Genomic DNA, 57,671 nt, shown 5'->3' with positions numbered 1-57,671 from the left:
GCCGTTGGCGTCAAGGTAGTACTGGCCCGTTGCCGGGGTGGCGGTGAGCAGCTCGACCGTCTCGGAAGTCTCCTTGATGATCATCTGGCTCCACACGTCGGCACCCGAGAGTGCTTCCCAGCGCGCGTTGATCTCGTCGATGTCCAGGTCGAATTCCACGTCCATGTATTCGAGCAGGTGGAAAAGGAACAGTGGGACGTCCGCGTAGGCGCCGGCGGTCACGTTGGTGATGGCCGATGCCCCGGAAATACGCGGGTTCAATTCGCCCAGGTAGACCTTGTCGGTGTCGGTGTCCACGAGCACGTCGACCTCGAAGAAGCCGCGGTAGCCCTCCTTGGAAAGCCTGTCGCCCATGCGCTTGACCAGGTCGGTGGCCTGCGCCCGCTGGTTGTCGGAGAGCACGTCCGGGTGCATTTCGTTGCCGCACCAGCCGCCCTTGTACGGGGTCAGGTCGTTGTGGCCGGCCAGTTCGGTGAGGAACGGCCCGACCAGGGTGCCCGAGCGCGTGAGCACTGCCTCGACAGCTACCGGCAGGTTGTTGATCCGGCGCATGACCTTGATTTCCTCGCCGACGATCTCGGCGCTGTGCTTGTCCCAGTCAGCCTCGTCGTTGATGAAGAAGGTGGTCTTGCCCGAGTCGCCGTATGGAGTCTGGACGACCAATTCGTCCCCGAGTTCGGCGTCGTCGGCAGCCTTGCGCAGGGACTTCCAGTCCGAACCCGTGGTCAGGACGTTCGGGACCGAAGCGACCCCTGCCTCGTTGCCCAGCTCGGTGGTCACGATCTTGGAATCCAGGCGGGAGCGCAGCTCGGCCGACGGCAGGATCAGGTCGTAGCCCAACTCGTCGCAGATCTGCTCGGTTTCCTCGTCGAAGAAGACCATGGCGACCTTGGGCCGCGTGCCGGGACGCAGGTCCTTGGTCATGCGGGCGCGGACCTCGGCGTTGAGCAACAGCCAGTTGTTGATCTCCTCGCCGGAGCCGAATTCGCGGTACGGCTTGTGGACGGGGGTGAAGATCCGCGGGTGGGCGCCGTCCCAGGCATCGTAGTAGCTGATGTAGGTGAAGTTCCGGACCCAGCGGTCAAGGCCCAGCAGGTTGAACGGGGTGGCGCCGATGAAGAAGATCGGCACGTCGTTGGTGCGGAAGAAGTGGCGGACCTCGGAGATGTTGCGCACCGTGTGCAGGACCGTTTCGGCCGGAACGGTGGAGGCGAAGGCGGCGTCGGTGCCGACGGTTGCCTCGGGTGCCTCGGGGCCGGACGGGGTGGCGCGCGGCATCGGGTCGGCTGCCGGAGTCGCAACGGTCGAGGCTGTGGCCTTGGAATCCGCCTTGTTCGCGGCGGGGGTGTTGGCGGCTGCAATCGCGGTTGCGACGGCGGGCTCAGTCTTGGTTGCCGGCTTGGCCTCGGTGGTGCCCGTTGCCTTGGCGGATGGCTTCGTGTCGGCCGGCTGGGTGGACGGAGCGGACACGGCTGCTGGCTTGTCAGCGGCCTGGACTGGCTTTGGATCGGCGGTGGTCTTGGGTGCGGCGGCGGCGGACTTCGGGGCGGCAACCGGGGCAGAAGGGCTTGCCGTGGCAATGGCAGCCGCTGGTTTCGTGGCCGTGGACTTCGCCTCGACGCCGGCCTTGACTGCTGCAGGGGCGGTCTTGGAGGTGGCGGCGGTGGACTTGGCGATCGGGGACGGTGTCGTCGCCGTTCCGAGGGACTTGGGCGCGGTGTCATTCGTCTTCGCGGCAGTGGTCTGGGTGGTGGTGGACGGCTTTGCCGCGATCGAGGTGGCAGCGGCGGAAGATGTGGCTGCCGCGGGCGCAACGCTCCGGGTAGCAGCTGTCTCGGGCTTCTTCGCGGCCGACTTGGTGGCGGTGGCCGCGGCCGGAGCGACAGATGTGGATTTTGCTGCGGTGGCGGGCTTTGCCGCCGAGGCCTTCGCCGCTGCTGCGGACTTGGCTGCGGGGGTCTTCACCGCGGTTGCAGGCTTTGCCGCCGGCGCCGCGTCAGTCGTCGGAGCGGTTTTGGAAGCTGCGGCTGAGGGCTTTTCACTCGTACTCTTGGGCGGGATCACTGCGGTCTCTCGAGCAGACGGAGCAGCGGTGGCCTTTGCCGGTACGGACTTCGACGCGGCAGGCTGTCGCGAGGCGTTTTTCGCAGCGGGTGCGGCCGACGGATTTGAGCTCGCTGTGGTTTTTGCGGGTGCAGCGTTCTTTGCAGGTGCAGCGGTTTCATCAACCGAGTTTTTGTCTGTCGTCGGTTTGGCCACCACCTTGTTGAGCTGACTCGGCTGGCCGATCTTCTTACCGGTCTTGTTCGCGTGTGCGGTCATTGTCCAACTCCTTTCATCGGGGAGATAGCCGAATCCTGGGGAGGTAGTTGACTCTGGCCGTCGGGGCCGCGCATTTCGTGTGAACACGGTGTGCACTGGGTCCCTGCAACATGAGTGTTCGCCGCCTCCCCATGGTCGGACAACAGCAGGCGCGTTAGGCCGACCCGTGGGGATTCTTCATTTCCATCTGCTAGTCCAGCAAACGTAGTTGGGAGAAGTGAACACCGCCTAAACGGCAGGTGTTGAAAGACACGCCAGGCCGGGGACATCGCCATGAATCCGCTGTTGAGGTGCGGTTTCCGGGCCGTTCCCGGGGGCAGAAGGAAATAGAAAATAATGAAACCGCGCGAAAGGGATTGGGATTTCCGGATCGTGAATCGACATGCTGTGATGTAGGTTACCGATGGGTTTATTTTTGGCGCATTTTCGGCTTCACCGGGATATTTGAATGGAATCCAGGGCATGCGAGAGGGGCCCTTCATTGAGGTTTTAGTGGCGGCTGAAAGATTTCCGAATGTTACCTGTGACATATGATTTAAAACCCTTGACATTTCGGTGTTGGCCCGAAAATGCCGGGAACCAGGGACTGATCGATCGATATTTCAGACGGGTGGTTCAACCCCCCTCCATCGCGAAAACAGTCGATCAGGCATCGACAGGAGTTGGCCCGGTTATCGGGTACCGCGGCTCGATGGGAGTCCATCAAGCCACCGATTGGAACGACGGTGCCATGCTCCATTGGCTGAACTGGTCTTGCATCATCCTGTCTCGAACGATCGAACGTTGTAGGCATCCTGAAAACACGCGCAAAGAGCCAAGATCGGGCGGCAGCCGTGAAATGAAAATTGATTCGGCTATGGATCCCGAAGTTGCGCGAGAAGACGACGTGGGTGGGCGTCGGGTTTGGTCTGCTGGGACCGGGACGCCCGCTCTTGGACAGGCATTGGCGGTGGCCTGGTTCAGAGGACTTGAACAACGGATCACCAGCGGAGTTCCGCGCCCTGCGCCGGACCGCCGGTCGCCCTTCGGCTGCAGCCGGGCGTCCATTTTGATGCGGGCGGGGCACTAATCCGGAAGGACCTGCCGAGCCGGACCAACCACGGGCTCCGTGGTTTTCCGCTTCCGACGCCAGCGAATGAAAGTCGAAATTGTCCACGTTAGGACGGTCGCCAGCACTCCGAGCGCGCCGCCGACCCAGGAACCGATTATCAAGGCGACCCCACGCAGGTCCAGCCCACGGCCCTCCGACAGTCCCGGGACATACGGAGGCTCGAAGATCGCACCGAAAACGATCCCGGCGAAGATCCCGTAAACGATCGAGGCAGCGACTCCCAGTATCAGGTACAGCCCAAGAGCCCTGCTGCCGTCGCGCATGTGCACGAAGATGCCAACAGTCGTCACCACCAGCGCTGCAGCGAACGTCAGCACCCCGGAGCCGATTAGTTCATAGTCGTTGTAGTCCATGGCGCACATGCCCGTCCGTTATCGGCAATGAAGAAGCCAGTCTATCGGCCGGGCCGCCTGTAGACCTGCCACTAGATTGCCAAGGAGTAGCCAAGTCCTGACGCCATGGGATGGCACTGAAGCCTGGGTCCTGGACCGAGGGCTCCGACTCGTGGGTCAACTCGCCTTAGGCTTGCTCGACGGTGATGTAATGAAGGAAAGATGAGCAACCTCAACCCGGGCGGACCCGTCCCGGTCGGAAGGAAATCATGACTCCCTCGTACGCCGAAAACCTGGCATTGGTGGGCCTGGACATCGGCGGCACCAAGACCCATGGCGTGCGTTGGCTCAATGGACACATCGTCGCCGAGGCCATGGCGGGCAGCGCCAATGTCCAGAACGTCAGCATGGAAGCGGCCACGAGGAACATTGCGCGGATATTTGAAGAGCTTGGCACGGGACGCATCGACCGAGTCGTGGCCGGGGCCGGAGGCGTGGACACCGCCGAGGATGCACGGCGGCTGAGGGCGATGATCGAGGTGCATGCGCCAGGGGCCGCCATCGAGGTGGTGCACGATTCACGGCTCATTCTTGCAGCCGGTGAGACGTCCGCTGGCATGGCAGTCATCCTGGGCACGGGCTCGGCATTCTGGGGGATCAACGCCGAAGGCCAGGAAGCGCGCGCCGGCGGGTGGGGCTATCTGCTGGGGGATGAGGCAAGTGGTTATTGGATGGGCCGCGAAGCGGTGCGGCACACCCTGCGAGAGTCCAACCGGAACCAGCCCCCAGGCATGCTGGCCCGACTCGTGCTCCAGGCCAACGGCGTGGCATCGCCCGACGAGCTCATCGGGCTGTTCCACGGAGATACCGACAGACGCTATTGGGCACAGCAGTCCCAAGTGGTCTTCAGGGCGCACGAGTCGGGGGACCCTGCAGCGGCCCGGATCATCGACGATGCTATCGCCTACGTGGCCGAAAAGCTCGGGGATGTCTCGACCGTCCTCGGGATCCGGGGCCCGGTGATCATCGGCGGTGGACTGGGGATGCACCAGCCGGTTTACCGGCGACGCATTCGCACCGCACTCTCGGCCATGGGCCTGGAGGGCATTCGCTTCCTGGACGTGGATCCGGTCCTTGGGGCGCTCTTCATTGCCCAAGAGGCAGGTTCCTGAAGCTCGGGACTCTGCGGGAATGTGGCGAGAAAATTGCTGCCGCATGCGGTGGCGAGTGACCAAATTGGGCATGCCTGGTGGAGACTGGGGGAATCCATTCACGAAAGAAGGCAACAAATGATCAATCTCAAGCAGGATTCAGACGGAAACGTCCGGATGAGCCGGCACTATCCGGAGAGCCTCACCATCTGCATCACCTTCGCAGACGGGACGCAGGAAGAGGTCAGCGGACGCCGGATGAACGAGATCTATGACGCGGCACTGGCCGAATTCCGGTTGCAGAACAAGATGGACGCGAAGGGCTTCAAGCGCTCGCCGGCCAAGGCCATCCACCGGAAGAACGCGGTCGGGTTCGTTCCGGTCAAGCCGGGTCTGAACACCTAGTCGAGGGCTTCAACGGCCCCCGGCCCGGGTCGTTACGGCAGGTCGAGGGACACCACGGCCATGAAGCCGCGGCCGCTGATGCGTGGAGAGTCTTCCTCCCCGCCGATCACGGAGTCGCGCAGCTCGAGGGGTTCTTCCGATTCCCCGCGAAGCACGGTTGCCTTGCCCTGCAGCATCACGCCGAACTGGGCACCGAAGAGATGCTGTTCGCGCTTCTTCGACAATTCCACGATGCGCACGTTGCCGCGCACCGCACCGGTGCGCGTGATCAGGTTCAGCGCCAGCACGTCGCCCGTGGGCAGTGCCGCGGCCACGGTGCTGCCGCCGGCGAACTTCAAGGGGCGAAGAGCCTCCACCGCATGCGCTGAACCGTCGATGGTCAGTTCGAGCAGTTCGCCGGCAATCACGGTCAGCGTTCGGTCGAATCCGCCATAGGGGGTGAAATCCCCGGCGGCCTCGATGGAAGCCACGCTCAGGCGCCAATCCCATTCCTTGCCCTCGGCCGGCAACAGGTTCGAGTCGGGTCCCAGTTTTCCGGCGGCGATTTCCCGGACTTCCCCCTGGGCCCATTTCCGCTTGGTGGAGTCGGTCAGATGCAGAATTGTTCCGGTTGCCAATGACCGGTTCGTCGTCGTCATGACATGAAGTCTAGTGGGAACTAGCGGAATGCCCCGATGAGCACCACCGCGCCCATGATGGCCAACGCCGCAGATGAAACGCGTTCCAGCCAGATGCCCACGGTCGGGCTCTTGAACCAGGCCATGGCCCGGGCCGCGATGGCGGTCAGCAACGCCAGGTAGGCAAATCCCATGAGTGCGAATATCCCGCCGAGGAGCATCGCGGAACCCAGCATGTTGGATCCGACGGGAATGAACTGCGGCATCAGCGCCAGGAAAAGCAATCCCAGCTTCGGGTTCAAGGCCGCGGAAATCATTCCCGCCCGCACCGACTGGAAGAAGGTGTATTCGGTACCGGCGACGGTGGCCGACCGGGTGGTGGTGCGGGCCGTGGCTGCCGCCGCGCGGGCCAGGAACTGGGCCCTGATCAGCGAACCTATCCCGAGGTAGAGCAGGTATGCGCCGCCGACGAGGGCGATTCCCTGGTGGATGGCCGGGTAGGTCTGCAGCAGCGCCGCAACACCCAGACCGGCCAGGGCCGCCCAACCCATGATGGAAGTCATCATGCCCAGCGCGGCGGCGATTCCGTTGCGCGGGCGATTCAGGGCATAGCGCAGGGCCAGGAAGGTGTCGGGGCCCGGGGCCAACACCACGACAAGCGCGACCCCTGCGAAGCCAAGGAGAGAAGAAGACAGCATGGGTACCATTATCTGGCTTGGCCTGCCCCGGCGTGAAACCGGATTAGCCGAATCCATGAGTGTTATTGGAATCAGGGTTGCCGGCGCCGTGGACCGGCAACCAAAAGCGGGATGGGCTTGTGACGTTGCGCTGCGGCCCGATCCAATTGACGGCGCCTTTTATGAAGCCGCTTCCATCGATAGCACGGCCATCAGTCCGCTGCCGCGGATCTCTGTCGTTGGTTCCCCGCCGCCTACGACGGTGTCGTAGCGTTCAAGGTCCCGCTCGCGGCCATCGGCGGTCGCCAGTCTGGCCTCGCCCTGGAGCAGGATGCCGACCTGGCCGCCGGTCAGGCGCGCAGGGTGTTCCCCGGACAGTTCCACGATGGAAACCTGACCGTTGACGGTCCCGGTGTGGGTCATCAGGTTCAGGTCGCGGATCGGCCCGGCCGGCAACTTGGCACTCGTGGCCGACCCGCCGTCGAAGCCCAGCGCCGTGTACCTCGGCAGCCACCTTTCGAGCCCGTCGATCGTTAGCGCCAGGCCTTCGCCCTCGATGACCGTCAGGATCCGGGACATCCCGCCAAATGCCGAGAAGTCCCCGTCGCTGTCCACCTCGGCGATGCTGATCCGCCAGTCCCAGTCGTCCCCCGACACGGGCTCCAGGGATCCGTTGCCGGCCAGCTTCCCCGAGAGGACCTGCCGGGTCACCCCGCCGCCGTTGCGCCAAGGCGCCGGACGCAGTCCGGAGTAGGCCACGACGCTGCCGGGGAGCAACGCCCGGTTCCGTTCCTTTTCCATCAAATGATCCTGCCGTTCGGCGGCGGGGGAGCTAGCTAGGCCAGTGGGCTTTCGGCGGCCGAGTTCGCGGCGGCCAGCAACGAGCCGTCGGTCACCAGCTGGAACACGGACTCGATTTCCGGGGAGATGAAGCGGTCCGTGCCCGGGCCCTCGACCTTGGTGCGGATCGCCTCGCGCACCGCGGTGATGACGGGAGAGGACTTGGTGGTGGCCAGGCCGCCGTCACGCATGTCCAGGGCGCGGGAGCTGGTGAGCAATTCGATGGCCAGAACGCGTGCGAGCCCGTCGATGCCCTTGCGCAACTTGAGCCCGGCGTGCCAGCCCATGGAGACGTGGTCTTCCTGCATCGCGGAGGACGGGATGGAGTCCACCGAGGCGGGAACGGCCAGGCGCTTGAGCTCGGAGACGATGCCGGCCGCGGTGTACTGGGCGATCATGTGCCCGGAGTCGACCCCCGGGTCGTCGGCCAGGAAGGCGTTCAGGCCGTGGCTGCGGGCGGTGTCCAGGAAGCGGTCGGTGCGGCGCTCGGAGATCGAGGCCAGGTCCGCGACGGCGATGGCCAGGAAGTCCAGCACGTAGCCCATCGGTGCGCCGTGGAAGTTTCCGTTGGATTCGACGCGGCCGTCAACGGTGACCACCGGGTTGTCGATGGCCGAAGCCAACTCGATGGACGCGACGGATTCGGCGTGGGCCAGGGTGGCGCGCACCGCGCCGTGGACCTGCGGTGCGCAACGCAGCGAGTAGGCGTCCTGCACGCGGGTGAACTTGTGCGCCCCGGCCTTCTGCTCGGCCAGCAGCGCGGAGCCGGCGAGCACTGCGCGCATGTTGGCGGCGGAGTCGATCTGTCCCGGGTGCGGGCGCAGCGCATGCAGGTCGGCGGCGAAGACATCGTCGGTGCCCAACAGGCCCTCGACGCTCATGGCGGCGGAGAGGTCCGCGATGGTCACCAGGTCGCGCAGGTCTGCGGCGGCCATGAGTAGCATGCCGAGCATGCCGTCGGTGCCGTTGATCAGCGCCAGGCCTTCCTTCTCGGCCAGCACGACCGGCTCGATGCCGGCCGCTGCCAGTGCCGCGGAGGCATCGACGAGTTCGCCGGCGGCATTGCGGACCTTGCCCTCGCCCATGACGGCCAGGGCGCAGTGCGAGAGCGGGGCCAGGTCCCCGGAGCAGCCCAGCGATCCGTATTCGCCAATGACCGGGGTGATCTGTGCGTTCAACAGCGCGGCGTAGGTCCGGGCGACGACGGGGCGCACGCCGGTGCGGCCGGTGGCCATGGTGGAGAGGCGGTTGAGCATGAGTCCGCGGATGACCTCGCGGGGCACCTCCGCGCCGGAGGAGGCGGCGTGCGAACGGATCAGCGAGCGCTGCAGCTGGGCGCGCAGCTCGATCGGGATCTGCTTGGTGGCCAGTGCGCCGAACCCGGTGGAAACCCCGTAGTGCGGGACCGTGTCGGTGACCAGCGCGTCGATGACGGTGCGGGATTCAGCCATGGCGGCGAGCGACTCGGAGGAAAGCTCGACCGGGGCCAAGTGGCGGGCGACCTTGACGACATCGTGCGGAAGCAATGCGCCGGTGGAGACGGTGACGGCGCCGGTGGAAATGGTGATGTTGGGATTCATGGATTTTTCCTTCTGACAGGCGGGGTTTTCGAGGTTCCGTGTGATCCGGGTCTCGCAAACACTTGCCAAGGGATGAAATTAGCGTTTCAATAAGTGAAACGCATCACGTGGTCCCGGGGCAAGCCCCTGGGGCGGGAATTTTGCCCGGGAGCGCCGAACGGCACCCCTCCTTGGAGCAATTCCACACACCGAATCACCAACATGGAGGAACACCGTGGCAGAACCGGCAACCCGAACCGTGGAACGAGCCCTGCAACTTCTGGGGGCGGTTTGCGATGCCGGGGCCGTATCGCTGGCTGAGGTCTCCCGCGGGACCGAACTCTCGGCCTCCACGGCCCTGCGCCTGCTGCGCACCCTGGAGAACAGCGGTTTCGTGCGCAAGGACGCGGACGGCGAATACCGGCCCGGCCTGCGCCTCGTGCAGCTCGGCGCCCAGGCGTTGAGCCACGAATCGCTGATCCACCTGGCAGCACCGGCACTGCAGCGACTGGTCGACGCGACCGGCGAATCCGCCTACCTTTCGGTGCGCGGACACCAGGGCACGGGAAGCGACCACGCCGTGTACCTGGCCATCGCCGAGGGCACCCACTCGGTGCGCCACGCTTCCTGGGTGGGCCGCAGTGTCCCGCTGGCCGGCTCAAGCCTGGGAGTCGTGTTCGCCGGAAACACCCCGGATGCCGGGTACGTGGTTTCCGACAAGGGAGTCGAGGCCGATGTCACGGCCATCGCCGCTCCGCTGCGGCAGCTCGGGGCAGCCGGAGCGGCCGTGGACGGCGGACCCGTTGCAGCGATATCCGTGGTGGCACCCAGCTACCGGATGAACCCGGAAGAGGTTCAACGCATCGGCCAGCTGGTTGCCGCCGAGGCCCACGCGCTGCTGGGCACCGCAGTCGGCAGCTAGCCGGAGCACCAACCCCCCCCTGCCCTTCGAAGCGCCCCCGCGACAACCCACGGGGCACCACCAGATTCAGCACCACCGACAAGGAGAAACACCACATGAGCTTCACCCAACACGATCCGTCCCGCGTCATCCGTGCCCCGCGCGGCACCAAGCTGACAGCCAAGTCCTGGGCCACCGAAGCCCCGCTGCGCATGCTGATGAACAACCTGGACCCGGAGGTCGCCGAACGCCCCGAGGACCTGGTCGTCTACGGCGGCACCGGACGTGCCGCCCGTTCCTGGGAAGCCTACGATGCCATCATCAAGACGCTGACGGACCTGGAGGAGGACGAGACGCTGCTGATCCAGTCGGGCAAGCCCGTCGGTGTCTTCCGCACCAACAAGTGGGCGCCGCGCGTGCTGATCGCCAACTCCAACCTGGTGGGGGACTGGGCCACCTGGCCCGAATTCCGCAAGCTCGAGGCCGAGGGCCTGATGATGTACGGCCAGATGACCGCCGGGTCCTGGATCTACATCGGCACCCAGGGCATCCTGCAGGGCACCTACGAGACCTTCGCCGCCATCGGCGCGAAGCGCTTCAACGGCACGCTGGCCAACACCCTGACGCTGACCGGAGGCTGCGGCGGCATGGGCGGTGCCCAGCCGCTGGCCGTCACGCTGAACGGCGGAGCAGTGCTGATCGTCGATGTCTCCGAGGAGCGGCTGCGCCGGCGCGCCGGCAAGCGCTACCTCGACGAGGTCGAACTGGACCTGGACGCCGCCCTGGCCAAGGTCACCGCAGCGAAGAACGAGGGCCGTGCGCTCTCGGTGGGCTACGTCGGCAACGCCGCAGAGGTCTTCCCCGAGCTGCTGCGTCGCCAGAAGGCCGGCGAGGTCTCCTTCGACATCGTCACCGACCAGACCAGCGCCCACGACCCGCTGTCCTACCTGCCGGTGGAATACACGCTGGAACAGTGGGACGCCGAGGCCAAGGCCGACCCGGCAGGCTTCACCAAGAAGGCCCAGGCCTCCATGGCCGCCCACGTGGAGGCCATGGTCGGCTTCCAGGACATCGGCGCCGAGGTCTTCGACTACGGCAACTCCATCCGGGACGAGGCCCGCCAGGGCGGATACGACCGCGCGTTCGAATTCCCGGGATTCGTCCCGGCCTACATCCGCCCGCTCTTCTGCGAGGGCCTTGGCCCGTTCCGCTGGGTCGCCCTGTCCGGGGACCCGGAGGACATCCGCGTCACCGACGAGGCACTGAAGGAACTCTTCCCGGAAAACGAACACCTGCACCGCTGGCTGGATGCCGCGGCCGAGCACGTGGAGTTCGAGGGCCTGCCGGCACGTATCTGCTGGCTGGGCTACGGCGACCGTGCCAAGGCCGGGGTGCTGTTCAACAAGCTGGTCGCCGAGGGCAAGGTCTCCGCGCCGATCGTGATCGGCCGCGACCACCTTGATTCCGGTTCCGTGGCATCCCCCTACCGCGAGACCGAGGCCATGAAGGACGGCTCGGACGCCATCGCCGACTGGCCGCTGCTCAACGCCCTGACCGCCACGTCCTCCGGTGCCACCTGGGTCTCCATCCACCACGGCGGCGGGGTCGGCATCGGCCGCTCCATCCACGCCGGACAGGTCTCCGTCGCCGACGGCTCAGAGCTGGCTGCGGCCAAGCTGGAGGCGCTGCTGACCAACGACCCGGGCATGGGCGTGATCCGCCACGTGGATGCCGGGTACGAGCGCGCCATCGAGGTCGCGCACGAGCGCGGCGTCCACATCCCGATGGCCCCATAAGCCCCCCAATCCCACTCGAAAAGGACAACTCCCATGTCTGGAACGAACAACACCGAGCTCGATGTCCAACGCACCGCCGCCAGGCCGCGGGGCAAGTGGCGATTCTTCGTCTACAGCCTCATCGGCGTCTTCATGTTCTTCATCCCGATCAACATCGGCGGCAAGGAAACGATCCCGCTGGACCACCTGGTCGGCTGGATCATCGCCGGGCTCGGCGAGGCGGTGCGCTTCGTGGCGCTGGCGCTCATCGTTGCCGGGACCATCTACCCCTTCGCCTCCGGACGCTGGCGTGAATCGGGCATCAAGAAGGTGTTCGCGTTCCTGAACATCATCGGCCTGGTGGTCGGCGCCATGCTGGTGTTCAACGCCGGCCCGGCGCTGCTTTTCGAGCCGGATTTGGGACCCTTCCTCTTCGACAAGCTCGTGATCCCCGTGGGCATGATCGTTCCGGTGGGGGCCATCTTCCTGGCCCTGCTCGTGGGCTACGGGCTGATGGAATTCGTCGGCGTGCTGGTCCAGCGGGTCATGCGCCCGATCTGGCGCACCCCGGGCCGCTCGGCCGTCGACGCCGTCGCCTCCTTCGTGGGCAGCTACTCGCTGGGCCTGCTGATCACCGACCGGATGTACCAGTCCGGGCGCTACACCGCCCGGGAATCGGCCATCATCGCCACCGGGTTCTCCACCGTCTCGGTCACCTTCATGGTGATCGTGGCCAAGACGCTGGACATCATGCACCTGTGGCTGCCCTACTTCTTCCTCTCCTTCGGCGTCACCTTCCTGGTCACCGCCATCGTCGTCCGGCTCCCCCCGCTCAGCCGCATCAAGGACGACTACTACCCGCAAGCGGTGGCCTCGCCGGAGGAAAAGGTCACCACCCGCCGCCTGGCCACCGCCTGGAACGAGGCCATGGGCACGCTCGCGGACGCCCCCTCGCTGGGGCGCAACATCTGGGTGAACTTCCGCGACGGGGTGCTCATGGCCATGGCGATCCTGCCCTCGATCCTCTCGGTGGGGCTGCTCGGGTTGCTGCTGGCCCGCTTCACCCCGATCTTCGACTGGCTCGGCTACATCTTCGTGCCGATCACCTGGGCCGTGGGCCTGCCCGATCCGGTGCTGGCCGCCAAGGCCTCCGCCGTGGGCATCGCCGAGATGTTCCTGCCGGCCACCGTGGTGGCGGGCCACGAATCCGAGCACCTGCGCCTGGTCATCGGGGTAGTGTGTGTCTCTGCCATCATCTTCTTCTCCGCCGTGGTGCCGTGCATCCTCGCCACCAGGATCCCGCTGAAGGTCTGGCACCTGGTCGTCATCTGGGCCCAGCGCGTCGCCCTGACCCTGCTCATCGCCAGCCCCGTTGCCTTCCTCATGGTCGGCAGATAGGAATCATGAACGTGCAAACCCACACCGTCAACTCGCTGCTGGCGGCCATCAACGACATCGGCCGCGACAACACCCGCGGGGGCTACTCGCGCCCCGTGTATTCGCCGGCGGAAACCACGCTGCGCGAATGGTTCATTGCCGAGGCCCAAGCCCGGTCCCTGGAGGTGTCCACCGACGTCAACGGCATCATCTGGGCCTGGTGGGATATGCCCGGCTCGCCCAAGGACGAGGCCTCTCGCCGCGGCGCCCTGGTCACCGGCTCCCACCTGGACTCGGTGCCCGGGGGCGGGGCGTTTGACGGCCCGCTCGGGGTGGCCAGCGCCTTGGCCGCCTTCGACGTGCTCGCGGCGCGCGAGGCCGAAGGCTCGCTGCAGCGCAACCGGGCACTGGCCCTGACCGTCTTCCCGGAAGAGGAGGGCTCGCGCTTCGGCGTGGCCTGCCTGGGCTCGAGGCTGCTCACCGGGGCCATCGACCCGGCCAAGGCGCTGAACCTGCGCGACGCCGACGGGAACACCTTCGCCGACGTTGCCTCCTCCAACGGCCTTGACCCGGCACGCATGGGCCGGGACGACGCAGCACTGGCCAGCATCGGGGACTTCATCGAGCTGCACGTGGAGCAGGGGCGCGGGCTGAACACCGAGGAACACACCGACGCCGCCGGACGCGGACCGGCGGTGGCCATCGGCAGCTCCATCCTGGGGCATGGGCGCTGGCGGTTGAGCTTCTCCGGGCAGGGAAACCACGCCGGCACCACGCTGATGGTGGACCGCGCCGACCCCATGGTCGCCGCCGCGCAGCTGGTGGTCAAGGTCCGCGAGGTCGCGCGCACCCAGGCCGATGCCCGGGCCACCGTGGGCCGGCTCGAACCTGTTCCCGGTGGCACCAACGTGATCGCCTCCCGGGTCGACCTCTGGCTGGATGTGCGCCACCCCGATGACGCGGTCACCGCGATGCTGGTGGAAAAGATCCACGGCCAGGCCCAGAAGATCGCCGCCTTCGAGGGCTGCTCGGTGGCGCTCACCGAGGAATCCCTCTCCGGGACCGTGAACTTCGACCCGACCCTGACCCGTGCGCTGGAGAAATCCGTGCACCGGCGCGAGCCCACGGCGCCGCTGCTTCCCACCGGGGCCGGACACGATGCCGGCGTGCTCGCCGCCGAGGTTCCCTCCGGAATGATCTACGTGCGCAATCCCTCGGGCATCAGCCACTCGCCGGAGGAATACGTGGAACACCACGACGCGGCTGCCGGCGTCGCGGCGCTCGCCGACGTGCTGGAGGACCTGCTGTGAGCCTGCCATCGAACACCGTGCGCGTGCCGGCACCGGTGAACGCGCACTCCCACGCCTTCCACCGGATCCTCCGCGGGCGCACCCACGAGGGCGAACACGGGGGAGCGGGGACCTTCTGGACCTGGCGCGAGCACATGTACGCCTCCGCCCACTCGCTGACCCCGGCCGCATACCAGCAGCTTGCCACCGCCGTCTTCGCGGAGATGGCATGCGCCGGGTACAGCGCCGTGGGGGAATTCCACTACCTGCACCACCGCAGCGACGGGACACCCTACGGTGCGGCCGGCCCGGACTCCGAGCCGCATGCCATGGAACTCGCACTGGGGAGGGCAGCCCTGGCCGCGGGCATTCGCCTGGTGCTGCTCGACACCTGCTACCTGCAAGGTGGCCTGGGGCCCGACGGGTCCGTGCTGGAACTCGATGAGACCCAGCGGCGCTTCAGTGACGGGACCGCAGCCGGGTGGCTCGAACGCCACGGGCGCCTGGGCACCGCGTTGAAGGACCTTGACGCGGGCACCGGGCTGCTCACCCTGGGTGCGGCCATCCACTCGGTGCGGGCCGTGGCACCGGATGACCTCGAATACATTCGCCACCATCTGGACCGCGAACAACCACTGCACATCCACCTGTCCGAACAGCCCGCGGAGAACCAAGCCTGCCAAGCCGCCTACGGGCTCAGCCCCACCGGGTTGCTTGAAAAAACAGGGCTGATCAAGCCACGGCTCTCCGCAGTGCACGCAACCCACCTGAGCGAGGCGGACATCGAGGCGCTCGGTTGGGGAATGGCAAACATCGTCATGTGCCCCACCACGGAGGCGGACCTGGGAGACGGCATCGGCCCGGCCCGCGAGCTCGCCGATTCGGGCGCCCAGATCGCCCTGGGCAGCGACCAGCACGCGGTGCTCGATCCCTACCTGGAACAGCGTGCCCTTGAACACGGGGAGCGGCTGCGCAGCGGAGAACGCGGGCGGTTCTCTCCCGCGGAGATTTCCGCCGCCGCCCGGGAAGGTGGATTGCGTTCGCTGGGCCTTCCGGCGAACGACGACCACCTGGTCGTGGCCACCGATTCGGTCCGCACCGCCGGATCCCGCACCAGCCAGCTTCCGCTCACCGCCACGGCCGCCGACATCGCCGAGGTACACATCAACGGGGAACTGGTCGCCCGCAACGGCATCCACACCCGACTCGGCGACCCCGCCGAACTCTACGCAGCCTTCTTCGAGACCTACCCGGAGTTTTCATGAGCACCACGCTGATCACCAACCTGTCCGAGATCTTCACCGCGGACGCCACCCAGACCGTCATCAAGGACGCTGCAATCCTCATTGACGGCGACAAGATCGCGTGGATCGGGGAAGCAGCCGAAGCACCCGACGCCGACGAAACCATCGACGCCGGCCACCGGGCCGCGCTGCCGGGCTGGGTCGACTCGCACACGCACCTGGTCTTCGCGGGGGACCGCAGCCAGGAGTTCGTCGCCCGCATGGCCGGGCAGGACTACGCGGCCGGCGGCATCGCCGTGACCACCGCCGCCACCCGGGCCGCCAGCGACTATGACCTCACCCGGCTGCTGCTGGGCCGGGCGGCAGAGGCGCTGGCCGGGGGCACCACCTACCTGGAAACCAAGACCGGTTACGGATTGAGCGTGGAAGAAGAAACCCGGCATGCCCGGATCGCCTCCACTGTGGTGGATACGGTGACGTTCCTCGGTGCCCATCTGGTCCCGGCCGGAATGGACGCCCAGGAATACACCGACCTGGTCTGCGGCGAAATGCTCGAGCGCGTGGCCCCTTACGCACAATTCGCGGATGTCTTCTGCGAACGCGGTGCCTTCAACGAAGCCCAATCGCGCCAGGTGCTCGAGGCCTGCGCGAAGGCCGGGCTGGGTCTGCGCGTACACGGCAACCAGCTGGGACCGGGCCCCGGCACCCGGCTGGCGGTGGAGTTCGGCGCGGCGAGCGTTGACCACGTGAACTACCTTGATGAAGCCGATGTGACGGCGCTCGCCGGCTCCTGGAAAAAATGGGATGCCGGCTCACGGAGCGGGACTGCCGGTACCGTGGCGACCTGTCTGCCGGCCTGCGACCTGTCGACCCGCCAGCCGCTGGCGCCGGGCCGCGAATTGATCGATGCCGGGGTGCAGATCGCCTTGGCCTCGAATTGCAATCCGGGGACCTCCTACACCTCGTCGATGGCGTTTTGTGTGGCCACGGCCGTTTTGCAGATGCACCTGAGCATTGAGGAAGCCATCACGGCTGCCACCTATGGGGGAGCGCTCGCCCTCGGCGTGCAGGATCTGGTGGGGTCCCTCGAAGTGGGCAAGCGGGCGGATATCCAGCTGCTCAACGCCCCGGCCGTGGCGCACCTGGCCTACCGGCCGGGCATGAACCTCGCCGGTCCGGTGTTCCGGGCAGGGGTGCTGGCGGCAGGACGCCTCTAGCGTATTCTTCGCGTTGGCCTGTGCGTTCGTGATAGACAAGAACACATGGCTATTACTGCACTCAGAGGTACCCCCGTCCAGACCGTTGGCGAACTGCCCGCCGTAGGCGAAACCGCCCCCGACTTCACCCTCACGGGCGCCGACCTCGGCGATGTCACCAGCACCGAGCTGCGCGGCAAGCGCGTCGTGCTCAACATCTTCCCGTCCATCGACACCGGCGTCTGCGCCTCCTCGGTCCGCCGCTTCAACGAGCTGGCCTCGGGACTCGAGAACACTGCAGTCGTCTGCGCCTCGGCCGACCTTCCGTTCGCCCTGGGCCGCTTCTGCGGTGCCGAAGGCATTGAAAACGTGGTTACGGCCTCGACCTTCCGTTCCGACTTCGGTTCCGAGTTCGGCCTCACCCTGGGCGATGGCCCGATGCAGGGCCTGCTGGCCCGCGCGATCGTCGTCCTGGACGAAAACGGTGCGGTCCTGCACACCGAGGTCGTTGGCGAAATCGCCAACGAGCCGAACTACGACGCAGCCGTCGCGGCACTCTCCAACTAACGCGCAGGCCGAGGGGCCGGGTCCAGGATCCAGGATTTTTCCTGGATCCGGACCCGGCCTCCTTTTTCGTGTCCGGACGCGCGACCGGGTGGCAGTAATCGGGAGGGCGGCACCGAGCTGGTTGCATCGGCCGTTGTCACACCGTGCAACACTTAAGTCATGGATCTGTTGGTGTCGCCCGCGCTCACGATTCCCGCAGCGGAATTGGGCTGGCGGTTCTCACGTTCCTCGGGACCCGGCGGCCAACACGTCAACACATCCGACAGCCGCGTCGAACTCTTCTGGAACGTCACCGACTCGTTGGTGCTCACCGAAACCCAGCGGATGTTGCTGGCCACCCGCCTGGAGCGTCGCCTCATTGACGGGGTGATCACCGTGTCGGCCTCGGAGCAGCGCTCCCAGCTTCGCAATCGTGATACCGCCCTGCGCAAACTCGCAGAACTGGTGGCCTCCGGCCTGGCCCCCGAACCGGCCCGCCGACGCGCGACCAAGCCCACCCGCGGTTCGAAGCAGCGGCGTCTGGCAGCGAAGGGCCAGCGCTCGGAAACGAAACGGCAGCGGCGACGGCCCACCGCCGAGTAGATCCCTGACTCGTTTCCCGTGGCCGCACGCTCACACGGACGGTATCCCTGATCGGACGGCATCCCCGCGAATGACCCCGACAATGTCGGTGACCTGAAGCCGAACGCCGTCTAACCGTGGGCGGCTGCAGCTGCCGCTGCCACGAGGCGCGGCCCGATCTTGTGAATCAACGCACCGATGTCCCTGTTCGGATTCAGCGACGCATCAAAGACGCTCTCCAGAGCCATGGCTCCGAGCCAAATGCGGGCCCGCCAGGCCTCTTCCTGGCTCGGGGCAATGGCATCAAGGACGTCCGCGCCGTGCCATGCGGCCAGATATGCGGTGTTCAATGCCGGGTCCCAAGCGGCGGCCAGGTCCCAGTCCAGGACGCCGAGAAGTTCGCCGTCGTGCCAGCGCATGTTGTGCCCGGCGAGGTCCCCATGCACCAGCGACGCCGGAACCGTTTCAAAGGCGGGGATGGTGTCCAGCACCCGCCGCGCGGCGTCGACGAGGTCCGGGGGCAAGGCCTTCAAGGTAGCGTCGATCTTCTGCGCGGTCCATGGCCCCCGAAAGGAAAACGGCGGTGCCAGCAGGGTGGCCAACGGCCGGACATCGACGGCAGCTAGTTCCTCGAGCACCGAGCGCAGGCGCACGACATCACCGGTGTGTGGTGGGTGCGCGGCACCCGGGACATAGCGCTGGATGACGGCGGAGAAATCCTTTCCCTGCCACACCTGGCTCAAGGCGGTGGGCAACTGGAAACTGAACGTGCCCGACAGCGCCTGAACCAGGTCCACCCGTCGTTGCATGTCCGCGGCGGCCTCGGCGGTGCGACTCATCCGCATGACCGCCTGGTCGCGGGCCACCAGCACGAGGTGGAATTGTCCGCCCTCATCGACTCGTGCTGCCTTCCAATCCGGGCCCGGGAAAAGGGCGTTGGCCAGTTCGTATTCGTGGGGCAGCGCTTCTCGGGTCACCCCAACCATCCTGGCATGTCAACGGGTGTGTGGGTACACAGGATCAACACGTAGGATCGAACGCATGGGTTTGGAAGCGTCGGGAAACACCCGGTTCGGCGAAGTGTTGGGGAGATCGATGACTGACGCCGCTACGCGCCGTGGACTGAAGATCGAGCTGCTCATTGTCCTGGGTCTGTCCCTGGGCCGATCGGGTATCTATGCCATCGTGAACCTCATCGACAAGATGACTCGGGCGCCCCTGGGCTCACAGACGACGTCGCTGAACAACCCACTGAACCAACGCCAGTACTTCGACCTGACTTACCAGCTGCTGGACATCTTTTTTGCCCTGGTGCCGGTGATGCTGGTGTTCTACCTGCTCTGGAGGATTCCCGGAGGCAACCCGTTTGGCAGGCTGGGCTTTGACCTGACGCGGCCGGTACGCGACCTGGGCTGGGGAATCGGACTGTTCCTGGCCATGGGCATCGGAACCCTGGGCGTCTATGCGTTGGGACGTGCGCTCGGCTTGACCACGATCATCGTGCCGGCAGCCCTGGACGATTATTGGTGGACGGTCCCGATTCTGGTCTTCTCCGCGATCCGCCACGGCATCCTGGAAGAAGTCATCGTCGTCGGGTACCTCTTTGAGCGCCTCGGGCGACTGGGCTGGGGCAAATGGCAAATCATTTGCGCCAGTGCCGTGCTTCGGGGCAGCTACCACCTGTACCAAGGCATTGGCCCCTTCATCGGGAACATCGCCATGGGTGTGGTTTTCGGCTACGTGTATTCCAGGAAGGGCAGGGTCATGCCGCTGGTCATCGCCCACGCGTTCCTGGACGTTGCGGGATTCGTCGGTTATGCGCTGGTGGGTACAGCAATCGGGTTGGGTTCCTAAAGCACGGTTTGATCACTTTTCGCCGATGACTTTTGGTTTCCGGCCGGATCGATAGGCTCGAGGAAATCAGGCCCACCGGCATCCCTCGCGCCCCGCTTGGTGTGGCGCCGAAACCGTCGGCGGAGCAGACCAGGAATTAAGCAGTGCGGGGGTGTCCGGATCACCTCCGGACACCCCCGCATTGCTAGTGCTTCCCATGACTGCTTTGTTACAGCGTGATGGGACCCGTGGGAGTCTCAAAGGTCACCGAAAGGATTCCCGGCGTCCCGTTCGGCGCCTGCCAATCGACAACAACGTCGCCAACGGGCAACTGCTCGGGTTGTCCGAGCCAGTCGGCGACACGTTCGCTGGAGCCGGCGATGCAGATTGAGGAAATTTTCCCCACAGGATCCAGGGCCTTCGAGGGGTGCAGATCCTCGGTGCCCTCATCCCAGCGAAGCATGTAGGGAACCTGCGGGTCCGCAATCAGGCCGTTGATGCCGATCTGGCGCCAGGTCAGTTCCCGTCCATCGGGGAATTTCCGGTTTCCCGGTACCGAGCCGCGGCCCAGGCGTGCCTCGGCTGGAGCCAAGTCGTCAACAGCGACGCACCACCCCATCCAGCCACCCCCGAGTTCGGAGCGGGCGCGAACGGCCTGGCCAAACGGCGCCTTGTCAGACGACGGGTGGTTGAGTACTTCGACAACTTCCAGGTACTGGTTGTTCTTCAGCGGGAAGATGACATTGCGCGTACCAAAACGTGGGTGCACACCGCCCTTTACTGATTCGAGTCCAAGAACCGCGCCGATCCGAGCGGCAGTTGCCGCGAGACCGTCGGGTCCACAAGCGTAAGTTACATGGTCCAACCTCATCATGTGCCCATCATGGCACTTTGTGATCTGGCTCTCGACTTAGGTTCACCTAACTTGCGTTTCAGTTGGTTGTTTTAAACGTCTGCGGCTAGTGCGATTGCCGTCAACTTGTCACAATTTGAGATGTGGTTGCGAACATGTGAAGCCCTGGGCCAGACTTATTGACAAGGTCATGAGTTTCAGCAGAAAGCCCCGGCTTGCTGAACGGCAACCCTCCGCCGCGGTGGGGTGCCCCGGGTGAAGACCAGGCCCCACGTCAAAATGACGTGGGACAAGCGCGGGAATGCCCCCAGCCAGGACACGGCCACCGCCGGAGTCGGCTTCGGGCATACCCCTAGAATCCTTGAAGGGGAAGAGATGTCTAACAACTGGTCCTTTGAAACCCGCCAGATCCACGTGGGGCAGGAGCCCGACTCCGCAACCGGTGCCCGAGCACTGCCCATCTACCAGACGTCGTCATTCGTGTTCCCGAGCGCCGAAAGTGCCGCTGCACGTTTTGCGCTGGCCGAGCTCGAACCGATCTACACGCGTATCGGCAATCCCACGCAGGACGCCGTCGAGCAGCGCATCGCCAGCCTCGAAGGAGGAGTTGGCGCACTGCTGTTGGCCTCGGGACAAGCTGCCACCACGTATTCGATCCTGAACCTTGCCGAGGCCGGCGACCACATCGTGGCCAGCCCGAGCCTCTACGGCGGAACCCAAAACCTGTTCAAGCACTCGCTGCGCAAGCTGGGCATCGAAGTCACCTTTGTTTCGGACCCGGATGACCTGGAAGGCTGGCGATCAGCCGTCCAGCCCAACACCAAGGCGTTCTTCGGCGAAGTGGTTTCCAACCCGCGCCAGGACGTGCTGGACATCGAAGCGGTTTCCGCCATTGCGCATGAGGCAGGTGTGCCGTTGATCGTTGACAACACCTTGGCCACGCCGTTCCTGATTCGCCCGATCGAGTGGGGAGCCGACATCGTGGTCCACTCCGCCACCAAGTACCTGGGTGGACACGGAACGGCAATCGCCGGTGTCATCGTTGACTCGGGCAATTTCGACTTTGCCGCCGACCCGCAGAAGTACCCCGGCTTCAACACCCCCGACGAGTCGTACAACGGCATGGTCTTCGCCCGGGACCTCGGCGTCAACGGTGCACTAGGTGCCAACCTTGCCTACGTCCTCAAGGCACGCGTGCAACTGCTGCGCGACCTCGGGTCGGCAGTTTCCCCGTTCAATGCATTCCTGATTGCCCAGGGGCTGGAAACGCTGTCGCTGCGCATGGAGCGCCACGTCTCCAACGCCGTGGAAGTTGCACAATGGCTGGAGGCACAACCACAGGTGCAGCGCGTCCACTACGCGGGGATCGAATCCAGCGCGTGGTTCGAGCGCGGGCGCAAGTATGGCCCCAAGGGCATTGGCGCCATTGTTTCGTTCGAGATTTCCGGCGGGAGCGAGGCGGGCCAGGGCTTCGTCGACGCGCTGACGCTTCACTCCCATGTCGCCAACCTCGGCGACGTGCGTTCGCTGGTTATCCACCCGGCGTCGACGACCCACGCGCAGCTCACCGAGGAGGAGCAGGTTGCCGCAGGCGTGTCCCCGGGACTTGTCCGCTTGAGCGTCGGCATTGAGAATATTGCCGACATCATCGCCGACCTGAAGGTTGGCTTCGAATCAGTGGCCGCGTCGGCCGATGTTGAATTTCAGGGTACCCGGTGAGTGTGGAGACAAACGTGGTCCTTTATGACGCAGAAACGGCAGCGGCGTTGGACTACGCCCCCGACGGCATCCTGCAGCACCTGCACACCGGTGCCTATACGTTTGAGACCGGTGCGACGCTGCCGGAAATCGTACTGGGATACGAGACCTGGGGCACGCTGAATGCCGATGCCTCCAACGCCGTCCTCATCGCCCATGCACTGACAGGGGATAGCCATGTCGCCCGTGGCGCCTCGACGGAACCCGGCTGGTGGGACGGCTTTGTGGGACCGGGCAAAACGGTGGACACCGATAAATACTTCGTGGTTGCAGCCAACATGGTCGGCGGTTGCTCCGGCAGCACCGGCCCGGCCAGCCTTGACCCGGACGGGGTCCCCTGGGGATCACGGTTCCCGTTCACGACCATCAAGGATTCGGTGCGGCTGGAGGCACGCCTGGCCGACGAGCTGGGGATCACTGCGTGGCACACGGTGCTGGGTGGATCCATGGGCGGTGCCCGTGCCCTGGAATGGGCCGTCGAATTCCCCGAACGCGTCAGGAACTGCGTGGTGGTGGCGGCTGCGGCCGAGTCCTCGGCCGAGCAGATCGCCTTCGCACAGGCGCAGACCGCCGCCATCAGGTTGGACCCGGAGTTCGCCGGCGGCGATTACTACGCCAACGAGCTCATTCCGTCGGCCGGGTTGGGGATTGCCCGGCGGATTGCCCACATCACCTACCGGACAGCGACGGAACTTGACGTTCGGTTCGGGCGGACGCCGCAGGGCGACGAACTGCCCGTCTCAAGCCCCGGTCTCGACCGCGGTCGATACCAGGTGGAAAGCTACCTGGACCATCAGGCAGGCAAGTTGGTGGGACGCTTCGACGCCAACAGCTATTTGGTGCTGACCGAGGCCCTCATGAGCCATGACATTGCCAGGGGGCACGAGTCCATCGAGGCCGCCCTTGCGCGACTGGCAGAGGTAAATGTCCTGGTGGCCGCCGTGGATTCGGACCGTCTGTATTGGCCCGAGCAGTCGGAGCGACTTGCCGCGTTGCTGCCGAATCCCTGCAAGGTCCAGTACATCACCTCGCCGATTGGCCACGATGGCTTCCTCACCGACATCGAGCAACTTGGCGATGCCCTGGGCGAGCGCGTATTCGTGCGGGAATCCGGCATTCAGGCCGACGCCGGATAGCTCAAGGGGCATGGTCCGGTTGGGAGATGCAATTCAGGCTGTGTGCGGATCCTGGTCGGTAAAGAACTTCAGGCGCGCCTGCGAATTTTCATCTAGCAGGGTACTACCGTGGCAACACGCGGATCCTGTCGCCCGGACGCTCAGATCGCGGGACCGTTGCCGAGGGACGCGTTGGGCGGCTGCTCGGTGAAGGGGGTGGCGAGCGGTCGTTTCGGCAGGACGCCGTCACCGGAGGACTGGTGGCGGAGGCGGCGAAGTACCCATGGCGCCAGGTGCGTGCGCGCCCAGATCAGGTCGTCGCGGCGGGCATCGCGCCAGTTCTTGATTTCGGCTTCGGACGGTTCGAGCTGTTTCAGCTGGTGCGGGACGTTCAGTGCATCCAAGGCCATTGCCGCGATGGTGTGGTGGCCCAGGGGCGAGAAATGCAATCGGTCATCCGCCCACATGCGCGGTTGGTGCAACTCGCGCAGCGACCACATGTCCGCCACCACCGCATCGTAGCGGGCCGCGATCGTGCGCACGTTTTCGTTGTAAATGGCGACCTTGCCCCGGATTCCGCCCAATACCGGGGTGTCTCGGATATCGGGTCCGGTGAAAAGCAGGATCGTGGCATTTGAGGTGGCCAATACCCTCATGAGCGCGTCGAGCTTGTCGGCGATGGCATCAGGGTCGCCGCCCGGGCGAATCACGTCGTTGCCGCCGGCGCACAGGCTGATGAGGTCCGGCTTCAGCTCCAGTGCCGGCCCCGCCTGCTCGTCAAAGATCTGGGTGATGAGCCGTCCCCGAATGGCCAGGTTGGCATAGGCAAAATCATCGACACCCTCGCTGAGCTGTTCGGCAACCCGGTCGGCCCAGCCGCGGTAGTTCCCGGGGCTGCGGGGGTCGTCATCTCCAACGCCTTCCGTGAAGGAATCCCCCAGGGCGACATAGCGACCCCACGGATGCCTTCCGGTGCTCGGTGGGGTCGAAGCTGCGGAAGGTGTTTCAATCACGTTGTTCACGAAGATATTCTTATCAAAGAATACGTAAGTTACCTAAGCGTAGCTTTCTTGGTGGATCGCCGAATGCTGCTATCTTCTGCTTGACTGGTCTGGTGAGTGAAACAAGTTGGAACCCCACTGTCATTTGGTCCCGTCCGGAATCCGAACGCGCCGGTACCCCGCTGCTGGTGCTTTTGCACGGCTACCTCTCCAATGAAGAGGACCTCATGGGGTTGGCCCCCATGTTGCCCGAGGAATTCACCATTGTCTCGGTTCGGGCCCCGCAGTCCTTGGGTCCGGGATACACCTGGTTCCCGCTGATGCAGGACCTGGATTATTCATTTGATGCCGTCAAGAACTCCATCGCCGACCTGTGGTCCTGGCTTGAGCCGGTCAGCAAGCAGCATTCATCGGTGAGCCTGCTGGGATTCTCCATGGGCATGGCGGTGGCCACGTCCCTCCTGCGGCACCAACCCGATGCGATCTCCACGGTCATCGGCCTTTCCGGATTTGCCGTGCCGGAAGAGGGCGAGGGCTTCTTCCAGGACGAGAAGCTCAAGGAAATGCGGAAGCCGGTGTTCTGGGGCAGAGACCAGGCCGATCCGGTCATCACCCAGGACAAGATCGAATACACGCACGCCTGGGCGACTAGTGACGTCCACGTCACCAAGGTGCTTTATACCAACATGTTCCACTCGGTGAACGCGCAGGAAATGTCCCATGTGCACGAGTTCCTGAGCCATGTCGTGCTGAAGGGCGCATCGATCTAGGGTTCACGGGCAGACTTGCGGAAAAGGGTCTCCCGCCATACGCGGATCACGTCCGTGGGCGGGAGGCCGAGTCAAGCGCGAGAGTTCCGCGCAATCGGCCGCCGGCGCGGTGCAGGTCGTCGTGCCAGGACGCGGACCGGCCGATTGGGGTACCTGGAGTCTGGCCCAAGCGGCCAGGGAAGGAACGCTAGGCGGTCTCCACGCGGATGGACTCGCCGTGGACGGTTACAGTGTCGCCATTGCGGATCTGGGCCCCGCGGCGCGTCTCGATTTCGCCGTTGACCTGCACCAGGCCATCCTCGATCAGCTGCTTGGCGTGGAATCCGTCGTCGGCCAACGATGCCAGTTTCAGCAGTTGACCCAGTCGAATCGACTCGTCGCGGATTTGGATGGGGAATGTTTCGGAATTTGCCATGTATCCATCATGGCGCATCGGTCGACCGCATATGCACGATGGGAGCGTGTGAGGCAGGTTTTGTGGTGTTGGCGACATAATGCCCATGCCTTGGCGGCTTCGCAGTAGGTTGCACTAGTAGGAAACCCGTCCCCAAGGAGATCAGTGGCACGCCCCGAACCGCAAGCACATGCAGTCCCCTTGGCGCTGGCCGCGTCTGCCGGGATGCTGATGCCACTGCAGGCCTTGATCACTTCCGAGGGCGCAGGGTTCCTCGGTGGGTACCTTTCGGCGGCGCTTCTCAGCGCGCTCACGTCCCTGGCCTGCCTCCTGGTGGCGAGCGTGGCGATTCCCGGGGCCCGTGCAGGGTGGAGGCAATTCGGTTCCGTGTGGCGCGACCGGACGATCCCGAGGTGGTTCCTGCTTGCCGGACTGGTCGGCTCGTATTACATGGTTGCCCAGGCCATGAGTGTGGGCAGCATCGGCTTGGCGCTCTTCGCCGTCGCGGTTGTCGGAGCCAGGACACTGTCGAGCATCGTCATCGACATGATCGGGTTCAGCCCGGCCGGGAAGCAGCCGGTTACCCGCATCCGACTCCTTGGCGCGGGGCTCTTGGTCATTGGCGCGGTGATTGCCGCCTGGGGTACGGGAGCGCAGGCGGCCGAATCGCCCCAGGCGCTTATTGCCCTGGCTGTCGCTGCCGGGGCAGGACTTTTGGTCAGCTTCCAGCAATCCATGAATGGCCGGGCCGGGAAGGCCTATGGCTCCACCACGACTGCGACGGCAATCAACTACTTGGCAGCCGCCGCTGGGTTGCTGGTGGCTATGGCACTCGCGGCCGTGCTGCGGATTGAATCATTCGGGTTCTCCCACGCGCCGCTGTGGTGGATGTACTTTGCCGGGCCGCTGGGCATCCTCTTCGTTGTCACAGGTGTGACCCTGGTTCCCAGGCTCGGTGCCTTGCTTTTGGGTATGGGGCTGGTGACGGGGCAATTGGTCGGTTCCCTCGTCATGGACCTGGTCATATCGCCCGAAGTGGTTGGCGGCAACGAAATCGTCGGAACGCTGGTCACGCTGCTTGCGGTCCTGGTGGCCTCGTGGCAACCCAACGGGCGACCACGCTGGAAGGCACGGAAGGCATCATGATTTCATCGCCGGCTAACGCACCGCGCAAGGAACGCTCCCTGGCGCCCCTCTATGTGGCGACCGCCGTGGTGGCCGGGTTGGCGATGCCAATCCAGAGCCGCATCAACGGCGCTCTGGGGCTCCGGCTGGGGGATCCGGTCGCCGCCTCGTTGGTTAGCTTCACCACCGGACTCATCGTGCTGGCCATCGCCTCGCTGGTGTTGCCCGGTGCGCGCGCAGGGGCCATGGCGATCCCGCGCGCCCTGCGGGAGAAACGCTTCCCCCTCTGGTACCTGGCCGCCGGCTGTGTCGGCGCGTTCGTGGTGATCTCCCAGACGCTGACAGTGCCGCTGCTGGGCGTCGCACTGTTCACCGTCTCCATTGTCACGGGCCAGACCCTGGGTTCATTGCTGGTTGACGGCATTGGCTTCGGGCCCGGCGGGCGGCGGCGCATCAGCACGCTTCGCGCGCTCGGTGCCGGATTGACCATTGCCGGAGTCATCTGGGCCGTGAGCCCCAGGATGGGGTCGGCCGCGTCCATCGCCGCCCTGCTGCTGCCGATGGCCATACCGCTGGTGGTCGGCTTCCTCATGGGGTTCCAGTCCGCGGCCAACGGCGTCCAGGCGCAGGCCTACGGGACACCGGTGGCGGCAACGCTGGTGAACTTCTTCGTCGGCGGGCTCATGCTTGCGGTCCTGCTGCTGGTGCGCCTGCCGCTGGTCGGGCTCCCGGAGTCCCTGCCCGCCCAGTGGTGGTACTACCTGGGCGGCCCGCTGGGATGCGTGTTCATCGGGCTTTCCGCATTCCTGGTCAAGCACCTCGGCGTGCTGCTGACCGGACTGGGCATGATCTGCGGCCAACTCGTTGGATCACTGCTCATCGACGTTCTCGTCCCCGCGCCCGGTGCCGTCATCAACGGCGCGACCATTGCCGGGACCCTGCTGACGCTTGCAGCCGTCGCGCTGGCCTCGATCCCCTTTGGCAAGATGCGCCGGGCGCGGAAATAGCCGCACCGGCCGTCCCCCGGAGGGTGCGGGGGACGACATTGGATGCCCGGAAATTTGGGGCATCGGCCCCATGTGCCTGCGGGCCCGACTGCTCTAGGATCGCGCCAACAGGGAAAACGGAACGGGCATGGAAGCGCGGCCGCATCCCTGTCGATGGGAACCGGGAGGCGCCACGCCATGAGTATTCTTCACACCGCTGGCGAGGGCGAGGCGCAGGGCGCCGTCGCCGCCGCGTATGCCGCCGACCGGGCGGCCCTGGGGTACGTCCCCAGCCACACCAAGGTCCTGGCCATTAATCCCGAGGCCTTCGAGGCATGGAAAGCCCTGCAAGGGTCGATCGCCGGTTCGCTGGGCATGCGCAGATACGAACTGGTGACCCTGGCCGCGGCGCTCGGGATCGGATCCCGGCATTGCCGGCTGGCCCACGGAAACAAGTCGCTCAAGTACTTCGATGAGCAGGAACTGCTGCGCATCGCAAGGGACTACCGCACCGCCGGCCTGGAGGACGCCGAGGTCGCGATGATGGATTTCGCCGTGAAGCTGAGTACTGATTCGGCCGCGATGGGGGAGGCCGACAGCCGGCGACTGCGCGATCTCGGCTTCTCCGACCGGGAAATCGTTGACATCACGCTGGCGGCGGCGGCCCGGAACTACCTCAGCCGGATCCTGCAGGCGCTGGACGTGGAGGTTGACGTGCCGCCGAAGCTCAGCGAGGAGATGCGCGGCGCCTTGCTAGACCCGATCGATTCCCGGGAAACCGTTGCCGACTGAGGGCTTATCAGGGGTCGCCGGGTGGTCCAACGATGCAATCGCCCCCGGCCCATCAGTCTGTGTGATCTCGTGTAGCTCGGTCGGATCCCCGGCGGGTAGCGAATCGCGAGAGGTCCAGCCGGTTGGCGGTGCCAGTCTTACGCAACATGTTTGAGATGTGTGAGCTGACGGTTTTCTCGCTGATGACCAAGGATCGGGCAATCTCCCCATAGGTGCGTCCCGCAATAACGTAGCCGAGGATCTCCCGTTCGCGCGCCGTGAGGCCGGGCAGCTCGCTTGACCTGCCGACCGACTCTTCGACGGACGGTAGCGTGGTGGGAATCCTTGCCCGGGTGGCGAGTTCATTCAGCGATGCCTGGATGGGTCGAGCCTGGAGTTCATCGGCTAGTGAGAGTCCACGACGCAGAAGCGATGTCGCCAGTCCCCGTTGGGAATGTCCGCGCAACAGGAGCGCTTCCACCGCCCGCCAGCAGCAGTAGGTCTCTTCCCAGCGGACGGTCGCGACTCGGCACGCATCCGCGGCCCTTATCCAATGCTGTCCATTCTCGGGGGAGCACCGGGCACGGCCGACTTCGGCCCGATACAACTGGTCGAAGGCTTTGACCTGCGCGGCGTATAACTCGGTTTCAAGCCCAAAATCCTGGAGCGTGTGGGGGAAGCGTTCAACCAGATCTGCGGTGAGCGCCAGGAGATCCGCGGTCGGATGCCCTTGGTCGCTGGCCGACTGGATGCGGTCCGCCAAGGAACGCGCGGCAAGGGGAATGAGCCATTCGCACATGGTCGGGGATAAGTGATCCGGGTTCGCCCCGTTCAGGGCAGAGGCATAGGCAGCCGCTGGATCGCCCGTAGCCAGGTAAACCTCGGCACGTACGGCATCGAATTCGAGATTAAGGAACTCGGATTTTTGCTCATATAGTTCCTCGGCCCGTGCAAGGTGCGCCTGCGCCTCATGCATCCTGCCCTGCCAGAGCGCCAACCGGGCAGCCGTCAATCGAACGCCGACGTCTCCCATGATGCCTGGGTCCGATCCCAGGGCCACACGAAGCGCCTGACTGCACTCCTTCCACCGACCGATGGCCATGTAGCTGCCCGCTTCTTCGGCCGCCATCTTGGCGATGTACGCGTGCGGGGCCCCGAGGGCGACAAAGTTGTTTCTGCCCGCACGCATGAGATCGGCGAAGGCCTGGCTGGTCCATGCCTCCGTGGCATTGGCCTGCCAAAGCGTTGCATGGACCATGGCCCAGAAGTCCCGTGCCTGGGCCGCGGATTCCACTGCACGGGCGGCCATGCGGCGGCCCTCGGCGGCGTCACGCCCACCAAGAACTGCGGCCATGACATTGGCCGTCAGCGCGTAGGACAGTGCCCGGGGATTCTCCGATTTTTCGGCAACAGCCAGGGCCTCGGCGGCGTGGCCCTCGGCTGCGGGATCGCTCTCCCAGAGTTCTACGTGGGCGAGCTCGGCAAGGGCGAAAGCGTATTGCCAACTCTCCGCATCCGCGCTGGCCAGCTGGACTGCCATGGTCATGGGGCTGCGTACAAGGAACTCCCGCCCAGTGGAGAAGCGCAGGTGTGCCCGCCGCACCATCAATTCGGCAACATCGAGCGGTCGGTCGGCGGCGTCGAACTCGACCAACAGCTCCTCCACCACTTCAAGCTCATCCTCAATGGCCCCGGCGACGTCGGCCGCTCCGCGCAATTTCATGAGCAATACTTCCCGTTCCTGACCGTCATGGCCCAGACGGCCCTGCAATGCGAGCGCTCGACGGAGAAGGGGCACCGTGTCCCCGGCTCCACCGGCCTCGAGAGCTGCCGTTGAGGCGCGCAAGGTCCATTCAAAGGCTTCGGCCGTGTGCCCGGCGACGTCATGGTGGTGTGCAAGTGCCGCCAGAGATGCGAAGTCCGAGGCGCCGTCGCCGAGCCGGCGCTCCTCGTGGGCGGCGAAAACCGCATTCCAATCACGCCGCTGCTGCCCGTCGAGTCCCTGTTCGAGGACCTCGGCGATGAGCGGATGGTGGAACCACCAGTGGAGGCCGTTCGGTTCGCATTCGGTGATTCCCGCGTCCGCCGCTTCCCGGAGGCCGGCGGACGCGTCATACCGCCGGCCTCCATGATGCATCACCACCTCCAGATCCCGTGCGGGGGTGGGGTGTCCTGCCACGGCCAACACCTGTGTGGCTTCCCGTGCATCGGCCGAGAGGCCGCCCCATGAGCGCAGCACGGCAGATCTCAAGTCCGTTGGTAGCCGCCCGGGCAGGTGTCTGCTGTCCGGTCGGAGACCTCCAAGCAGCAGCTGGTTCAGGTAGGCGTTGCCCGCGGTATGAGTAAAAACCTCCCGGACCAAAGATTGGTGCGGCTCGGCGCCCAAGACCAACGCCATTTGGGTACCCGTCGACGGGTAGTCCAAGGGTCCGAGGGTCAGCTGGGAGGTGCGTGGCATGCGGAGAATATCCGCAAGCCAGCGCCGTAGTGGATGCCCGTCGCCGAGCGTGCCGCTGCGCAGCGTGGTAAGGATGGAAAGATGCCTGTCGGCAGGCCCTGCTATGAGATACATCAAGACATCCAGTGTGCCTTGGTCGGTCCACTGCAGGTCGTCCACTACCAACACCACGGGCCTGATGCGGCAGAGCTCCGTCAGCCAGGCATCGATGGAAACCACTTCATCTTGCGGGATATCCACACTCTTACCGAAGGTCGGTGAGGAGATGCCGACCGGCGGGGATACACCCCGGAAGGCGGATCGCAGAGCCAGAAAGGGGATGTTCACCGAGGCCAGCGGCAGGCCGGCTCCGGATAGGACCAGAACCTTGGATGCCATGGAGGCACAGGCTTGGCGTACAAGTGCCGTTTTCCCGATTCCGGGATCGCCCGAGACCACAAGGGTGTGGGCGGTGCCTGCGGCCGTGCCGTTCAGGCATGCCTCGATCTCGGCCAGCTCCGTCTCCCGCCCGACGAGTTCCGGCCCCACCACCTCAAGCCCTTGTGCCACAGCACCAGTGTGCCACCAACCCGGCGCGCGGGCTGGGGAACCTGAGGGCTTTCGTATGAATGTTGAGGATTCGTTCCCGATGCCGGCGGACGGCCCCCGGGCGCATCGTTGGGGTATCGAAAACAACCGCAATGGAGGCATCATCATGAATTTCCTACACAAGGCCCCGCGCTTCGCGGGCCTAACCGCCGCCTTGGCCTTGGCCCTTGCCGGATCATCCCCGGCACTTGCCAAGCCGGACCCGGGAGGGCCGCTGATCCAGGGGCAACAGACCATGGACACCAAGGCGTGTTCGTTGGAGCGGATCGGCACGCAATTGATCCGCTGCGACAGCCTCACCGGGGCTGGAGCCCGTGCCCCGTCCTGGATCCCCGAACGTTAAGGAAGCCAGCATGCGATACCCGGCTTGGCATCTGCCAGTCCTGGTATCGCAGGGGGCTCGGGCTGAAGGTGGATGTGTGCTGAATTGCCGCCGTAACCCGGGGAAGGGTCTGCTCGAGTCCACAACAGACTCGCTTTGTTCGCAAGACGAGACGCACGACTGAAGGGCGGCGGCGGATTGCCAGGTTGCGAACTGGCGTGAACACCACGGGCGGCTCAGGGTTGGTCGTTTCGTATTGTGGGGTCGTTGCCCTGGCGGGTGACAAACCGGGAGAGGTCCAGACGGTTCGCCGTGCCTGTCTTGCGCAGCATGCTGGAGATGTGCGTGCTGACGGTCTTCTCGCTGATGACCAAGGCTGCAGCAATCTCCGAATAGGTTCGTCCGGAGACAACGTGTTATCCGCATAGAGTTCCTCCGCGCGGGCCAGGTGCGCCTGGGCCTCACCCAATCGGCCCTGCCAGACGGCCAGCCCGGCCGCGGTCAGGCGAACCCCGACGTCGCCCATGATGCCAGCAGCGTTGAGCGGCAACAGGTTTGCTTCGGTCAAGGCCAGCCATGACGGGAGCATTGGCGTGGTGGACAGACTGGCGATTCCCGTTCGGCACGAACACCGGAATGACTGCCCCGGGAATAGGCTTGGTGGGATTCATCGAGGCTGCAGGGCGACCGGCTAAAGGAGCATGAGTGCCCTTCCGGGGCGAAATGACGCGAAGCGTCCCGGATGCACCGGGGGGCACGGTGGCTAGTGGTGATGATCATCGCGTGCTCGCGTTGCCAATCGCGAAAGATCCAGGCGCGTGGCGGTTCCTGTCTTCCGCAGCATGTTTGAGATATGCGAACTGACGGTTTTTTCGCTGATCACCAGGATTCGGGCTATGTCTCCATAGGTTTGTCCCGCAACAACGTACGGAAGGATCTCCCGTTCCTTGGGAGTCAGCCCGGGCACGTCGTAGAACTGGGAGGCGGGGTCGCCGGTGATTGGGAGGTCGGTGGGTATCCTGGCCCGGGCGGCTAGCTCACAGAGGGCCTCGTGGAGTGGTCGCGCACGGAGTTCCCGGGCCAAATCGAGTCCGCGAACCAGCATCGCTGTTGCCAACTTCCGCTGCGCGTGGCTGCGCAAGAGCAAGGCCTCCGCAGTCCGCCAACAGGAATACGTTTCTTCCCATCGGAGCGTTGCATCGCGACACGCATCCGCGGCCAGGACCCATTGCTGCCCGTTGTCGGCAGTGGCACGTGCTCTACCGAGTTCAGCCCGGTAGAGCAGGTTAAAGGCCTCGATCTGCCGAGCGTAAAGTTCGGCGGCAAAGTTGTTGTGGAGCACCACCGGGAAGCGTGCTTCCATGTCGTCGGCGAGCGGGAGCAGATCCGCGGTGGGGCGGCCTTCATCACTGGCACGTTGGATTCGATCCGCCAATGCCCTGGCAGCCAGGGGCAGCCTCCATTCACCCATGATGTGGCGCATGTGTTCCGGATCGCCATCGCCCAGGGCCACCGCGTAGGCGGAATCCGGATTGCCTGCCGCCAAATGGAATTCGGCGCGCACGGCGTCGAATTCAAAGGTTATGTACTCGGATGTTTGTGCGGCCAGTTCTTCTGCGCGGGCCAAGTGCGCGTCGGCTTCACCCTGGCGTCCCTGCCAGATGGCCAGTCTGGCGGCCGTCAGTCGGACCCCGGTGTCCGCCATGACTCCGGGGTCCGAACCAAGCGCGATGCGAAGTGCTTTCGCGCATTCCTCCCACTGGCCGACGCCCATCCAAGCCCCCGCCTCGTAGCCGACGATTACGGCGATATACACGTGTGGGGCTCCCGCACTGGCCATGGTGCCCTGACCGGAGCGCATAAGCTCGGCGTATGCTTGGCTGGCTGAGGACTCCGTCGCATTTGCTTGCCATACGATGGCGGCAAACAATGACCAGAAATCCCTTGCCCGCGTCGCTGCCTTGATTCCCATTCCAGCCAGCCGGCGGGCCTTGGCCAGATGCCCGCTGTTTATTGCTGCCATGGCGCAGGCGGTGAAGGCATAGGACAGGGCCTGGGGATTTCCGGCATGTCGGGCAATTTCCAAGGCCGCGGATGCATGCGATTCCCCCTCGGGTTCGTCCTGCCATAGTTCGGCATTGGCAAGTTCAGCCAATGCCAACGCGTATTGCCAGCTTTGTTCGTTGGCCCGGGCGCACTCTACTGCAACACGCATCTTCGTGACGGAGAGAAATTCCCGTCCCGTGGAAAACCGCAATTGGGATTCCCGCACCATCAACTGGGAAACCTCAAGCGGGCGAGCGCCTGCGTCGATCTGCGAGAGCAGGGCCTCCACCGCCTCCAGCTCCACTTCCATGGATCCGGCGGTCAGGGCTGCGGTCCGCAGACGGTCCAGAAGCACCTCACGTTCGAGCGCCCCACGTCCCAGAATGGCGTGCAGCTCCAGCGCCCGCTGAAGCAATTCCGCGGCTTCACCCGCGTTGGCCGCGCCGTCCGTGGCGGCGGCAGCGCGCATGGTCCAGTCGTAGGCCTCAGCAAGGTGGCCGGCAGCATCGTAGTGGTGTGCCAGTGCCGCCATGTATTCGAAGCTGACGCCGTTCCCGCCGCTCATCCGGGCCTCCGCATGGTCGGCGAACACTTCATGCCAACGTCGCCGTTTGGGCCCGCCCATTCCCTGCTCGAGGACCTCTGCGATCAGCGGGTGATGGAACCACCACATCGTTCCCTCCGGGTCGGATTCCACAATGCCTGCGGACGCCGCCTCTCGCAAGACCACTTCCGCCTCTAGCTGCGATCCGCCATGCGATGCCAAATCATCAAGGTCCCGTGCGGTTATCGGGTGTCCTCCGACGGCCATTAGCTCCGTGAGTTCCCTTCCCTGGGCTGAAAGACGGTGCCAAGACCTCAGGACCGCCGATCTCAAGTCCGTGGGCAGTTGCGGGGGCAGATGGCGGGACTCCGGATGCAGGCCACCGACCAGCAGTCTGATCAAGTACGGGTTTCCATGCGCGAGGGAATAAACCTCCCGAAGCAAGGACTGGTGCGCCGGTGCACCCAGCACCTGCGCCACCTGAAGCCCGCTTGACTGGTAATCCAGTGGACCCAGATTCATCCATGAGATGTGTGGCATGCGTCGGACATCGGCCAACCAGCGATCCAGCGGATGCCCCTCGACAACTTCCCCGTTGCGCAGGGTGGCGATGATGGACAACCGCCTGTCGGACGGTCCTGCGATGAGATACATCAGCAGGTCAAGAGTGCCTTGGTCGGCCCAGTGGAGATCCTCGACCACCAACACCACCGGCTGGACACGGCTGCATTTGGTCAGCCAGTCGTCGACGGCAACGAGTACTTCGTGTGGTGCTGCGACGGGCGAATCAAAGTCCGGGTGCGCGATGCCGTCCAGCGGGGCAGCGGTGCGGATGGCTGAACGCAGAGGCAGAAACGGGACGGTTACCGAAGAAAGTGGAAGGCAAGCTCCGGTGAGAACCCAAACCCCGGGTGCTGCGCTGGCGCATGACTGCTTGATCAAAGACGTTTTTCCCACGCCGGGATCCCCCGAAACCACCAAGGTGACGGCTGTTCCGGCACAAGCCTCCTGAAGGCAAGTACTTACCTCCTGCAATTCCGCCCCTCGCCCGACAATCTCTTGACCGGTGGAGCCTTGCGCGTAGGCCATGTGCCGAGTTTCCCACCTTCGGGCGCGGCGTGCCAGAAGAAACCAGTGCTTTGCCGCACTTTTTGAGGGGTCGATCCCGAGGTGCAAACCTGCCTTAAAGATCAAGGTTGAGATATCAGAACAACCGCGTATGGAAGGAGAGACCATGTATCGCTCATACGGGACGCGGAGGGTCGTTGGCCTTGCGCTGGCGACACTTCTGGGGACCGCACTCAACCCCTTTTCGGTGTTCGTGCCGGATGGTCCGGGATCGGTAGTGGCTAGGGCCTCGGATGAAGTCATTACCCGGGATTGCCAAACAGAGCCCGGACAACGGGCGGTCCATTTCCCGGTCTACCCCGGTCATGGTGGCAAAACATTGATGACTCGGGAATGAGGTGGATCTTCCGGCGGGTTTTGGCGCAGGCTCTACGCCAAAACCCGTCGGATCCGTGTAAGCGAAGTCGTGAAGAAGACTTCGGTGGGCTCGGTCCTTGATCCCGTCATCTGGACGTGGTCCGCCGGGAGGCCGAGGAAAGCACGAAGTCTCCATCAAGAGTTCACCCGGAGTCAAGCCAGTCGTCCGCTAGGTGCCGGGGGGCGGCCCTGAAATAGCCATGGAAACACGTTAGGCTGGGCGAGTATGTTTTCGCCCAACGGACCGCAACCAGCGGCCTCGTGAACCATTGGAGTTGTTATGGCGCCTCAGTCCAAGCTCGATCAAGTCATCTCCCTCGCCAAACGGCGCGGCTTCGTCTTCCAGGCCGGTGAAATCTACGGCGGATCCCGCTCCGCATGGGACTACGGACCCCTGGGCACCGAATTGAAGGAAAACATCAAGCGCGAATGGTGGCAGACCTTTGTGCGCGGGCGCGAGGACATGGTGGGCCTGGATTCCTCCATCATCCTGCCCAAGGCCGTCTGGGAAGCCTCCGGCCACGTCGCAACCTTCACCGACCCGCTGGTCGAGTGCACCTCCTGCCACAAACGCCACCGCGAGGACCACCTCATCGAGGCCTTCGTGGCCAAGAAGAAGCGCCAGCCGGTCGACGGCATGAGCGAAATCGCCTGTCCCGATTGCGGCACCAAGGGCCAGTTCACCGAACCCCAGCTCTTCTCCGGCCTGGTCAAGACGTTCCTGGGCCCGGTCGACTCGGCCGCCGGCATGCACTTCATGCGCCCGGAAACCGCGCAGGGCATCTTCGTGAACTTCAACAACGTGCTCACCGCTTCCCGCAAGAAGCCGCCGTTCGGCATCGGCCAGATCGGCAAGGCCTTCCGCAACGAGATCACGCCCGGAAACTTCATCTTCCGCACCCGTGAGTTCGAGCAGATGGAAATCGAGTTCTTCACCGCCCCCGAGGACGCCCCGGCGTTCTTCGACAAGTGGGTCGAGGACTGCTGGGCCTGGTTCCTTGACCTGGGCATCACCGAGGAGAACCTGCGCCGCTTCGACGTCCCCGAGGACGAGCGCGCCCACTACTCGGCCGGCACCATCGACTTCGAGTACCGCTTCGGCTTCCAGGGTTCGGAATGGGGCGAGCTCATGGGTGTCGCCAACCGCACCGACTATGACCTGACCAGCCACTCCAAGGGCTCGGGCACCGAGCTGTCCTACTTCAACCAGGCCACCGGCGAACGCTACACCCCGTACGTGATCGAGCCCTCCTTCGGCCTGACCCGTTCGATGATGGCCTTCCTTGTCGACGCCTATGTCGAGGACGAGGCCCCGAACGCCAAGGGCGGGGTGGACAAGCGCACCGTGCTCAAGCTCGACCCGCGCCTGGCCCCGGTCAAGGCCGCTGTGCTGCCGCTCTCGCGCAACGAGGACCTGTCCCCGAAGGCCAAGGCGCTTGCTGCCGAGCTGCGCAAGACCTGGAACATCGACTTCGACGATGCAGGGGCCATTGGCCGCCGCTACCGCCGCCAGGATGAGATCGGCACCCCGTTCTGCATCACGGTGGACTTCGACACCCTCGAGGACCAGGCCGTGACCATCCGCGACCGCGACACCATGACCCAGGAACGCGTCGCCCTGGACAAGGTGCGCACCTACCTCTCCGAGCGCCTCAACGGAGCCTAGCCACATGTCGACACTCCAATTCCGGCCCTGGGCAGACGGGGACGACCTGGCGCTGCTGGAGATCTTCGGCGACCCGGCATCCCCGCATGCCCACCAGGACCGGACCATGTTCCGGAAAGATTCGAACGCGCCCTTCAGCCGAGCGCTGGTGGCCACCGACGAAGGGATCGCGGTCGCGGCGGGCGTGGTCTTCGCCTCGACGCTGCACCCGACGCGGCTGTGGCTCTACGTCGAGGTGGCGCGCGAACACCGGCGCACCGGGGTGGGCACCGAGCTGGTGGCGCGCTTGCGCGCCCTGCTGCCGGCGGGGCACCCGGCCGAGCTCAAGGCCCGCTACACCCGGACCGCCGGGACCGACGCCGTGGCTGCGGCCGGGTTCTGCGCGTCGCTGGGCATGAAGGAAATCCAGGTCGCCCGCGACGTGGTCGTCGAGCCCGGCGGGTTGAAACTGCCGTTGTTCGAGGACGACGGGCTGACCCTGGACGACATCGCCACCGGCAGCGTCGAGCTGACCCAGCTCGTCGTCGAGTTCTACAACGCGACCCATCACTGGGACCCGGCAAACATGACGCTGGGCAGTGCGCAGAAGATGCTGCTGGACGACGCGACCGGCGCCCAGGGCGTGATCGTGTTCCGCGACAAGCCCAAGGCCAAGGGCGGGAAGATCCTTACCTTTGCCATCAGCTACACCCCGGCGCGCGCCGATGCGCCGGCGGACGTGTTGCTGGGCTGGAACCCGGAGCTGGGCCTGGACGAGTCCGCGGAGCCGATCCGCGGGATGCTCGCCATGCTGGCGCACCAGTACCCGGTGAAGCTGGAGGTCGACGGTTCGATGGTGGTGCTCTCCTCGCTGGTTGACGCACTGGTTCGCGCCGACCATGCGACGGTCACCGCAACCACGCACATCGTGGCGACCGCGTAGCTTCACCGCAGCAACGTCGATGGCGTCGGATGCGTCCCCTTTAGGGGGAGCCTCCGGCGCCATTGTCACGTTCGGGTCAGGTTTGGTTGCATCTTGTGTCAGGGCCTTGACACAAGATGCAACCCCCCTGTTGTATTGTCCCAGTGGTACAAGTGGACGGGGAGTTGCCCGTCCCGGATGCTTGGGGCGAGAGGTGGGGAACAGGCATGGCGATTGCACATGAAGGCCATGGATCCTTCGAACCTGCGATTTCGCCGTCGGCGGTCCCACTGGACCTCGGCACAGTTGCCGTTGACCCGGCCTGTCCCACGGGGCCGGCCGAACAAGTCCGCAGCCAACTCACCGCACTGATTCAAAGCGGCGTGCTGCCGGCCAACGCCAAGCTGCCCACCGTGCGCCAGCTCGCGGGGGACCTGCGTCTGGCCGCCGGCACGGTGGCCAAGGCCTACAAGGAATTGGAATCAGCGGGGCTGGTCCGCACCGGGCGGGCCGCCGGAACCCGGGTCAATCCGGGCCGGGGCCTGGCCGAACCGGCACTCGCCGAGGCAAAGGTCTTTGCCCGGGCTGCCCGCGCCGCGGGCCTGAGCCTCGAACAGGCCCAGGGATTGCTGGCCGTGGGGTGGGATCGCACGGCCAACTGAGAATTTCGCATCATCTCCGCCACCACCTGCCGGCGTCCGCACGCCAGGTGTCGGGACATCGACACGGCGTCGAGGGCTGCGGATGACGGACCTGCGGGTCCCTGCAGAAGGTGGGATGAACGATGGAACTCTCAACGACGACGGTTCTTATTCTGGTTGCGGCAACAATCCTGTTGGTGGCCCTCCTCTGGGTCCTGATCCGGGCGGTGCCGCGCACCCGCGGGAAGCTGCGGGCGGAAACCTCGCTGCTCGATGTTCCCTCCCGGCGGGTGGCGGCAACGCTCCTGGGCGGATGGGGCACCGCCGCCGGCTGGGCGATGGCGGCCGGCATTGCCGTCTATCTGGTGCTCCGCGTGGTCACTGAAGTATGGGCCCGCGGGGTGTCAACGGCAGCGCATGCGTCGTATTACGAACAAACCGACGAACACTTCCAGGGATTCATGGCATGCCAACGTTTGCCGGAGTCGAGTCCGGGGGCCACCGAGGCGGACGTGGAAAGATGCTACCGCGCGTTGGGTGAAGCGCCCCTCGCTCCGCCGCAGGCCAATGACGCGTGGCCGCTCTTGCTGGGGTTGCTGGTGCCGTTGGTTGCGGTGATGGTGACCCTGGGATTGCTGGCCCTGCTGGTCGCCCGGAGGAAGTACCCCGAGGCTGCGGGCGCCACGGTGGTATCGGCGCACGTGCAGCCCCGTGGTTTCCTGAGCTTCGGGCCGCGCTGGGCCATGGCAATTCCCGCGGCCGCCGCATTGTTGCTCTGTGGATGGCTGGTGGCCACGGGGCTGGCCTCGAGCAAGGACGCCTACGGTCGCTTCACCAGGATGGTCGTCCAGCGAAACTCTGCCGCAGACGACCCCGAAGTCGGTTATGCCCTGCCGCTGACCCCCGGGCCGCAATCGGTCGATATCCACGGCTGGTACTTCGGGGTTCCCGTGATTGCCGCGGCCCTGCTCTTACTGGTGATTGCCGTGCTGTTGCTGCGTTCATTGGCCCAGGCCCCGCGGCCCAGGGATCCGAGCCTGCTCGGGGTCGATGACCTGGCCCGGACACTGAAGGCCAAGTTCGTTGCCGGCGTGGCCGGAGCGGGGATGCTCGCGGCTCTTGCCCCGGTGGCAGTCCACACCGGTGGTGCCATGCTCACCGTGGCCGGCGACTTGCGTGTGGTCGGGGAGAACATCGAATTCTTTTACCACGACACCATGCTCAGCGGCGCCTACAGCTACGTCGCAGGCCTGTTGTTCACTGCCCTGGCCATCCTGATGCTGGTGCTGGCTGTGGGGTCGGCCGTTGAGCTGGTCGCTGCGCGAAAACTGGCCGTGGCCCTTGCCCTGGACGAAGAAAAACAGGGCTCGGGTCCGGAATTCCGATAGGCCTTCGAGCCACAAGTGCGCTTGGGGTTCCGGTCCCCGAACACGGGGGCGGGACGCCAACGGCATGGGACAGGTCGACTACTCCTTCCAGCCCAGCTCGCGGGCGATTTTCGCGATCTCGGTCATCACGTGCGCGTTGTAGTCAACGCCGAGCTGGTTCGGCAGGGCGAAGAGCACGTAGTCGGCCTCGGTGATCGCGTCGTCGTCCAAGAACTGCTGCGCGACTTCCTCGGGGGCGCCGGCATAGGTGGGGCCCGAGCGGGCAACCGATCCGTCCAGCACGCCCACGGAGTCCCCGCGCTCGCGGCGCCCGAAGTAGATCTCGTCCGTGTCGGTGGTGATGGGGAACGCGCTGCGGGTCACCGCGGTCATCCCGCCGGTGGTGTGCCCGCTGGCGGCATAGGCGTCCCTGTATTGGCGCAGCTGGTCGGCCTGCAGCACGTGGAAGGGCCGCCCGTCGTCCTCGAGCAGCAGCGTGGAGGAGAGCAGGTTCATGCCCACTTCGGCGGTCCACAGCCCCGATCCGATGGTCGCAGCACCCCACCAGATCCGGTTTTCCAGGCCCGGGGAGACCGGGTTGATCGGGAGCAATTGTTCCTGGTCGTGATGGCGTTCGGGCATCGGGTGGGCCATGCCTTCCCCGGCGATGGCCGCGCGAAAGCGAGCTGCCCGTCGGCGCGTTTCATTGGCCCAGCTGTCCCCGGGTTCCAGGTCGTAGCCGAACTGGTGCTGCCCGTCGCGGGCGGATTCGGGTGAACCGCGGCTGATGCCCAGCTGCAGGCGCCCATTGCTGATCGCGTCGGTGGCCCCGGCCATTTCGGCCATGTAGAGCGGGTTCTCGTAGCGCATGTCGATCACCCCGGTACCGACCTCGAGCGTGGTGGTCTTCGCCGCGATGGCCGCCAGCAGCGGGAACGGGGTGGAGAGCGAACTGCCGAAGTGGTGCACCCGCATCCAGGCCCCGTCGAACCCGGATTCCTCGGCCGCGACCGCCAGGTCGAGCATCTGGCGCACGGCGTCGGCCCCGGTGGGTACCGGGGAGTTGGTGGAGCCTCCCGAGTGGCCGAAGGTCAGGAAACCAATCTTTTTCACGCTTCATCCTTTGCATGCAAACGTATGTACGTTGGGCACAGCCTTGCGAGGCCACCCATTATTCCCGGTGTGATGCACAAGTTGGCCCCCGGCCCCCACGGATTTGGATCTATTTGAGAGAATGGGTTAGTGACTGCAATTTCCGACGTAACCCAGACCGGCGCGCCCTCGACGGCGAAACTTGAGCTGCCCCCGCTCCAGCTGGGAAAACACACCATTGACACCCCGGTGATCCTGGCTCCCATGGCCGGCATCACCAACAAGGCCTTCCGCCGGCTCTGCCGTGAATACGGTGGCGGAGTGTACGTCACCGAAATGGTCACCTCCCGGGCGCTGGTGGAACGCAATGCCGAGTCCATGCGCATCATCTCCCACGATCCGGACGAGGAACTGCGCTCGGTCCAGCTCTACGGCGTGGATCCCAAGACCGTCGGCGCCGCCGTGCGCCTGATCGTCGAGGAAGACCGCGCCGACCACATCGACCTGAACTTCGGCTGCCCGGTTCCCAAGGTCACCCGCAAGGGCGGGGGAGCGGCCCTGCCGTGGAAGACCGACCTGTTCACCTCCATCATCAAGGCGGCCACCACGGAGGCCGCCCGCGGGGACGTGCCCTTGACCATCAAGATGCGCAAGGGCATCAACGAGGACCACCTCACCTACATCGAATCGGGCAAGATCGCCCGAGACCACGGCGTTGCCGCGGTTGCCCTGCACGGGCGCACGGCCAGCCAGTATTACTCTGGCAAGGCCGACTGGGACGCAATCGCCAAGCTTCGCGAATCGCTGCCCGACGTGCCGGTGCTGGGCAACGGGGACATCTGGAGCGCCGAGGACGCGGTGGCCATGGTCCAGCAGACCGGCATCGACGGCATCGTCGTGGGCCGCGGCTGCATGGGACGCCCCTGGCTCTTCGGGGACCTGCAGGCAGCCTTCGAGGGCACCGACAAGCGCTACACCCCCGGCCTGGCCAAGGTCGCCGAGACCGTCTACCGCCACGCGGAACTGCTCACCGAGTACTTCGAGGACGAGTTCAAGGGACTGCGCGACATCCGCAAGCACATGGCCTGGTACTTCAAGGGCTACCCGGTCGGCGGGGACATCCGCTCCGCCCTGGCCCAGGTGCCCACCCTCGAGGTGCTGCGCGAACTGCTGGACCAGCTGGATCTGTCCATGCCGTACCCCGGTAAGGACGCCGAGGGCCAGCGCGGACGCGCCGGATCCCCGAAGAAGACCCACCTGCCTGACGGCTGGCTTGCCACGCGTGAGATGGACGAGAAGCACAAGGCCATGATTTCCGCGGCCGAACTAGACGTTTCCGGCGGCTAAGGAGCCCAATGTTGCAGATTCCCGGCTACACCGAGGCGGATGAGGATCGATGGGTACCCGAACCGCCCAAGAAGGCGTACCGGACGGCGTTTGAGCGCGACCGCGCCCGGGTGCTGCACTCCTCGGCGCTGCGCCGGCTGGGGGCCAAGACCCAGGTCGTGGCTCCCTCCTCCGACGACTTTGTCCGCACCCGGCTGACTCACTCCCTCGAAGTGGCCCAGGTGGGCCGCGAGCTCGGCGCTACCCTCGGCTGCGACCCGGACGTGGTGGACACCGCCTGTCTGGCCCACGACCTGGGCCACCCGCCCTTTGGCCACAACGGGGAAAAGGCCCTGAACGAGCTGGCCGGCGACATCGGCGGCTTTGAGGGCAACGCGCAGACCCTGCGACTGCTCACCCGGATCGAGACCAAGACCTTCAGGCACACCGGTGCCTCCGCCGGGCTGAACCTCACCCGCGCCTCGCTGGATGCCGCGTGCAAGTACCCGTGGCTGCGCGAAGACGCCCCGGAAAAGAACGGCAAGACGACCTCCAAGTTCGGCGTCTACGTCGACGACGCCCCGGTCTTCAACTGGCTCCGCTCCGGCTCCGGTGCCGAACCTCGGCAAACCTGCATCGAGGCACAGGTCATGGACCTGGCCGATGACATCTCCTACTCGGTGCACGACGTCGAGGACGCCATCAACGCCGGACGCTTCCAGTTGCGCTGGATCAAGGACAAGGACCAGCGGGCCCGGGCGATCACCTTCACCCGGCAATGGTATTTGCCGCACGTCGAGGACGACGTCATCGATGCCGCCTTCGCCCGGCTCGAGGCCACCAACGAATGGGTGCCGCACGCCGACGGCTCGCGCCGTTCCATGGCCGCACTGAAGGACATGACCAGCCAGTTCATCGGGCGCTTCTGCCAATCCGCCATCGATGCCACCCGCGAGCAGTTCGGGCCGGGGGAGCTGACCCGCTTCAACGCCGCGCTCATCGTCCCCGAATCCACCGAACACGAGATCGCCGCGATGAAGGGCCTGGCCACCGCCTATGTGATGACCAGCGACGAACGCAAGCCCATCTATGCGCGGCAAAGCGAAATCCTCACCGAGCTGGTGACCCTCCTGGCCGAGACCGGGGACAAGTACCTCGAGCCGCTCTTCGCGGCCGACTGGCGCGACGCCGCCGACGACGCGGGCCGGCTGCGCGTAGTCATCGACCAGGTGGCCTCGCTCACCGACGCCTCGGCCATCGAATGGCACGCCACCCTGGTGTTGGGCAAGAGCTTCAACGAACGCCTCTTCTAGGCCGGCGGGCCCGATCCACAGCCCGCAGCGGAACGGCGCATTCCATCCTCGATTCGTCACTAGACTGGGTGTATGGCAGGCCTGATTAAGCGTGAAGATATCGACGAAGTCCGCAACCGCACGGACATCAAGGAAGTCATCGACGGATATGTGACGCTGAAGTCCGCCGGCGTCGGCTCCTGGAAGGGCCTGTGCCCCTTCCACGACGAGCGTTCCCCGTCTTTCCACGTGCGCCCGCAGGTCGGTTCCTTCCACTGCTTTGGCTGCGGCGAGTCCGGCGACGTGATCGCCTTCCTGCAGAAGATGAACCACGGTACCTTCTCCGAGACCGTGGAGCAGTTGGCCGGCCGCGTCGGCATCGAACTGCACTACGAGGACGGGGGCACCGGCCCGCGCCGCGAGGAAACCGGCCGCCGCCAGCGACTGCTCGACGCGCACAAGATCTCCGAGGAGTTCTTCCGCGAACAACTCACCACCCCCGGTGCCGCGGCCGGGCAGAAATTCTTGTCCGAACGCGACTTCGACGCGGAGGCCGCAGCGCACTTCGGCGTAGGCTATGCGCCCCAGGGCTGGGACGCGCTGCTCAAGCACCTGCGTGGGCGTGGCTTCCAGGACGAGGAACTCAAGCTCACCGGCATCTTTTCCGAGGGCAACCGTGGCATCTACGACAGGTTCCGCGGCCGCCTGATCTGGCCCATCCGCGATCTCACCGGAGCCACCATCGGCTTCGGCGCGCGCAAGCTCTACGAGGACGACCAAGGGCCCAAGTACCTCAACACCCCCGAAACCCAGCTCTACAAGAAGTCCCAGGTCCTCTACGGCGTCGACTTGGCCAAGAAGGAAATCACCAAGACCCGCCAATTGGTCGTGGTCGAGGGCTACACCGACGTGATGGCCTGCCATCTTTCGGGCATCGGCACCGCGGTTGCCACCTGCGGCACCGCCTTTGGCACCGACCACATCAAGATTGCCCGGCGGCTCTTGCGTGACGACGGATCCGGCGGCGAAGTGGTCTTCACCTTCGACGGCGACGCCGCCGGCCAGAAGGCCGCCTTGCGCGCCTTCGAGGAAGACCAGAAATTCATTGCGCAGACGTACGTCGCCGTCGAGCCGACCGGAGCGGACCCGTGCGACCTGCGGCAGAAGCGCGGCCCGGAGGCGGTGCGCGAACTCATTGACTCCAAGCGCCCGCTCTTCGAATTCGCCATCAAGGCGGGTTTGAAGAACTACAACCTGAACACCGTCGAGGGCCGGGTGCAGGCGCTGCGTGTCAGTGCCCCGATTGTTGCCGAGATCCGTGATTCGGCCATTCGGCCGGCCTACGCACGTGAACTTGCCGGTTGGCTCGGCATGGACATGGAGGACGTCAACCGCGCCGTGGGGGCCTCGGTGCGACGCAACCGGATGCCCAAGGCCGAGGAACCGGTCCGCGGAAACGCCGGTCATGCGGCACCGGAGCAACCGGCCGCCCCGGTCTACTCCCGGCCCGATCCGCGAGACCCGGTATCCCGGATGGAACGCGAGGCACTGGAAGTCGTGCTGCAGCAGCCGGCGCAGCTGACGCCGGAACAGTGGCAGGCGTTCTATGATGCCCGTTTCATGGCCCCTGCCCATGCCGCCGTGCACGATGCCGTGCGCGCTGCCGGAATGGCAGGTGCCACCCCGTCGCAGTGGGTCGAGGCCATCCGGCAGGAAGTCCCGGAACCTTTGCGATCATTTGTCTCCGAACTGGCAGTGACTCCGTTGCCTGCAAGCACCAGTGAGGCATTGCTGCGCTATTGCAATGACATCATCAATCGTCTCTTTGAGCTGCAAATCACACACTTGAAGGCGGAGAAGATGGGTGAGCTGCAACGCATGGATCCCGCGGGGGATCCGGAGGGCTTCCAGCGCATCAATCGCGAGCTGTTGGAGCTGGAATTGCGCCGCAGGGCACTGCGCCAGGACTAGTTGCAGCCGGGTGCGGGCGGCGATTTTTGTTTTCCCGAATCCTTGTGTAGAGTATTTCTCGTTGCATTCCTCCGTAGCTCAATTGGCAGAGCATTCGACTGTTAATCGAAGGGTTACTGGTTCAAGTCCAGTCGGAGGAGCCAAAACAAAAGAATCCGTATTTTCTTTACAGAAAATGCGGATTCTTTTGCGTTAACCCACTCTGGCCGGGAGGGGGCCAGTGAAGAGCGCTCCAATGTGGCGTGGACGTGGATATCGGCGCATTGCCATGGCCCGGATGCGGCCCTGCGCAGTCTGGCAGGCAGGCGGTCCAGGCACGCACGTCTGGGCTTATGGCCCCGTTGGCAGGGCATGGCCGCCGTGCCCCGATGAATCTAAGCTGATGCCATGGAATGGCTGGCGGCGTACGACTACGGCATGGCCCGCGAAATCCTGCAACGCGGGGTTGCGCTGATCTACCTGATTGCCTTCATCTCCACCCTGAACCAGTTCCGGGCCCTCGCTGGGGAACGCGGCCTGCTGCCCGTGCCCCGGCTACTTGGCGGACCCGGCGCCCGCCGTCCTTCGATATTTAGCAGGATCGGGTACTCGGACCGGAAACTGGTGGCGGTGTGCGCCGCAGGGTGTGCCATTTCCGGGGTTCTGGTCGTAGGGCTTCCCCAGGCTGGACCTCCGTGGCTGCCGCTTTTCGCCTTCCTTGCCCTCTGGGGCTTGTACATGTCGATCGTGAACGTGGGGCAGGTTTTCTACGGTTTTGGCTGGGAAATGCTTCTGTTGGAGGCCGGGTTCACGGTGGGCTTGCTCGGTTCCCGACAAGTCCCGCCACCGCTAACCATTCTGTTGCTGATCGCCTGGCTGGTGTTCCGGCTGGAGTTTGGAGCGGGCATGATCAAGTGGCGCGGGGACCCGGCCTGGAGAAACCTCACGGCCATGTACTACCACCACCAAACACAGCCGATGCCGGGGCCGTTCAGCCGCCGGGCCCACCTGGCCCCAAGATGGTGGCACCGTTGCGAGGCGGCGGGCAACCACGGCGCCCAACTGGCGATCCCGTTCCTGCTGTTTGCGCCCCAGCCCCTGGCCTCCATCGCGGCGGGCATCATCATTGCCACCCAGCTGTGGCTGGTGGCCACCGGCAACTTCGCGTGGCTGAACTGGATCACCATCGTGCTGGCTTTCTGCCGGGTCAGCGACCCGGTGCTGCGACGGCTCATCCCCTGGCTGCCACCCGAAAGCAGCGCGCGAGCGGAGGCACCAATCTGGTGGACCGTGATCGTGCTTATCGGCACGCTGCTGTTGGCCGTGCTTTCCGTTCCGGCGCTGCGCAACCTGTTCTCATCCGACCAGCGCATGAATGCGGCCTTCAACCGATGGCAATTGGGCAACGCCTACGGTGCCTTCGGCTCGGTCACCAGGGAGCGGATCGAAGTCGTCATCGAGGGCACCGAGGACGAATCACCCGGCGAGGCCACCTGGCTAGAGTACGGGTTCAAGGGGAAACCGGGGGACGTTTCCAAGAGACCGCGCCAATTCGCGCCCTATCATCTGCGCTTGGACTGGATGATGTGGTTCCTGCCGCTGGGATCCCTGAATCAGCGCTGGTTCCATGCCCTCCTGGTCAGGTTGCTGGAGGCCGATGCCCGGACGCTGGCACTATTGGGCCATGACCCGTTTTCCGGCAGGAAGCCGCGCTTCATCCGAGTACTGACCTATCGCTATCGTTTCGCCACCGATGCCCAGCGCAGGGACACCGGAGCCCAATGGGTGCGCGACAGGCGACAGCTGGAGTTCGGTCCGCTCGGCCTCCAATAACCGGCCGCAACCGGTTCGCGCCATCACTGAGATCTCGCGCCACGGATCCGACAAAGTTCGATGCGCGACACCCGGTACAAGCGGCCGGCATCCGCCCGGTGCACGACCACGGGGAACGCGCTGGACCACACCGGGGGACCCCACCGGGGTCTCGGGGTGACCCCGGTGGGGCTCCAGGCCGGGACATCAGTAGGATGGGAAGGTGGCTCATATCGACGTATCCGACATCCATTACTTCCTCTCCGACGGAACCCAGCTCCTGGGCGGCGTGACCTTCAAGGTCACCTCGGGATCAAAGACCGCTCTGATCGGCCCCAACGGCGCGGGAAAGACGACGCTCTTCAAGATCATTGCCGGGGACCTGAAATCGGATGAGGGCGCTGTCAGTCGATCCGGGGGCATGGGCATCATGCGGCAGTTTGTCGGCCAGGTGCGCGACGAGTCCACCGTGCGCGACCTGCTGGTTTCCACGGCCTCGGCGGACCTGGCGGCAGCTGCGAAGGCCGTGGATGAAACCGAGCTGCTCATGATGGAATCCGACGACGAGAAAATCCAGATGCGTTATGCCCAGGCCATCATCGACTGGGGAGATGCCGGCGGCTACGAACTGGAAACCGCGTGGGACAAGGTCTGCATGGCGGCGCTCGGCGTGCCCTTCGACCGCGCCGCCCACCGCCTGGCATCAACACTTTCCGGCGGCGAGCAAAAGCGGCTGGTCCTTGAGGCACTCTTCGAAGGCCCCGATGAGCTGTTGCTGCTTGACGAACCCGACAACTACCTCGACGTCCCGGGCAAGCGCTGGCTCGAAGCCATGCTCAACGCCTCGCCGAAGACCGTCCTGTTCATCAGCCACGACCGCGAACTGCTGAACAACGCAGCCAACCGCATCGTCACCCTCGAACCCGGCCACTCCGGCGCCACGGCATGGATCCACGGCGGCGCGTTCGGTTCCTACGTCGACGCACGGCGCGAACGCAACGAACGCTTCGAGGAACTGCGCAAGCGGTGGGACGAAGAGCACGCCAAGCTCAAGGAGCTGGTGAACATGTACAAGAACAAGGCAGCCTTCCGCTCGGACATGGCCAACCGGTACCACGCCGCGCAAACCCGCCTTGCCAAGTTCCTCGAGGCGGGCCCGCCCCAGGCCATCCCGCTTGAACAAAACGTCAACATGCGGCTCAAGGGCGGGCGAACGGCCAAGCGCGCCATCGTCGCCGAGAAGCTCGAGCTCATCGGGCTGATGAAGCCGTTCAGCAACGAGATCTGGTTCGGGGACCGCGTGGCGATCCTGGGCTCGAACGGTTCGGGCAAGTCCCACTTCCTGCGGCTGTTGGCCTCGGGCGGAACCGACCCGGAACGCGAACACCTGCCGGTCTCGGAGGTCGAGATTGCCGAGGTCCCGCACAACGGAACGGTGAAGCTTGGGGCACGCATCCGTCCCGGGTTCTTTGCCCAGACCCACAGCCGACCCGACCTCCTGGGCAGGACGTTGCTGGACATCCTGCACCGAGGCGACGAACACCGCTCGGGCATGGCCAGGGAAGCGGCCTCCGGAGCGCTTGACGGTTACGGCCTGGCCGGCCAAGCGGAGCAGAAATACGATTCCCTCTCCGGTGGACAGCAGGCACGATTCCAGATCCTTCTGTTGCAGCTTTCCGGGGCAACCCTGCTGCTGCTTGACGAGCCGACCGACAACCTCGACCTGCATTCGGGGGAGGCGCTGGAGAGGGCCATCGAATCGTTCGTCGGTACCGTGCTGGCCGTGACCCACGACCGCTGGTTCGCCAGGTCATTCGACCGGTTCCTGGTCTTCGGTTCCGATGGAAAGGTCTACGAGTCCGCGGAACCGGTCTGGGACGAGACGCGGGTACAGCGCCAGCGGTAGTGGGGACCTGCTCCGGGCGTGCGGGATGATCAACCCGCTTTCGATTTGGGGTTCCAATCGGCGCTCTGGTAGTGTTTTACCTGCTTCATTCCTCCGTAGCTCAATTGGCAGAGCATTCGACTGTTAATCGAAGGGTTACTGGTTCAAGTCCAGTCGGAGGAGCGCACATAGGAAACCCCGTTCTCCATTGGAGGGCGGGGATTTCTTGTCTCAAGTCGGTCTCATACCCTGGGTGTACCCCTGCAGGTTGAGCCGTTTAGGCACGTCCGGGTGATAGTTTTGGGTTGAGCGGCCCGGGCCTAGGCCGCATGAAACGGAGAGACCATGTCTGGATCGGAATCGACTGGAAACCAATACCAGTCAACGCCACTAACCATCAAGGGACAGGTAAGCGGACTTAGCCACCTGATCCCGAACCAGGTGGCTGACGAAGCACGCATCGCCGCCATCGTCCTCAAGTCAAAGGGCATTGGCGTTGGCATTGCTGCAGGCGCCGGTATCGTGGCCCTGGCCTTGCTGGCCTTCATGGTAATTGCCCTGGTCGTGGCCCTGATCATGGGAATCGGAACGGTCATTGAACCTTGGCTGGCAGCACTGCTTGTCGCTGCCGGATTCCTCGTTCTGGCACTGATCCTTGCCGCATTCGCCTTCTTCAAGTTCAAGAAGACCATGCCGCTGCTGCCTGACGAAGCGATTCGCGGAATCCGGCACGACCTTGGCGTGGTCAAGGACGGCAGCGCCTTCGATGTTTCGACGCTTGACGAGCCGAAACCGTCCAAGAAGAAGGATGAGCAGGACGAGAAAGCAGCCAAGAAGGACGATCACAAGGCAAAGGCCGAGAAGCCTACGCACAACGAACTGATCATCCGCACCCGGGAACGTCGCGAAGAGATTGCCTTGCACCGCGACGGCCTGGGACAAAAACTCGAGGTGCCACTTCACCTTGGAGAAAAATTCTCCGGCGCGGGACAGGCCGCCGGCGACGCGGTGTCCAAGGCCGCCGGCCAGGCAAGGCACCTGGCCGACACCGCATCGGGGAAGTTTTCCGAAGGCGTGGAGCGGGCAACCCAAAAGGTGGGATCCCTCAGCGGTTTTGAAGGCGAAAACACCAAGGAGGCCCTGCGCGAGCGGTGGCAACCCTTGGCGATCATGGCCGGCTCGGTAACGATGTTCTTTATCTTCCTGCGCAAGCTACTGCGCGAGTAATCAATAACCCGGTGCGGCCAGGCTGAAAACCCTGAACCGCCGCACCACCGGTCGCGACTCCCGTCGATCAACCCGATCAGGGGACGGGGAAGCGCGAACCACATGCCACGTGAATAGTCCCACCAGTCCATGAGCACAGAACAGACCATGAAAGAGGAGGGCATGCCCATTTTTGGAGCGGGAACACGCGACAACTTTGAATACCGCGAGCTCACCACCTTCTGGACGGTGCCGAACCTGATAACTGTTCTCAGGTTCCTTCTGGTGCCGGTGTTCGTTTGGCAGACACTCACCATGCATTACGGCTGGGCTACGCTCACGTTGGCAATCCTGGGTTCCTCCGACTGGATCGATGGATTTGCGGCCCGCCGCCTCGACCAGATCTCAACCGTTGGCAAGTGGCTGGATCCCGTGGCCGACAGGCTGGCACTGATCGTTGTCGCCACGACCTTTGTGTCGACAGGAATAGCCCCGGCATGGCTGGTTTTTTCCATCGTGGTTCCCGATGCCGTCTTGATCATCAACGCCTGGGTGCTCTTTCGGGGCAATCCCAATCTGCCGGTCAGCAACCTCGGAAAGTTCCGTACCGCGTTGCTTTTGGTCGGGACTCCGTTGTTGCTGCTGGGAAACACGGATTGGGGCAAGGGAAGCATTCTGGGGGACATCGCGACTTGGGCACTGGCGTTGGCCTGCGTACTTCACGTGATTGCTGCGATGCAGTACTTCGTACAGGCGCGGCGCAAGGCCAGGGCACTGAGGTCGGGAACTGAATGGTCTGGCTAGCGGTCACAGCGGCGATTGCCGGGGCATTCTTTCTGGCCTTTGGCACGCAGCGACAATCCAGTGCGGTGCGCGCGAGCGCCGGCGGACTGGACGTGACTGGATGGGGGATGCTTCGTCTTTTCAGGACTCCCCGCTGGGTTCTGGGCTTGGTCCTGCTCGCCATGGGGATGAGCCTGAATGTCTATGCCTTGGCGAGCGCTCCATTGACCGTGGTCCAGCCCATCGGTGCAATTGCGCTGGTCATCACCACGGTGGTCAATGCCCGCGAGCACCACATCAAGATGAATCGACCCACGATCCTGGCGATCATTGCCTGCATGGTGGGAAGCGCGGCCTTCGTCTTCCTGGCCATCGAGGTCAGTGCCGAGGAGCACAAGATCACCAGCGGGCAGGAACTGCTGACCATCCTGATCCTGGCGATCGCCGTTGCCGTTTTCGGCGGGGCCGTCGTGCTCTTCCCACATAGACTCGGCGCGTTCTTCTACATCCTGGGTGCCGGGGTCCTCTTCGGGTTCGTGGCGGTGCTGGTGCGCACGATTTCCGTGTCGCTGCTCGATCCAAACGGGCGGTTCCTGGCCAACGTTTCCTGGTACTCAATCCTGGCGGTGGTGGTGGCCGGTCTGCTCGGTTCCTACTTCGTGCAAAACGCATATTCGAAGGGCCCGCCGGACCTGGTCATTGCCGGACTGACGGTGATCGACCCCATCGTCGGGATCTCCATCGGCATCGCGATCCTGGGTGAGCTGGATCCCAATGTCCAACCCGCCATCGCGCTAAGCATGGTCGGTGCCGGTTGCATTGCTATCGTAGGGGTGATCGCCTTGTCGCGACATCACCCGGACGTGCTTGAACGCAAGGCCGAAGCCAGACGGCGGACCAAGGTCACCGATGGCAAATAGAGCTTGCCGTAGTCCTGCAATTGCCCAACAAGACAATGAAACGACAACCGTGGCCTCGATAGCGGTCATGTCAAGGAGTGAACGCACCACGTGACGGGCGAGAAACCATTGAAAATCGTGATTGCGGCGGATACCTATCATCCGGACGTCAACGGCGCAGCAGTCTTTTGCTATCGACTGGCCACGGCCATGACAGAGCGCGGGCACGAGGTGCACGTCATGGCCACCCGGCCGGACAAGGGGCCCACTGTCACCGAGGTCCTGCCCGAAGCCACCGTTCACCGGCTGCGGTCGCATGCCGTGCCGACGCATGAATACTTCCGTATTTGTTTCCCCTGGGAAGTCAACCCGGAGATCAAGAAGCTGCTGAACGAGATCAAGCCGGATGTGGTCCACGCCCAATGCCACTACATGATCGGCCAAGGCGCCCTGGCCTTTGCCAACAAACGCGGTAGCCGAACCGTGGCAACGAACCACTTCATGCCGGAAAACCTGGACCCGTTCCTGCCTTTTCCCCAGTGGTTCAAGAAGATCGTGGCGCGGAACTCCTGGCGCGACATGGGCAAGATCATGGGCAAGGCGAATGTTGTCACCACGCCGACGCCGCTGGCTGCCCGCGCGATGACCCAGTATGCGCGCTTGGACAAGGTCTTGCCGCTTTCCAACGGCATCGACTCCAGCAACTATGAGCTTGGGGCAGGGGAGTCGATCGACCGGAATCCATATCCCACGATCCTATTCGTGGGCAGGCTGGCGGTTGAGAAGAACGTCAACGAACTCATTGAGGCGCTGACTTTGATGAAGACCGTCCCCGATGCCCACCTTGAGGTCATCGGCGGTGGCGAGCAGCGCGCGCCCTTGGAAAAGCTTGCCCGTGAAAAGGGGGTTGCGAGCCGCGTGCACTTCCTGGGCCATGTCGACGACGAAGAACTGCGCAGCGCTTACCTGCGATGCGATGTGTTCTGCCAACCCGGAACAGCTGAGCTCCAGTCCCTGGTGACCCTGGAGGCGCTCTCGGCGTCCAAGCCCGTGGTGTTGGCCAATGCGATGGCCTTGCCACACCTTGTTGATGACGGCGTCAACGGTTACCTATTCGAGCCCGGGGACCTGGCCGGACTGGCTGGCAAGCTGGATTCGATCCTGGGCATGACAGCTGCGGAGCAGGCAGTGATGGGCAAAGCAGGCCATGCCAAGGCGGCCCTGCACAGCCACAGCAAGACCATGGACACCTTCGAGGCGATCTACCGCGGTGCCGTCGCGGAGGATTTTCTTCCCTGATACTGACGCCAGTCAGAGTTTCCCGGCAGGGGAAGATGAAAACCTGCGAGGGAATCCATTAGGATAGCTGGGGATGTTTGGCCAATTGGCGCAGTTGGCGGTGATTCGATCGAACATCCATGTTGGGGCGGTAGCTCAGTTGGTCAGAGCAGGGGACTCATAATCCCTTGGTCGTGGGTTCAAGCCCCACCCGCCCTACACGTAAACGGCTTAGTCAGAAACTCCTTGCAGGGATTCTGGCTAGGCCGTTTTTCGCATTCGGGGTGGTAGCTGCGGGACAAGTCAGCAGCCAACCAAGTTCCCGCGAGACGCCCCGCCACGCCTTTGGCCGGTGGCCGTCCCTTCTCTATTAGGCTCGAATTACATGATCGTCAGGGAAACCTGGCGCCTTTCGCGTGGGCATGCTCTGCCCGCCGTACCTTCATCTTCACGCCCGACCCCAGAAAGGACGAGCCCGGTCAATGCATTGCGTTATGTTTGTCGACCAGCACCCCGACACCCTGGGTGGCATGCAGACCTCCGTCCGGCTGCAGCGGCGGTTTCTTGAGCTGGCAGGACACCGGGTGACGATCGTTTCACCCAAGTACCGCGGCAAGCACATCCCCGACCCGGCCGTCATCGAGCTGCCTTCCTTGCCACTGGGACCGGGGGAGTACTCCATATCCATCCCCGGCAAGGTCAGCGACAAGTTGTTGGCCAAGGCAATGGCCGAGCGCGGACCGGTCGACGTGGTGCACGTCCAGGCAGATTTCTGGCAGGCCATCATTGGCTATCGGTTCGCCAAGGACAACAACCTTCCCGTCGTCCACACGATGCACAATCGCCTCGATGTGGGGATTGCCGCGACCATGCCGCTGCCGGGTCTGGTCCAGCGCGGGTTGGGCCTTGCCCAGAAGGCATTCCTGGGCACTGGCAAGCCGGTGGCTGCCGACGCCTGGACATATCTGCAGCGGTTCACCGATCACGCCCAACGCGTGACCGCGCCCTCCAGCCATTTCGCCCGCCTGCTGGAGGACGAACGCGTTTTTGCGCGCGTCGACGTCGTTCCCAACGGAATGGACGATGGTCTCGCGTCGGATTTGCTGGCCCAGCCTTCCGCCGAACCCAACACGCGGCCGAGGCTGGCCTGGGTGGGGAGGTTTAGTGCGGAGAAGCGACTGCTTCCCTTCCTCGACGCCGTGGCACTCTCCAATATCGACGCGGAGATCCACGTCTTTGGCGACGGAGCGGACCGGGCCAAGGCCGAAGCCAAGGCCCAGGCCATGGATAGGCCAACCGTGGTCATCCGCGGCAAGGTCCCCTACGGGCAAATGCTTACGGAGCTCCGGAGGGCCGATGCACTGGTCCAGACGTCCCAGGGCTTTGAGACCCAGGGCATGACGGTCTACGAGGCGGCCGCCCTGGGCACACCTTCGCTGCTCAGTGACCGGAATATTGCCGAGGACTTGCCGAAGGGCGTCTACTGGCTCACCGAGGACGATACGGTTGCCGCGCTCGCCGCGGCCCTGGAAGGTTGCGTCGACCAGGTCAAGGCGGGCCACGGTCCGTCGACATCGTCCTTCGACCCTGCATCATTCCTGCAAAGCCGGCAGACCCAACTCATGATCAAGGTCTACGAGGACGCGGATCGCGAATTCAGGTCCCGAAGCCTGCCGAACGGCTAGTCCAGCGGCAAGAGAATCGAGGGGCGGGTGTCGATGATGGTGAGCAGCGGGTCGATGTATTCACCGTCCAGCCGCAAGCCCCAGTGCAGGCAGAGCGCGTCGCAGTGCGCGCCGGCCCCGACCATGCCGATCTCGTCGCCCTCCGAAACGATGGCGCCGACCTCCAGGGTGCTTCGCACCGGCTCGAAGCTGGAGAGCAAACCGGAGCCGTGGTTGATGACAATGACCGGCCGGTCCACGATGTGCCCCGCGAAGGAGACAATGCCTCCGGAAGGTGCGCGGACGGTGTCACCGGGGGCTGCCTGAAGGTCGGCGCCCCGGTGGCCGCTGAGCCAGGGTTTGGCCGGAGGGTCGAATCCGCGCACGAGTCGCGGCACCGGGGGCAGTGGCCAGATCCATGCGCCGGCCGGGACCAGGCCTTGGCTTGCCGGGCCAGGGGCGGATGGGGAAGCACTGGCCGCGGCCAACAGCACGGCGGTGCCAATCACTAAACCTGCCAGGGACGAAACCATTTTCATGACCCCAATCATGGGTCCGTGCGGATGCCCCTCGGCCCGATCTCCACCGCTTTGTGGAGGGTGCCGGCGTGTGATGCACGTCCCTTGTCCTTGTGCGGATGTGTCAATTTTGGCGCCACCTGCCTGTAGTACACTTGAGCATGCGGTTCCCTGTGCCCTCTTGAAGCATGCGCTGATTGAAGGACTGCAAGAAACCGACTTCGCGTATGAGTCATCCACACCTGAAAATCCCACGTCCGTGGCGATTCGTTGCGTGTGCGACTGCCAGGCCCGCGGTCCGAAGACATTCGGGAGGGGCCAGGCCAGGAACGGTTTGCCGTTCTGCTCATGCCAGGGGTCGCGTCCAATACCGGATGCGCACCATCAACCGATAACAATGGCAGTTACCGCGGCCCAGTGATGGGCCGGCCAGCTACTGCCGGAAGGAGTTGCGACATGCCAGTCGTAACCATGCGCCAGCTGCTCGACAGCGGCGTTCACTTTGGACACCAGACCCGTCGTTGGAACCCGAAGATGAAGCGTTTCATCTTCACGGAGCGCAACGGCATCTACATCATTGACTTGCAGCAGTCGCTGTCGTACATCGACCGCGCCTACGAGTTCGTCAAGCAGACCGTTGCCCACGGCGGCACCGTTCTGTTCGTTGGCACCAAGAAGCAGGCTCAGGAAGCAATTTCGGAGCAGGCTACCCGCGTTGGCCAGCCCTTCGTCAACCAGCGCTGGCTCGGTGGCATGCTCACCAACTTCCAGACGGTTTCCAAGCGCATCTCGCGCATGAAGGAACTGGAAGAGATCAACTTCGAGGATGTTGCCGGTTCGGGCCACACCAAGAAGGAGCTGCTGCTGCTCAAGCGCGAGCTGACCAAGCTTCAGACCAACCTTGGCGGTATCCGCAACCTGACGAAGACCCCTTCGGTCCTCTGGGTTGTCGACACCAAGAAGGAGCACCTGGCCATCGATGAGGCACGCAAGCTGGGCATCCCGGTTGTTGCCATCCTCGACACCAACTGCGACCCGGACGAAGTCCAGTACCCGATCCCGGGCAACGACGACGCCATCCGCTCCGTCAACCTGCTCACCCGCGTCGTTGCCGACGCCGTTGCCGCTGGCCTGATCGCCCGCAACAACAAGGCTGCAGGCAACACCGAAGCCCCGGCCGAGCCGCTGGCCGAGTGGGAGCGCGAACTGCTCGAGGCCGGCAAGGCCGAAGCACCCGCCGCTGAAGCTGCTCCGGCAGCCGAGGAAGCACCCGCCGCTGAAGCTGCTCCGGCAGCCGAGGAAGCACCCGCCGCTGAAGCTGCTCCGGCAGCCGAGGAAGCACCGGCCGCTTCGGCCGAGTAGTCACAAAACCAAGGTCGCTTTTTTTTGGGGGGGGGGGGGGGGGGGGGGGGGGGGGG

48 protein-coding genes, 3 tRNA genes, 1 pseudogene and 1 riboswitch (1 of these 53 running past the window's edge) are annotated in these 57,671 nt (G+C 64.7%); of the genes and pseudogenes, 37 read left to right on the top strand and 15 right to left on the bottom strand.

Annotated elements, in window-relative coordinates; genetic code table 11:
- A protein-coding gene (locus ACIPUB_RS09525; protein WP_407607155.1) for a biotin carboxylase crosses the window boundary here: on the bottom strand, nucleotides 1-1,470 show its 5' portion. 288 nt of this gene lie to the left of the window's left edge; 1,470 of the gene's 1,758 nt are visible here — the first part of the coding sequence; its start codon is at nucleotides 1,468-1,470; its stop codon lies off the left edge, out of view.
- Between the two features lie 43 nt (nucleotides 1,471-1,513).
- Here ACIPUB_RS09525 and ACIPUB_RS09520 point away from each other — a divergent pair, with 43 nt between their 5' ends.
- Entirely contained in the window at nucleotides 1,514-2,275 is a 762-nt protein-coding gene (locus ACIPUB_RS09520) for a hypothetical protein (protein ID WP_407607154.1), read from the top strand.
- A gap of 1,112 nt (nucleotides 2,276-3,387) precedes the next feature.
- Here ACIPUB_RS09520 and ACIPUB_RS09515 read toward each other — a convergent pair.
- A complete protein-coding gene (locus ACIPUB_RS09515) occupies nucleotides 3,388-3,786 on the bottom strand; it encodes a hypothetical protein (RefSeq protein ID WP_407607153.1) in 399 nt (132 codons plus the stop codon).
- A 248-nt stretch (nucleotides 3,787-4,034) separates the two neighbouring features.
- Between ACIPUB_RS09515 and ACIPUB_RS09510 the strand changes: the two genes are divergently transcribed.
- Together ACIPUB_RS09510 and ACIPUB_RS09505 are read left to right on the top strand one after the other, a co-directional pair.
- Nucleotides 4,035-4,937: an N-acetylglucosamine kinase gene (locus ACIPUB_RS09510; RefSeq protein ID WP_407607152.1), complete on the top strand. Its 903-nt coding sequence runs from the start codon at nucleotides 4,035-4,037 to the stop codon at nucleotides 4,935-4,937.
- A gap of 117 nt (nucleotides 4,938-5,054) precedes the next feature.
- Nucleotides 5,055-5,321: a hypothetical protein gene (locus ACIPUB_RS09505; RefSeq protein WP_407607151.1), complete on the top strand. Its 267-nt coding sequence runs from the start codon at nucleotides 5,055-5,057 to the stop codon at nucleotides 5,319-5,321.
- Between the two features lie 32 nt (nucleotides 5,322-5,353).
- On the opposite strand, the gene ACIPUB_RS09500 is transcribed toward ACIPUB_RS09505, so the two are convergent.
- From ACIPUB_RS09500 to hutH, 4 genes are all read right to left on the bottom strand, one after another.
- Nucleotides 5,354-5,959, bottom strand: coding sequence for a HutD family protein (locus tag ACIPUB_RS09500; RefSeq protein WP_407607150.1), 606 nt, complete (start codon nucleotides 5,957-5,959; stop codon nucleotides 5,354-5,356).
- 20 nt (nucleotides 5,960-5,979) lie between these two features.
- Nucleotides 5,980-6,636 carry a LysE family translocator gene (locus ACIPUB_RS09495; protein WP_407607149.1) on the bottom strand — a complete coding sequence of 219 codons (657 nt, stop codon included), beginning with the start codon at nucleotides 6,634-6,636 and terminating at the stop codon, nucleotides 5,980-5,982.
- 159 nt (nucleotides 6,637-6,795) lie between these two features.
- A complete protein-coding gene (locus ACIPUB_RS09490; RefSeq protein WP_407607148.1) occupies nucleotides 6,796-7,416 on the bottom strand; it encodes a HutD family protein in 621 nt (206 codons plus the stop codon).
- Between the two features lie 35 nt (nucleotides 7,417-7,451).
- Nucleotides 7,452-9,035, bottom strand: a complete 1,584-nt coding sequence (gene hutH, locus ACIPUB_RS09485) for a histidine ammonia-lyase (protein WP_407607147.1) — start codon at nucleotides 9,033-9,035, stop codon at nucleotides 7,452-7,454.
- A 214-nt stretch (nucleotides 9,036-9,249) separates the two neighbouring features.
- Here hutH and ACIPUB_RS09480 point away from each other — a divergent pair, with 214 nt between their 5' ends.
- The 8 genes from ACIPUB_RS09480 to arfB all read left to right on the top strand — a co-directional run bounded on the left by ACIPUB_RS09480 (nucleotide 9,250) and on the right by arfB (nucleotide 17,945).
- Nucleotides 9,250-9,936 carry an IclR family transcriptional regulator gene (locus ACIPUB_RS09480; RefSeq protein ID WP_407607146.1) on the top strand — a complete coding sequence of 229 codons (687 nt, stop codon included), beginning with the start codon at nucleotides 9,250-9,252 and terminating at the stop codon, nucleotides 9,934-9,936.
- A 95-nt stretch (nucleotides 9,937-10,031) separates the two neighbouring features.
- Nucleotides 10,032-11,711, top strand: a complete 1,680-nt coding sequence (gene hutU, locus ACIPUB_RS09475) for a urocanate hydratase (RefSeq protein WP_407607145.1) — start codon at nucleotides 10,032-10,034, stop codon at nucleotides 11,709-11,711.
- 33 nt (nucleotides 11,712-11,744) lie between these two features.
- Nucleotides 11,745-13,088 (top strand): YjiH family protein, encoded by a 1,344-nt coding sequence (locus ACIPUB_RS09470; protein WP_407607144.1) that lies wholly within the window; start codon nucleotides 11,745-11,747, stop codon nucleotides 13,086-13,088.
- A gap of 5 nt (nucleotides 13,089-13,093) precedes the next feature.
- Nucleotides 13,094-14,377 (top strand): allantoate amidohydrolase, encoded by a 1,284-nt coding sequence (locus ACIPUB_RS09465; RefSeq protein WP_407607143.1) that lies wholly within the window; start codon nucleotides 13,094-13,096, stop codon nucleotides 14,375-14,377.
- Complete coding sequence (locus ACIPUB_RS09460) at nucleotides 14,374-15,621, top strand: formimidoylglutamate deiminase (protein WP_407607142.1); 1,248 nt, start codon at nucleotides 14,374-14,376, stop codon at nucleotides 15,619-15,621. The genes ACIPUB_RS09465 and ACIPUB_RS09460 overlap by 4 nt, the downstream gene beginning before the upstream one ends.
- Complete coding sequence (gene hutI, locus ACIPUB_RS09455; protein ID WP_407607141.1) at nucleotides 15,618-16,817, top strand: imidazolonepropionase; 1,200 nt, start codon at nucleotides 15,618-15,620, stop codon at nucleotides 16,815-16,817. Before ACIPUB_RS09460 ends, hutI begins: the two co-directional genes overlap by 4 nt.
- Nucleotides 16,818-16,862: 45 nt before the next feature.
- Nucleotides 16,863-17,363, top strand: coding sequence for a thiol peroxidase (gene tpx, locus ACIPUB_RS09450; RefSeq protein WP_407607140.1), 501 nt, complete (start codon nucleotides 16,863-16,865; stop codon nucleotides 17,361-17,363).
- Between the two features lie 159 nt (nucleotides 17,364-17,522).
- Complete coding sequence (arfB, locus tag ACIPUB_RS09445) at nucleotides 17,523-17,945, top strand: alternative ribosome rescue aminoacyl-tRNA hydrolase ArfB (protein WP_264268140.1); 423 nt, start codon at nucleotides 17,523-17,525, stop codon at nucleotides 17,943-17,945.
- Between the two features lie 110 nt (nucleotides 17,946-18,055).
- Here the strand turns inward: arfB and ACIPUB_RS09440 are convergent, their stop codons facing one another.
- Nucleotides 18,056-18,901, bottom strand: a complete 846-nt coding sequence (locus ACIPUB_RS09440) for a phosphotransferase family protein (protein WP_407607139.1) — start codon at nucleotides 18,899-18,901, stop codon at nucleotides 18,056-18,058.
- Nucleotides 18,902-19,019: 118 nt separating this feature from the next.
- On the opposite strand from ACIPUB_RS09440, the gene ACIPUB_RS09435 reads away from it, so the two are divergent.
- Complete coding sequence (locus ACIPUB_RS09435) at nucleotides 19,020-19,778, top strand: CPBP family intramembrane glutamic endopeptidase (RefSeq protein WP_407607138.1); 759 nt, start codon at nucleotides 19,020-19,022, stop codon at nucleotides 19,776-19,778.
- 208 nt (nucleotides 19,779-19,986) lie between these two features.
- Here ACIPUB_RS09435 and ACIPUB_RS09430 read toward each other — a convergent pair whose 3' ends face one another.
- Complete coding sequence (locus tag ACIPUB_RS09430; RefSeq protein ID WP_264268137.1) at nucleotides 19,987-20,631, bottom strand: VOC family protein; 645 nt, start codon at nucleotides 20,629-20,631, stop codon at nucleotides 19,987-19,989.
- A 165-nt stretch (nucleotides 20,632-20,796) separates the two neighbouring features.
- Nucleotides 20,797-20,912, top strand: a riboswitch (SAM riboswitch).
- Between the two features lie 73 nt (nucleotides 20,913-20,985).
- Here ACIPUB_RS09430 and ACIPUB_RS09425 point away from each other — a divergent pair.
- Complete coding sequence (locus ACIPUB_RS09425) at nucleotides 20,986-22,329, top strand: bifunctional o-acetylhomoserine/o-acetylserine sulfhydrylase (RefSeq protein ID WP_407607137.1); 1,344 nt, start codon at nucleotides 20,986-20,988, stop codon at nucleotides 22,327-22,329.
- Between the two features lie 2 nt (nucleotides 22,330-22,331).
- Entirely contained in the window at nucleotides 22,332-23,504 is a 1,173-nt protein-coding gene (locus ACIPUB_RS09420; protein ID WP_407607182.1) for a homoserine O-acetyltransferase, read from the top strand.
- A gap of 140 nt (nucleotides 23,505-23,644) precedes the next feature.
- Here the strand turns inward: ACIPUB_RS09420 and ACIPUB_RS09415 are convergent, their stop codons facing one another.
- Nucleotides 23,645-24,505, bottom strand: coding sequence for an SGNH/GDSL hydrolase family protein (locus tag ACIPUB_RS09415; protein ID WP_407607136.1), 861 nt, complete (start codon nucleotides 24,503-24,505; stop codon nucleotides 23,645-23,647).
- A 92-nt stretch (nucleotides 24,506-24,597) separates the two neighbouring features.
- Between ACIPUB_RS09415 and ACIPUB_RS09410 the strand changes: the two genes are divergently transcribed.
- Nucleotides 24,598-25,254 (top strand): alpha/beta hydrolase, encoded by a 657-nt coding sequence (locus ACIPUB_RS09410; protein ID WP_407607135.1) that lies wholly within the window; start codon nucleotides 24,598-24,600, stop codon nucleotides 25,252-25,254.
- Between the two features lie 187 nt (nucleotides 25,255-25,441).
- Here ACIPUB_RS09410 and ACIPUB_RS09405 read toward each other — a convergent pair whose 3' ends face one another.
- On the bottom strand, nucleotides 25,442-25,669 hold the full coding sequence (locus ACIPUB_RS09405) for an RNA-binding S4 domain-containing protein (protein ID WP_407607134.1): 228 nt from the start codon (nucleotides 25,667-25,669) through the stop codon (nucleotides 25,442-25,444).
- Between the two features lie 144 nt (nucleotides 25,670-25,813).
- Here ACIPUB_RS09405 and ACIPUB_RS09400 point away from each other — a divergent pair, with 144 nt between their 5' ends.
- The 3 genes from ACIPUB_RS09400 to ACIPUB_RS09390 all read left to right on the top strand — a co-directional run bounded on the left by ACIPUB_RS09400 (nucleotide 25,814) and on the right by ACIPUB_RS09390 (nucleotide 28,551).
- Nucleotides 25,814-26,794 carry a DMT family transporter gene (locus ACIPUB_RS09400; RefSeq protein ID WP_407607133.1) on the top strand — a complete coding sequence of 327 codons (981 nt, stop codon included), beginning with the start codon at nucleotides 25,814-25,816 and terminating at the stop codon, nucleotides 26,792-26,794.
- On the top strand, nucleotides 26,791-27,780 hold the full coding sequence (locus tag ACIPUB_RS09395; protein ID WP_407607132.1) for a DMT family transporter: 990 nt from the start codon (nucleotides 26,791-26,793) through the stop codon (nucleotides 27,778-27,780). The genes ACIPUB_RS09400 and ACIPUB_RS09395 overlap by 4 nt, the downstream gene beginning before the upstream one ends.
- Nucleotides 27,781-27,957: 177 nt before the next feature.
- Complete coding sequence (locus ACIPUB_RS09390; RefSeq protein WP_407607131.1) at nucleotides 27,958-28,551, top strand: carboxymuconolactone decarboxylase family protein; 594 nt, start codon at nucleotides 27,958-27,960, stop codon at nucleotides 28,549-28,551.
- Nucleotides 28,552-28,603: 52 nt separating this feature from the next.
- Here the strand turns inward: ACIPUB_RS09390 and ACIPUB_RS09385 are convergent, their stop codons facing one another.
- Nucleotides 28,604-31,537, bottom strand: coding sequence for an AAA family ATPase (locus ACIPUB_RS09385; RefSeq protein WP_407607130.1), 2,934 nt, complete (start codon nucleotides 31,535-31,537; stop codon nucleotides 28,604-28,606).
- 145 nt (nucleotides 31,538-31,682) lie between these two features.
- On the opposite strand from ACIPUB_RS09385, the gene ACIPUB_RS09380 reads away from it, so the two are divergent.
- The gene (locus ACIPUB_RS09380) at nucleotides 31,683-31,919 is read left to right on the top strand and encodes a hypothetical protein (protein WP_407607129.1); all 237 of its coding nucleotides are present in this window, start codon (nucleotides 31,683-31,685) and stop codon (nucleotides 31,917-31,919) included.
- 215 nt (nucleotides 31,920-32,134) lie between these two features.
- Here ACIPUB_RS09380 and ACIPUB_RS09375 read toward each other — a convergent pair.
- Nucleotides 32,135-32,299, bottom strand: a pseudogene (locus ACIPUB_RS09375) (response regulator transcription factor); the annotation flags it as partial.
- 362 nt (nucleotides 32,300-32,661) lie between these two features.
- The gene (locus ACIPUB_RS09370; protein WP_407607128.1) at nucleotides 32,662-35,577 is read right to left on the bottom strand and encodes an AAA family ATPase; all 2,916 of its coding nucleotides are present in this window, start codon (nucleotides 35,575-35,577) and stop codon (nucleotides 32,662-32,664) included.
- Between the two features lie 676 nt (nucleotides 35,578-36,253).
- Here ACIPUB_RS09370 and ACIPUB_RS09365 point away from each other — a divergent pair.
- The 4 genes from ACIPUB_RS09365 (at nucleotide 36,254) to ACIPUB_RS09350 (ending at nucleotide 40,569) form a co-directional block, all read left to right on the top strand.
- Entirely contained in the window at nucleotides 36,254-37,639 is a 1,386-nt protein-coding gene (locus ACIPUB_RS09365; protein WP_407607127.1) for a glycine--tRNA ligase, read from the top strand.
- Nucleotides 37,640-37,643: 4 nt separating this feature from the next.
- Nucleotides 37,644-38,561, top strand: a complete 918-nt coding sequence (locus ACIPUB_RS09360; RefSeq protein ID WP_407607126.1) for a GNAT family N-acetyltransferase — start codon at nucleotides 37,644-37,646, stop codon at nucleotides 38,559-38,561.
- A 206-nt stretch (nucleotides 38,562-38,767) separates the two neighbouring features.
- Nucleotides 38,768-39,202: a GntR family transcriptional regulator gene (locus ACIPUB_RS09355; protein WP_407607125.1), complete on the top strand. Its 435-nt coding sequence runs from the start codon at nucleotides 38,768-38,770 to the stop codon at nucleotides 39,200-39,202.
- 122 nt (nucleotides 39,203-39,324) lie between these two features.
- Nucleotides 39,325-40,569, top strand: a complete 1,245-nt coding sequence (locus tag ACIPUB_RS09350; protein WP_407607124.1) for a hypothetical protein — start codon at nucleotides 39,325-39,327, stop codon at nucleotides 40,567-40,569.
- 78 nt (nucleotides 40,570-40,647) lie between these two features.
- Here the strand turns inward: ACIPUB_RS09350 and ACIPUB_RS09345 are convergent, their stop codons facing one another.
- Nucleotides 40,648-41,661 (bottom strand): LLM class flavin-dependent oxidoreductase, encoded by a 1,014-nt coding sequence (locus tag ACIPUB_RS09345; protein WP_407607123.1) that lies wholly within the window; start codon nucleotides 41,659-41,661, stop codon nucleotides 40,648-40,650.
- A gap of 129 nt (nucleotides 41,662-41,790) precedes the next feature.
- On the opposite strand from ACIPUB_RS09345, the gene dusB reads away from it, so the two are divergent.
- From dusB to ACIPUB_RS09280, 13 genes are all read left to right on the top strand, one after another.
- Nucleotides 41,791-42,987: a tRNA dihydrouridine synthase DusB gene (gene dusB, locus ACIPUB_RS09340; RefSeq protein WP_407607122.1), complete on the top strand. Its 1,197-nt coding sequence runs from the start codon at nucleotides 41,791-41,793 to the stop codon at nucleotides 42,985-42,987.
- An 8-nt stretch (nucleotides 42,988-42,995) separates the two neighbouring features.
- Complete coding sequence (locus ACIPUB_RS09335) at nucleotides 42,996-44,279, top strand: deoxyguanosinetriphosphate triphosphohydrolase (RefSeq protein WP_407607121.1); 1,284 nt, start codon at nucleotides 42,996-42,998, stop codon at nucleotides 44,277-44,279.
- Between the two features lie 72 nt (nucleotides 44,280-44,351).
- Nucleotides 44,352-46,229 (top strand): DNA primase, encoded by a 1,878-nt coding sequence (dnaG, locus tag ACIPUB_RS09330; protein ID WP_407607120.1) that lies wholly within the window; start codon nucleotides 44,352-44,354, stop codon nucleotides 46,227-46,229.
- A gap of 67 nt (nucleotides 46,230-46,296) precedes the next feature.
- Nucleotides 46,297-46,372 (top strand) — tRNA-Asn (locus ACIPUB_RS09325).
- A gap of 244 nt (nucleotides 46,373-46,616) precedes the next feature.
- Nucleotides 46,617-48,041: a lipase maturation factor family protein gene (locus ACIPUB_RS09320; RefSeq protein ID WP_407607119.1), complete on the top strand. Its 1,425-nt coding sequence runs from the start codon at nucleotides 46,617-46,619 to the stop codon at nucleotides 48,039-48,041.
- A gap of 202 nt (nucleotides 48,042-48,243) precedes the next feature.
- A complete protein-coding gene (locus ACIPUB_RS09315; RefSeq protein WP_407607118.1) occupies nucleotides 48,244-49,926 on the top strand; it encodes an ABC-F family ATP-binding cassette domain-containing protein in 1,683 nt (560 codons plus the stop codon).
- Between the two features lie 89 nt (nucleotides 49,927-50,015).
- A tRNA-Asn gene (locus ACIPUB_RS09310) sits at nucleotides 50,016-50,088 on the top strand.
- A gap of 162 nt (nucleotides 50,089-50,250) precedes the next feature.
- On the top strand, nucleotides 50,251-51,132 hold the full coding sequence (locus ACIPUB_RS09305; protein WP_407607117.1) for a phage holin family protein: 882 nt from the start codon (nucleotides 50,251-50,253) through the stop codon (nucleotides 51,130-51,132).
- A 129-nt stretch (nucleotides 51,133-51,261) separates the two neighbouring features.
- Nucleotides 51,262-51,915, top strand: a complete 654-nt coding sequence (locus ACIPUB_RS09300) for a CDP-alcohol phosphatidyltransferase family protein (protein WP_407607116.1) — start codon at nucleotides 51,262-51,264, stop codon at nucleotides 51,913-51,915.
- Nucleotides 51,903-52,814 carry a DMT family transporter gene (locus ACIPUB_RS09295; RefSeq protein ID WP_407607115.1) on the top strand — a complete coding sequence of 304 codons (912 nt, stop codon included), beginning with the start codon at nucleotides 51,903-51,905 and terminating at the stop codon, nucleotides 52,812-52,814. Before ACIPUB_RS09300 ends, ACIPUB_RS09295 begins: the two co-directional genes overlap by 13 nt.
- A 90-nt stretch (nucleotides 52,815-52,904) precedes the next feature.
- The gene (locus ACIPUB_RS09290) at nucleotides 52,905-54,092 is read left to right on the top strand and encodes a glycosyltransferase (protein ID WP_407607114.1); all 1,188 of its coding nucleotides are present in this window, start codon (nucleotides 52,905-52,907) and stop codon (nucleotides 54,090-54,092) included.
- Between the two features lie 124 nt (nucleotides 54,093-54,216).
- Nucleotides 54,217-54,290, top strand: a tRNA-Ile gene (locus ACIPUB_RS09285).
- A gap of 275 nt (nucleotides 54,291-54,565) precedes the next feature.
- Nucleotides 54,566-55,756 (top strand): glycosyltransferase, encoded by a 1,191-nt coding sequence (locus tag ACIPUB_RS09280; RefSeq protein WP_407607113.1) that lies wholly within the window; start codon nucleotides 54,566-54,568, stop codon nucleotides 55,754-55,756.
- Here the strand turns inward: ACIPUB_RS09280 and ACIPUB_RS09275 are convergent.
- Nucleotides 55,753-56,274: a M23 family metallopeptidase gene (locus ACIPUB_RS09275; protein ID WP_407607112.1), complete on the bottom strand. Its 522-nt coding sequence runs from the start codon at nucleotides 56,272-56,274 to the stop codon at nucleotides 55,753-55,755. The two genes, ACIPUB_RS09280 and ACIPUB_RS09275, sit on opposite strands and share 4 nt — an antisense overlap.
- Before the next feature lie 435 nt (nucleotides 56,275-56,709).
- On the opposite strand from ACIPUB_RS09275, the gene rpsB reads away from it, so the two are divergent.
- Nucleotides 56,710-57,615, top strand: coding sequence for a 30S ribosomal protein S2 (rpsB, locus tag ACIPUB_RS09270; protein WP_407607111.1), 906 nt, complete (start codon nucleotides 56,710-56,712; stop codon nucleotides 57,613-57,615).
- The last annotated feature ends 56 nt before the right edge of the window (nucleotides 57,616-57,671 follow it).

The organism is Paeniglutamicibacter sp. ORCA_105 (assembly GCF_045798545.1).
GTDB classification, from domain to species: Bacteria; Actinomycetota; Actinomycetes; order Actinomycetales; family Micrococcaceae; genus Paeniglutamicibacter; species Paeniglutamicibacter sulfureus.
The sequence above is the reverse complement of the archived record's forward strand: the minus strand, read 5'-3'. Positions and strand labels throughout refer to the sequence as shown.

Coding starts and splice junctions, on each gene's coding strand:
- ACIPUB_RS09430 (WP_264268137.1), bottom strand. CDS start 20,631: ATGATGAGGTTGGACCATGTAACTTACGCTTGTGGACCCGACGGTCTC.
- arfB (WP_264268140.1), top strand. CDS start 17,523: ATGGATCTGTTGGTGTCGCCCGCGCTCACGATTCCCGCAGCGGAATTG.
- ACIPUB_RS09305 (WP_407607117.1), top strand. CDS start 50,251: ATGTCTGGATCGGAATCGACTGGAAACCAATACCAGTCAACGCCACTA.
- ACIPUB_RS09495 (WP_407607149.1), bottom strand. CDS start 6,636: ATGCTGTCTTCTTCTCTCCTTGGCTTCGCAGGGGTCGCGCTTGTCGTG.
- ACIPUB_RS09380 (WP_407607129.1), top strand. CDS start 31,683: ATGAATTTCCTACACAAGGCCCCGCGCTTCGCGGGCCTAACCGCCGCC.
- ACIPUB_RS09505 (WP_407607151.1), top strand. CDS start 5,055: ATGATCAATCTCAAGCAGGATTCAGACGGAAACGTCCGGATGAGCCGG.
- ACIPUB_RS09360 (WP_407607126.1), top strand. CDS start 37,644: ATGTCGACACTCCAATTCCGGCCCTGGGCAGACGGGGACGACCTGGCG.
- ACIPUB_RS09510 (WP_407607152.1), top strand. CDS start 4,035: ATGACTCCCTCGTACGCCGAAAACCTGGCATTGGTGGGCCTGGACATC.
- ACIPUB_RS09435 (WP_407607138.1), top strand. CDS start 19,020: ATGACTGACGCCGCTACGCGCCGTGGACTGAAGATCGAGCTGCTCATT.
- ACIPUB_RS09405 (WP_407607134.1), bottom strand. CDS start 25,669: ATGGCAAATTCCGAAACATTCCCCATCCAAATCCGCGACGAGTCGATT.
- ACIPUB_RS09295 (WP_407607115.1), top strand. CDS start 51,903: ATGGTCTGGCTAGCGGTCACAGCGGCGATTGCCGGGGCATTCTTTCTG.
- ACIPUB_RS09280 (WP_407607113.1), top strand. CDS start 54,566: ATGTTTGTCGACCAGCACCCCGACACCCTGGGTGGCATGCAGACCTCC.
- tpx (WP_407607140.1), top strand. CDS start 16,863: ATGGCTATTACTGCACTCAGAGGTACCCCCGTCCAGACCGTTGGCGAA.
- ACIPUB_RS09500 (WP_407607150.1), bottom strand. CDS start 5,959: ATGACGACGACGAACCGGTCATTGGCAACCGGAACAATTCTGCATCTG.
- hutI (WP_407607141.1), top strand. CDS start 15,618: ATGAGCACCACGCTGATCACCAACCTGTCCGAGATCTTCACCGCGGAC.
- ACIPUB_RS09515 (WP_407607153.1), bottom strand. CDS start 3,786: ATGGACTACAACGACTATGAACTAATCGGCTCCGGGGTGCTGACGTTC.
- ACIPUB_RS09275 (WP_407607112.1), bottom strand. CDS start 56,274: ATGAAAATGGTTTCGTCCCTGGCAGGTTTAGTGATTGGCACCGCCGTG.
- dnaG (WP_407607120.1), top strand. CDS start 44,352: ATGGCAGGCCTGATTAAGCGTGAAGATATCGACGAAGTCCGCAACCGC.
- ACIPUB_RS09425 (WP_407607137.1), top strand. CDS start 20,986: ATGTCTAACAACTGGTCCTTTGAAACCCGCCAGATCCACGTGGGGCAG.
- ACIPUB_RS09335 (WP_407607121.1), top strand. CDS start 42,996: ATGTTGCAGATTCCCGGCTACACCGAGGCGGATGAGGATCGATGGGTA.
- ACIPUB_RS09350 (WP_407607124.1), top strand. CDS start 39,325: ATGGAACTCTCAACGACGACGGTTCTTATTCTGGTTGCGGCAACAATC.
- ACIPUB_RS09355 (WP_407607125.1), top strand. CDS start 38,768: ATGGCGATTGCACATGAAGGCCATGGATCCTTCGAACCTGCGATTTCG.
- hutU (WP_407607145.1), top strand. CDS start 10,032: ATGAGCTTCACCCAACACGATCCGTCCCGCGTCATCCGTGCCCCGCGC.
- ACIPUB_RS09395 (WP_407607132.1), top strand. CDS start 26,791: ATGATTTCATCGCCGGCTAACGCACCGCGCAAGGAACGCTCCCTGGCG.
- ACIPUB_RS09390 (WP_407607131.1), top strand. CDS start 27,958: ATGAGTATTCTTCACACCGCTGGCGAGGGCGAGGCGCAGGGCGCCGTC.
- ACIPUB_RS09370 (WP_407607128.1), bottom strand. CDS start 35,577: ATGGCCTACGCGCAAGGCTCCACCGGTCAAGAGATTGTCGGGCGAGGG.
- ACIPUB_RS09320 (WP_407607119.1), top strand. CDS start 46,617: ATGGAATGGCTGGCGGCGTACGACTACGGCATGGCCCGCGAAATCCTG.
- ACIPUB_RS09465 (WP_407607143.1), top strand. CDS start 13,094: ATGAACGTGCAAACCCACACCGTCAACTCGCTGCTGGCGGCCATCAAC.
- rpsB (WP_407607111.1), top strand. CDS start 56,710: ATGCCAGTCGTAACCATGCGCCAGCTGCTCGACAGCGGCGTTCACTTT.
- ACIPUB_RS09490 (WP_407607148.1), bottom strand. CDS start 7,416: ATGGAAAAGGAACGGAACCGGGCGTTGCTCCCCGGCAGCGTCGTGGCC.
- ACIPUB_RS09300 (WP_407607116.1), top strand. CDS start 51,262: ATGAGCACAGAACAGACCATGAAAGAGGAGGGCATGCCCATTTTTGGA.
- hutH (WP_407607147.1), bottom strand. CDS start 9,035: ATGAATCCCAACATCACCATTTCCACCGGCGCCGTCACCGTCTCCACC.
- ACIPUB_RS09365 (WP_407607127.1), top strand. CDS start 36,254: ATGGCGCCTCAGTCCAAGCTCGATCAAGTCATCTCCCTCGCCAAACGG.
- ACIPUB_RS09470 (WP_407607144.1), top strand. CDS start 11,745: ATGTCTGGAACGAACAACACCGAGCTCGATGTCCAACGCACCGCCGCC.